The 57,671-nt window shown below is 38.5% G+C and carries 49 protein-coding genes and 1 riboswitch (1 of these 50 running past the window's edge); of the genes, 21 read left to right on the forward strand and 28 right to left on the reverse strand.

Going from position 1 to position 57,671, the window contains the following annotated elements; genetic code table 11:
* The coding region (locus ACQCT8_RS16530) for a transposase (protein WP_426872932.1) at nt 1-205 on the forward strand (205 nt) is incomplete at its 5' end.
* A gap of 206 nt (nt 206-411) precedes the next feature.
* Here the strand turns inward: ACQCT8_RS16530 and ACQCT8_RS16535 are convergent.
* Together ACQCT8_RS16535 and ACQCT8_RS16540 are read right to left on the reverse strand one after the other, a co-directional pair.
* On the reverse strand, nt 412-1,731 hold the full coding sequence (locus ACQCT8_RS16535) for a YjzC family protein (RefSeq protein WP_426872934.1): 1,320 nt from the start codon (nt 1,729-1,731) through the stop codon (nt 412-414).
* 30 nt (nt 1,732-1,761) lie between these two features.
* Complete coding sequence (locus tag ACQCT8_RS16540) at nt 1,762-2,022, reverse strand: hypothetical protein (RefSeq protein WP_426872936.1); 261 nt, start codon at nt 2,020-2,022, stop codon at nt 1,762-1,764.
* Between the two features lie 149 nt (nt 2,023-2,171).
* Here ACQCT8_RS16540 and ACQCT8_RS16545 point away from each other — a divergent pair, with 149 nt between their 5' ends.
* Together ACQCT8_RS16545 and ACQCT8_RS16550 are read left to right on the forward strand one after the other, a co-directional pair.
* Nucleotides 2,172-2,357 carry a YfhD family protein gene (locus ACQCT8_RS16545; protein ID WP_278241939.1) on the forward strand — a complete coding sequence of 62 codons (186 nt, stop codon included), beginning with the start codon at nt 2,172-2,174 and terminating at the stop codon, nt 2,355-2,357.
* Between the two features lie 199 nt (nt 2,358-2,556).
* The gene (locus ACQCT8_RS16550) at nt 2,557-3,564 is read left to right on the forward strand and encodes an NADP-dependent oxidoreductase (protein WP_426872939.1); all 1,008 of its coding nucleotides are present in this window, start codon (nt 2,557-2,559) and stop codon (nt 3,562-3,564) included.
* A gap of 446 nt (nt 3,565-4,010) precedes the next feature.
* On the opposite strand, the gene ACQCT8_RS16555 is transcribed toward ACQCT8_RS16550, so the two are convergent.
* A complete protein-coding gene (locus ACQCT8_RS16555; protein ID WP_426873096.1) occupies nt 4,011-5,594 on the reverse strand; it encodes a catalase in 1,584 nt (527 codons plus the stop codon).
* Nucleotides 5,595-5,795: 201 nt separating this feature from the next.
* The gene (locus tag ACQCT8_RS16560) at nt 5,796-6,305 is read right to left on the reverse strand and encodes a YhcN/YlaJ family sporulation lipoprotein (protein WP_426872941.1); all 510 of its coding nucleotides are present in this window, start codon (nt 6,303-6,305) and stop codon (nt 5,796-5,798) included.
* A gap of 192 nt (nt 6,306-6,497) precedes the next feature.
* A riboswitch (cobalamin riboswitch) is annotated at nt 6,498-6,688 on the forward strand.
* 125 nt (nt 6,689-6,813) lie between these two features.
* On the opposite strand from ACQCT8_RS16560, the gene metE reads away from it, so the two are divergent.
* The 4 genes from metE (at nt 6,814) to ACQCT8_RS16580 (ending at nt 13,395) form a co-directional block, all read left to right on the forward strand.
* Entirely contained in the window at nt 6,814-9,090 is a 2,277-nt protein-coding gene (gene metE / locus ACQCT8_RS16565; RefSeq protein ID WP_426872943.1) for a 5-methyltetrahydropteroyltriglutamate--homocysteine S-methyltransferase, read from the forward strand.
* Between the two features lie 280 nt (nt 9,091-9,370).
* Nucleotides 9,371-10,705, forward strand: a complete 1,335-nt coding sequence (locus tag ACQCT8_RS16570; RefSeq protein WP_426872945.1) for a sigma 54-interacting transcriptional regulator — start codon at nt 9,371-9,373, stop codon at nt 10,703-10,705.
* Nucleotides 10,702-12,027, forward strand: a complete 1,326-nt coding sequence (locus ACQCT8_RS16575) for an aspartate aminotransferase family protein (protein ID WP_426872947.1) — start codon at nt 10,702-10,704, stop codon at nt 12,025-12,027. Before ACQCT8_RS16570 ends, ACQCT8_RS16575 begins: the two co-directional genes overlap by 4 nt.
* 3 nt (nt 12,028-12,030) lie before the next feature.
* Entirely contained in the window at nt 12,031-13,395 is a 1,365-nt protein-coding gene (locus ACQCT8_RS16580; protein WP_426872949.1) for a YjiH family protein, read from the forward strand.
* Between the two features lie 65 nt (nt 13,396-13,460).
* On the opposite strand, the gene ACQCT8_RS16585 is transcribed toward ACQCT8_RS16580, so the two are convergent.
* The 3 genes from ACQCT8_RS16585 to xth form a co-directional block, all read right to left on the reverse strand.
* The gene (locus ACQCT8_RS16585) at nt 13,461-13,958 is read right to left on the reverse strand and encodes a DoxX family protein (RefSeq protein ID WP_426872951.1); all 498 of its coding nucleotides are present in this window, start codon (nt 13,956-13,958) and stop codon (nt 13,461-13,463) included.
* Between the two features lie 208 nt (nt 13,959-14,166).
* Nucleotides 14,167-15,012 (reverse strand): NAD(P)H-hydrate dehydratase, encoded by an 846-nt coding sequence (locus ACQCT8_RS16590; RefSeq protein ID WP_426872953.1) that lies wholly within the window; start codon nt 15,010-15,012, stop codon nt 14,167-14,169.
* A 75-nt stretch (nt 15,013-15,087) separates the two neighbouring features.
* The gene (gene xth / locus ACQCT8_RS16595; RefSeq protein ID WP_426872955.1) at nt 15,088-15,843 is read right to left on the reverse strand and encodes an exodeoxyribonuclease III; all 756 of its coding nucleotides are present in this window, start codon (nt 15,841-15,843) and stop codon (nt 15,088-15,090) included.
* Nucleotides 15,844-16,443: 600 nt separating this feature from the next.
* Here xth and mgrA point away from each other — a divergent pair.
* Complete coding sequence (mgrA, locus tag ACQCT8_RS16600; RefSeq protein WP_426872957.1) at nt 16,444-17,436, forward strand: L-glyceraldehyde 3-phosphate reductase; 993 nt, start codon at nt 16,444-16,446, stop codon at nt 17,434-17,436.
* Between the two features lie 231 nt (nt 17,437-17,667).
* On the opposite strand, the gene ACQCT8_RS16605 is transcribed toward mgrA, so the two are convergent.
* The 4 genes from ACQCT8_RS16605 to ACQCT8_RS16620 all read right to left on the reverse strand — a co-directional run bounded on the left by ACQCT8_RS16605 (nt 17,668) and on the right by ACQCT8_RS16620 (nt 21,524).
* Nucleotides 17,668-17,817, reverse strand: a complete 150-nt coding sequence (locus ACQCT8_RS16605) for a DUF3934 family protein (protein WP_426872959.1) — start codon at nt 17,815-17,817, stop codon at nt 17,668-17,670.
* 169 nt (nt 17,818-17,986) lie between these two features.
* A complete protein-coding gene (locus tag ACQCT8_RS16610; RefSeq protein ID WP_426872961.1) occupies nt 17,987-19,015 on the reverse strand; it encodes a serine hydrolase domain-containing protein in 1,029 nt (342 codons plus the stop codon).
* Between the two features lie 31 nt (nt 19,016-19,046).
* Nucleotides 19,047-20,510 (reverse strand): PAS domain-containing protein, encoded by a 1,464-nt coding sequence (locus ACQCT8_RS16615; protein ID WP_426872963.1) that lies wholly within the window; start codon nt 20,508-20,510, stop codon nt 19,047-19,049.
* 228 nt (nt 20,511-20,738) lie between these two features.
* A complete protein-coding gene (locus ACQCT8_RS16620; protein ID WP_426872965.1) occupies nt 20,739-21,524 on the reverse strand; it encodes an SDR family oxidoreductase in 786 nt (261 codons plus the stop codon).
* Between the two features lie 171 nt (nt 21,525-21,695).
* Between ACQCT8_RS16620 and ACQCT8_RS16625 the strand changes: the two genes are divergently transcribed.
* Together ACQCT8_RS16625 and ACQCT8_RS16630 are read left to right on the forward strand one after the other, a co-directional pair.
* Complete coding sequence (locus ACQCT8_RS16625; RefSeq protein WP_426872968.1) at nt 21,696-22,118, forward strand: hypothetical protein; 423 nt, start codon at nt 21,696-21,698, stop codon at nt 22,116-22,118.
* Between the two features lie 135 nt (nt 22,119-22,253).
* Nucleotides 22,254-23,564 carry a cytochrome P450 gene (locus tag ACQCT8_RS16630; RefSeq protein WP_426872970.1) on the forward strand — a complete coding sequence of 437 codons (1,311 nt, stop codon included), beginning with the start codon at nt 22,254-22,256 and terminating at the stop codon, nt 23,562-23,564.
* A gap of 149 nt (nt 23,565-23,713) precedes the next feature.
* Here the strand turns inward: ACQCT8_RS16630 and ACQCT8_RS16635 are convergent, their stop codons facing one another.
* The 9 genes from ACQCT8_RS16635 to ACQCT8_RS16675 all read right to left on the reverse strand — a co-directional run bounded on the left by ACQCT8_RS16635 (nt 23,714) and on the right by ACQCT8_RS16675 (nt 34,117).
* Complete coding sequence (locus ACQCT8_RS16635; protein WP_426872972.1) at nt 23,714-24,217, reverse strand: DUF1456 family protein; 504 nt, start codon at nt 24,215-24,217, stop codon at nt 23,714-23,716.
* Nucleotides 24,218-24,335: 118 nt separating this feature from the next.
* Nucleotides 24,336-24,746 carry an NUDIX hydrolase gene (locus ACQCT8_RS16640; RefSeq protein ID WP_426872974.1) on the reverse strand — a complete coding sequence of 137 codons (411 nt, stop codon included), beginning with the start codon at nt 24,744-24,746 and terminating at the stop codon, nt 24,336-24,338.
* 389 nt (nt 24,747-25,135) lie between these two features.
* Nucleotides 25,136-25,915: a hypothetical protein gene (locus ACQCT8_RS16645; RefSeq protein WP_426872976.1), complete on the reverse strand. Its 780-nt coding sequence runs from the start codon at nt 25,913-25,915 to the stop codon at nt 25,136-25,138.
* A gap of 1,027 nt (nt 25,916-26,942) precedes the next feature.
* Nucleotides 26,943-27,899, reverse strand: coding sequence for a calcium/sodium antiporter (locus tag ACQCT8_RS16650; RefSeq protein ID WP_426872978.1), 957 nt, complete (start codon nt 27,897-27,899; stop codon nt 26,943-26,945).
* A gap of 449 nt (nt 27,900-28,348) precedes the next feature.
* Nucleotides 28,349-29,068: a YesL family protein gene (locus tag ACQCT8_RS16655; RefSeq protein WP_426872980.1), complete on the reverse strand. Its 720-nt coding sequence runs from the start codon at nt 29,066-29,068 to the stop codon at nt 28,349-28,351.
* A gap of 152 nt (nt 29,069-29,220) precedes the next feature.
* The gene (locus ACQCT8_RS16660) at nt 29,221-30,834 is read right to left on the reverse strand and encodes an extracellular solute-binding protein (protein ID WP_426872982.1); all 1,614 of its coding nucleotides are present in this window, start codon (nt 30,832-30,834) and stop codon (nt 29,221-29,223) included.
* Between the two features lie 146 nt (nt 30,835-30,980).
* The gene (locus tag ACQCT8_RS16665; protein ID WP_426872984.1) at nt 30,981-31,853 is read right to left on the reverse strand and encodes a carbohydrate ABC transporter permease; all 873 of its coding nucleotides are present in this window, start codon (nt 31,851-31,853) and stop codon (nt 30,981-30,983) included.
* Nucleotides 31,854-31,865: 12 nt separating this feature from the next.
* A complete protein-coding gene (locus ACQCT8_RS16670; protein WP_278242339.1) occupies nt 31,866-32,780 on the reverse strand; it encodes an ABC transporter permease in 915 nt (304 codons plus the stop codon).
* A gap of 644 nt (nt 32,781-33,424) precedes the next feature.
* Nucleotides 33,425-34,117 carry a GntR family transcriptional regulator gene (locus ACQCT8_RS16675; RefSeq protein ID WP_426872986.1) on the reverse strand — a complete coding sequence of 231 codons (693 nt, stop codon included), beginning with the start codon at nt 34,115-34,117 and terminating at the stop codon, nt 33,425-33,427.
* 120 nt (nt 34,118-34,237) lie between these two features.
* Between ACQCT8_RS16675 and ACQCT8_RS16680 the strand changes: the two genes are divergently transcribed.
* Complete coding sequence (locus tag ACQCT8_RS16680) at nt 34,238-35,101, forward strand: hypothetical protein (protein ID WP_426872988.1); 864 nt, start codon at nt 34,238-34,240, stop codon at nt 35,099-35,101.
* A 623-nt stretch (nt 35,102-35,724) separates the two neighbouring features.
* Here the strand turns inward: ACQCT8_RS16680 and ACQCT8_RS16685 are convergent.
* A complete protein-coding gene (locus ACQCT8_RS16685; protein ID WP_426872990.1) occupies nt 35,725-36,495 on the reverse strand; it encodes a hypothetical protein in 771 nt (256 codons plus the stop codon).
* A 591-nt stretch (nt 36,496-37,086) separates the two neighbouring features.
* Here ACQCT8_RS16685 and kwaA point away from each other — a divergent pair.
* On the forward strand, nt 37,087-37,680 hold the full coding sequence (gene kwaA, locus ACQCT8_RS16690) for an anti-phage protein KwaA (protein ID WP_426872992.1): 594 nt from the start codon (nt 37,087-37,089) through the stop codon (nt 37,678-37,680).
* On the forward strand, nt 37,677-38,639 hold the full coding sequence (gene kwaB / locus ACQCT8_RS16695) for an anti-phage protein KwaB (protein ID WP_426872994.1): 963 nt from the start codon (nt 37,677-37,679) through the stop codon (nt 38,637-38,639). Before kwaA ends, kwaB begins: the two co-directional genes overlap by 4 nt.
* Before the next feature lie 537 nt (nt 38,640-39,176).
* Here kwaB and ACQCT8_RS16700 read toward each other — a convergent pair.
* Entirely contained in the window at nt 39,177-42,893 is a 3,717-nt protein-coding gene (locus tag ACQCT8_RS16700) for a hypothetical protein (protein ID WP_426872996.1), read from the reverse strand.
* 504 nt (nt 42,894-43,397) lie between these two features.
* Nucleotides 43,398-44,393, reverse strand: coding sequence for an adenylate/guanylate cyclase domain-containing protein (locus ACQCT8_RS16705; protein WP_426872998.1), 996 nt, complete (start codon nt 44,391-44,393; stop codon nt 43,398-43,400).
* 47 nt (nt 44,394-44,440) lie between these two features.
* Here ACQCT8_RS16705 and ACQCT8_RS16710 point away from each other — a divergent pair, with 47 nt between their 5' ends.
* The 7 genes from ACQCT8_RS16710 to ACQCT8_RS16740 all read left to right on the forward strand — a co-directional run bounded on the left by ACQCT8_RS16710 (nt 44,441) and on the right by ACQCT8_RS16740 (nt 51,249).
* Nucleotides 44,441-44,929 carry a Pycsar system effector family protein gene (locus ACQCT8_RS16710; RefSeq protein WP_426873000.1) on the forward strand — a complete coding sequence of 163 codons (489 nt, stop codon included), beginning with the start codon at nt 44,441-44,443 and terminating at the stop codon, nt 44,927-44,929.
* Between the two features lie 945 nt (nt 44,930-45,874).
* Nucleotides 45,875-46,039, forward strand: coding sequence for a hypothetical protein (locus ACQCT8_RS16715; RefSeq protein WP_426873002.1), 165 nt, complete (start codon nt 45,875-45,877; stop codon nt 46,037-46,039).
* Nucleotides 46,040-46,205: 166 nt separating this feature from the next.
* Nucleotides 46,206-46,346, forward strand: coding sequence for a hypothetical protein (locus tag ACQCT8_RS16720; protein ID WP_426873004.1), 141 nt, complete (start codon nt 46,206-46,208; stop codon nt 46,344-46,346).
* A 70-nt stretch (nt 46,347-46,416) separates the two neighbouring features.
* Nucleotides 46,417-46,584, forward strand: coding sequence for a hypothetical protein (locus tag ACQCT8_RS16725; RefSeq protein WP_426873006.1), 168 nt, complete (start codon nt 46,417-46,419; stop codon nt 46,582-46,584).
* Nucleotides 46,585-47,982, forward strand: a complete 1,398-nt coding sequence (locus ACQCT8_RS16730; protein WP_426873008.1) for a recombinase family protein — start codon at nt 46,585-46,587, stop codon at nt 47,980-47,982. It abuts the gene before it with no gap.
* On the forward strand, nt 47,979-49,442 hold the full coding sequence (locus tag ACQCT8_RS16735) for a recombinase family protein (RefSeq protein ID WP_426873010.1): 1,464 nt from the start codon (nt 47,979-47,981) through the stop codon (nt 49,440-49,442). The genes ACQCT8_RS16730 and ACQCT8_RS16735 overlap by 4 nt, the downstream gene beginning before the upstream one ends.
* A 235-nt stretch (nt 49,443-49,677) precedes the next feature.
* A complete protein-coding gene (locus ACQCT8_RS16740) occupies nt 49,678-51,249 on the forward strand; it encodes a recombinase family protein (protein WP_426873012.1) in 1,572 nt (523 codons plus the stop codon).
* Nucleotides 51,250-51,278: 29 nt separating this feature from the next.
* Here ACQCT8_RS16740 and rlmD read toward each other — a convergent pair whose 3' ends face one another.
* The gene (gene rlmD, locus ACQCT8_RS16745; RefSeq protein WP_426873014.1) at nt 51,279-52,673 is read right to left on the reverse strand and encodes a 23S rRNA (uracil(1939)-C(5))-methyltransferase RlmD; all 1,395 of its coding nucleotides are present in this window, start codon (nt 52,671-52,673) and stop codon (nt 51,279-51,281) included.
* Between the two features lie 224 nt (nt 52,674-52,897).
* Here rlmD and ACQCT8_RS16750 point away from each other — a divergent pair, with 224 nt between their 5' ends.
* Nucleotides 52,898-53,341, forward strand: coding sequence for an NUDIX hydrolase (locus ACQCT8_RS16750; RefSeq protein ID WP_426873016.1), 444 nt, complete (start codon nt 52,898-52,900; stop codon nt 53,339-53,341).
* A 53-nt stretch (nt 53,342-53,394) separates the two neighbouring features.
* Here ACQCT8_RS16750 and ACQCT8_RS16755 read toward each other — a convergent pair whose 3' ends face one another.
* The 4 genes from ACQCT8_RS16755 to gatA form a co-directional block, all read right to left on the reverse strand.
* Nucleotides 53,395-54,348, reverse strand: coding sequence for a diacylglycerol kinase (locus tag ACQCT8_RS16755; protein WP_426873018.1), 954 nt, complete (start codon nt 54,346-54,348; stop codon nt 53,395-53,397).
* A 212-nt stretch (nt 54,349-54,560) separates the two neighbouring features.
* On the reverse strand, nt 54,561-55,118 hold the full coding sequence (locus ACQCT8_RS16760) for a thioredoxin family protein (protein WP_426873020.1): 558 nt from the start codon (nt 55,116-55,118) through the stop codon (nt 54,561-54,563).
* Nucleotides 55,119-55,492: 374 nt separating this feature from the next.
* The gene (gene gatB, locus ACQCT8_RS16765) at nt 55,493-56,926 is read right to left on the reverse strand and encodes an Asp-tRNA(Asn)/Glu-tRNA(Gln) amidotransferase subunit GatB (RefSeq protein WP_426873022.1); all 1,434 of its coding nucleotides are present in this window, start codon (nt 56,924-56,926) and stop codon (nt 55,493-55,495) included.
* Nucleotides 56,927-56,940: 14 nt separating this feature from the next.
* Nucleotides 56,941-57,671 carry the 3' portion of an Asp-tRNA(Asn)/Glu-tRNA(Gln) amidotransferase subunit GatA gene (gatA, locus tag ACQCT8_RS16770; protein ID WP_426873024.1) on the reverse strand. Its footprint extends 727 nt past the window's final position, so only the last 731 of its 1,458 coding nucleotides appear in the window; its start codon lies beyond the right edge, outside the window — the gene reads right to left on this strand; its stop codon occupies nt 56,941-56,943.

The following is a 57,671-nucleotide window of genomic DNA, read 5'->3' on the forward strand; positions in this document are numbered from 1 at the left end:
AATCAGAACATTGCTTTCAGAAGAAAAAACAGGGAAAATCTACGGAAGACGGAAGATTGACGTAGAACCAGTTTTTGGATTTCTGAAGGCTAATTTAGGTTTCACCCGATTATCTGTCCGTGGAAAAGATCGGGTGAAAAACGAATTGGGGTTTGCGCTTATGGCGGTAAATCTAAGAAAATTCGCCGCCATAAGCGCAAAATGACCTAGCAGCAAAACAAAATAACAGAAGAAAAAGGCACCGCACATCATTTTTGATGTGCGGTGCCTTTTGAGTTGTGAATTTTAGCTAGTTATGTCCCAGCCCCTTTTACCGCGTAAGTCTAAGCTTTCCTCATCCAATTGATAAGTACTGCTACATTTTTAAAGCTTTTTTGAGTTTAAGTTTACACTCTTTCACGGATCATACGTTTACGGCTTCCGCTTAGGCATCCAAACACGATCTTCATTTTTCGTATCAGGAAATTTTTCTCCCGCTTTAAGTTTTATTTGATTTGGATCGTTGACGGTGCTTCCTGTTTCTCCAATTTCAACATAGTACCCATTATTCGGTGCTTTTTGTCCAGGTTTAAATTGATGGTTTTGTCCCATGTATTTCACTCCTTTGCTCTCATTAGTATGACCGCCGTTCGAAAATTTATTTAGCAGAAATGCCCCGATTCGAATCAATGCAAGTGTGTTGCCATATTGCCGTGTTATGTCAAATTTCTCAGGCAGTTCTACCTCACAGAAGTACAAAAATTCCTCGCCTGGTCTGTACCATTCTTCAATCGTATAATCATGCGGGCAATTTTCCCATGCCGTATTCAGCTCCGGACTCCAAACGTCTCCGTTCATATGAGGGGAAAATAATTCGGGCCAGTAGTCCGCTCTTGATCCTGTATGAGGCTTTGAAGCAGCAAATGAAAGAACAGCCTTCAGCTGGTACGGGGAAACAAAGAGCATCCCATACAGTTTTTTGCCTAGTTCAATTCTCTGTTCTAAAGGAGCAAAATGACTGACATTTAAACCCATAACCTTTACTTGTCTCCCTTCCTTAAAAGGGAAGATTACATGGTTTAAATGAAAAGCTTCCTGCAGTTTAAAAATAGCTGACGCATATACATGCTCGCGATAATAAGGACTTGATATCAAGCGCTTCTCTATGTAATGCTGCTCATTTACAATTAACGCAACCGTCAACAGCTTTGGATGTGCACTGTGCAGAAACGACTGCCAGACAGGTTCCATAAAAGCAGAGACACCAAATTGAGGAAGAAGATGCATGTAATTCTTTTTTTCTAATTTGCTTTTTTCATAAAGCAGGAGCTGAGGGTAGGCATCATGAAAAATAAAAGCATTCGCTTTTTCCAAAAACATAAAAAAGTCTTTTCTCGGGTGGGATGGAAACACATTCTTAAGAAGACTGCCCTTTAAATCCGTCATATTCCAGCCTCCATTACGGGAGACTAAATGAGCCAGGAGAGCCCAATGAACCTCTGGGTGCCTGCGAAAAAATTCCAGATAGGCTTTCGTTCTGGTCAGATTGTTGAGGTTTAATAAGGCAACATTGTTCTTCATTTCATCAACCAGCTTCTGTTCTTCCAAGCATATAGGCCGGGTTTTAGATTTAATTTGAAAAGGCCATTGTTTAATTAACTCTTTTTCCTTTGTTGTGAATATTAATTTAGCCCTGGTCACCGGATACAGATCATCCTTTCTTCCGCTCCATTCAAAACAGCCCATGATCATTACATGAGCTGCATTACTTTATTAACATAATTAATGAAGCTGATTTAATGCATCCTTGCTTTTTTTCAATTTTTCTTGCAGTTCATGAATCGGCTCACTGTTTTCTGTTAATTGAATGGCATTCATGCAGCTTCTTTCGGCTCTTTCAATCTTATCCAGCGCTTCTGCAATACGGTCCTGTTCAGGATTTGTTTGGGCCTGCCCCACTGCTTCTGCTGCATGATCCACTGAATGATGGAGCTGGATCATCATCTGATCTTCCTTCCAGCTTTCGTCCGAATGCTTTTCCATTGTGTATCCCTCCACTACATTTTCCTGTTCTATTACTATGGCTTTAACAACAAAATTTTATGCAGCTGATCCAATCATAAACCGCTAATAAAATTTTGATTTCTACTCATACTACGAATGTACCTTAATGATCTGAAGGGGGTTTTTCTATGAGCCGTTCTAATCATCAAACACCATCGAAAAATAAAAAATCTCTTCCTCAAACGCCAAAAGGAATGAAAATTGATCCTAAAAATGTGAGCGAGGAATTTGCTCGCGAACTGGCTGCACACGGTGATACGATTTCCAAGCGGGAGATCAATAAGGTCAAAATGAATAAGAATAAACAGCAGTAAAGAAGTCAGCCTCTGTTTTACAGGGGCTGGTTTTTTTAATGGCCTGATATGTAAATAAGCATGGAATCCCCGTACAGAAAGCCATGTTAATTTAAATGGAAAAAGAACAGCCTATTGGACAAGCCGAATTATTTTAATAAAATGTTGAATTGCGTTAAAGTGTGAATTGAAAACACAAAGTAACTGGAGGGATAAGACAATGCAAAAGAAAATTCATTTAATTAACCGTCCAAAAGGAACGCCTTCTCACAATGACTTTAAAGTCGTGGAAGCACCCATTGATTCTCCTGATCAAGGCGAAGTATTAATCCGAACAAAATACATTTCCGTAGATCCCTATTTACGCGGACGAATGAGCGAAGCAAAATCGTACGTTGAACCCTTTAAACTGGATGAGGTTATTTCAAGTGCTGTTATTGGACAGGTCGAAGAATCCAAATCTGACCGCTTTTCAAAAGGCGACGTAGTACTTGGAGCTCTTGGCTGGCAGGAGTATTCTGTCGTTAAAGAAGACGAGATCCGCAAGGTGAATCATCACCAGGCGCCAGCCTCAGCATACTTAAGCGTTCTAGGTATGACTGGCTTAACTGCCTATTTCGGATTGCTTGAGATCGGCAAGCCGCAAGAAGGAGAGACTGTTGTTGTATCCGGAGCTGCCGGTGCAGTCGGTTCCGTCGTCGGGCAGATTGCTAAAATTAAAGGGGCCCGTGTAGTAGGAATCGCAGGTTCTGAAGAAAAAATCAGTTATTTGAAAGAAGAACTTGGCTTTGACGCTGCTATAAATTACAAAACACAAGATGTCCATCAAGCTCTTCAGGAAGCGTGCCCAAATGGCATTGATGTTTATTTTGAAAATGTTGGCGGAGAAATTGGAGATGCGGTCTTTCCGCTTCTAAATCAATTTGCCCGCATTCCTGTTTGCGGAGCGATCTCTTCCTACAATGACGTAGAACAAGACTTAGGCCCTCGTGTTCAAGGATACTTAATTAAGACAAGCGCTCTAATGCAGGGCTTTATTGTCGGCAATTACTCTTCCCGATTTGGAGAAGGAGCAAAAGAACTTGCCGGCTGGCTGAATGAAGGCAAGCTTAAGTACGAAGAGACGGTTACGGAAGGCTTTGATCATACGATTGATGCTTTTCTGGACTTATTTAAAGGTGCAAATCTCGGAAAAGCAATTGTGAAAGTGGAAGATATTCAAGAATAAGAAAAGACATTCCCTCCTGTCAGCTGATGCGGCAGGGGGGTTTTTTGCGCTCCCATCGTTTCGTATTCGTACAAGCACATCCACCTTTCTTTTGAATAACATGTGGAAAGAGATAGGTGTTTACCCGGATTGCATACAGCTGTTCAAGTGTTCAGGACATGCTGGAAGCTGTGACCAAAAAGAGTCGTCGCTCGATACATTGAAAATGAAGGAAGCACATAATTTTAATAGGTAAATTCAACACGCTGAATTCCCAAGCCTCTCACTGCAATGACTCAGTCGTCTCATTTGTTTTGATGCTCTGAATTAAGTTTCATTCAACACATAATAAGCCGCAGTTCATTCCATTTACATGGAATGAACCGCGGCTTTGAGTACTGATTTTCAACAGTCTCCATCCAGTTGGAACATACTTTGACGAATCCCTCATCGTCCACTAAAACGGCTTAATAAGGATCCGCTTTATGCCCTTTGCGCTGAGCACTGTACATCGCTTTTTCACTGTCTGTGCTTCCGGTTTTCTCACTGTTTTTCATCTCTTTCATTTGAGCAAGTACTTCTTCAAGCTTTTGAGCTACGCGTCTTCCGTATTCTTCATCAGCTTGGGTGAAATGGTCAATCATTGTTTCCTGTATCGTTTTATGACTCACTGCCAGGGCATCAGCCAAATTGCTTACGAGTTCTTCTTTTTCCCACTCTTCAAAATTGCGGTAGGTTTCACCCGCCTGCCCAAAATTATTTGGGCGGTCGATGCCTTCTCTGACCAGACGGTCGTTGTAAGAAGGCTGGTGCTCTTTTCCTTCCTGCTTGGATTCCTTCAGGCCATCCAGTACAGAAGGCTCATAGTTCACATGCGGATTTTTACCAGGAGCAGAGTCTACATAATACGCGCTTTGACCATCACGCTGATTCGTCGCTACGCGTTTTTTAGGTGCATTGATCGGCAGCTGCAAGTAGTTTGCTCCGACCCGGTAACGCTGGGTATCTGAATAGGAAAACGTACGGCCCTGCAGCATTTTATCATCTGAAAAATCAAGCCCGTCTACCAATACGCCAGTTCCAAAAGAAGCTTGTTCCACTTCCGCAAAGAAGTTTTCAGGGTTTTTATTCAGCACCATTTTTCCTACAGGCAGGAATGGGAATTGATCAGTCGGCCACAGTTTAGTATCATCAAGCGGATCAAAATCGAGCTCCGGATGCTCATCGTCACTCATGATCTGCACGCAAAGCTCCCATTCCGGATACTCTCCTCTTTCGATTGCCTCATACAAATCCTGCGTCGCATGACTTGTATTTTTTCCTTGAATTTCATCCGCCTCTTTTTGAGTCAGATTTCGAATTCCCTGGCTTAAAGGCTCCCAGTGGTATTTAACAAGAACCGCTTCCCCTTCTGCATTCACCCATTTATACGTATTTACGCCGGATCCCTGCATTTGCCGGTAGTTAGCGGGTATCCCCCAAGGTGAAAAGAGAAAGGTAATCATATGAGTGGCTTCAGGTGACTGCGAAACAAAATCAAACATTCTCTCCGGATTTTGAATATTCGTGACAGGATCCGGTTTGAACGCGTGGATCATATCAGGAAATTTAATCGGATCTCGTACAAAAAAGATTTTTAAATTATTTCCTACTAAGTCCCAGTTGCCATCCTCTGTATAAAATTTAACGGCGAATCCTCTTGGATCCCTGGCTGTTTCAGGAGATTCCTTGGCTCCTGCAACCGTAGAAAAGCGGACGAATACAGGCGTCTGTTTACCGGCGCCCTGAAAAACCTTCGCTCGAGTGTATGTAGATACATCTTCTTCCCCGGCCTTGCCATACGTTTCAAAATAGCCGTGCGCACCTGCGCCTCGGGCATGAACAACACGTTCAGGAATTCTTTCACGATCGAAATGAGAGATCTTTTCAAGAAAATCGTAATTCTCCAGCGTCGTTGGTCCTCTGTTTCCAACTGTTCTGACATTTTGATTATCTGTAACAGGGTGCCCCTGGCGATTTGTAAGGGATTCTTCATTTTCTCCTGTTCCCATCCGCTTATCATGTGAATTACCTTCTCCTTCAACAGAAGTACCTGTGAGTTCATCCTTTTTCTTGTCCAAGAATTATTCCTCCTTATACCTAATTTTGACATACATTTTACATATACCCGATAATTGAGTGAATAAACTGTAAATTATAACAATTTTAATATAATTCCGCTGATTAACTCATAACCACTAGTACAGATAGAACTAATTAGTAAAAGTGACATCCGGAAACATCCTCTCCACTGTTCCTTTAAATTCCTCAGCCAGTCCTTCTGCAGACTCACCGTCCCGAACCCGCTCGCCAAACTGTGAAAGCCTGTCTCGAAAGTCCGGGTCAGAGGAAATGTATACATGATCAATTCCTTCAAGACCCGAAGACTTTATTTCACTGGTTACGTTGGATTTCACTTCCTCAGGCACTTCTTCAGTATTTCGATTCTCCAAATCAATCGCAACAAAGGCTTTGTGGTTAGAAACAACTACCCAGGCGTCCTCCACCCCTTCTATTTGAGCTATGCCGGCAGCGGCTTCTTCTGACACTTCCAGACTTCCCTCAGATGACTCCGCTTCTTTAAGGTCTTCATTATTTACTAAATCAGCTACTTCGGGATTATCGTTTTGGTCCACTGCTTCATCAATTTGACTTGTATTGCACCCAATCAGCAATAAAATGGCTATGCCTATCTGGCCAGTAATCATTAGAAAATTTTTCAATGGTTAACCCTCCAGTCTTTTACTTTAATGTAACCAGTACACACATAAATATGTATGGCCCAATGCAATCCTTTTTACATGATGAGATCCCAAGATAAAAAACTGAACTTTCTAGCAAATTACGAATTCTTTTAGAAGAAAATTAAAGAATAGATTGACAATTCAAACCTTTTCGCGCTAAAGTAAACATCAATTTCATACGTGGAAATAGGTATTTTGAAAAGAACTTTTTCAAAATTTAAAAGGGAATCCGGTGTAAATCCGGAACGGTCCCGCCACTGTAACAGAGGAGTTGCTGCAAATATGTCACTGGCTAATGCCGGGAAGACTGCGGTAAATGAAGATTCTGGAGTCAGGAGACCTGCCTGTTTCGACAGCACTGTTTTTTTACCTACGGGAGATAGGGAGGTGTTAACGATACCAGCAGACTGCTTTTATGGATATTGTTACCACTCTTAACGGTAATAATGTCCTTTTTTTTATGCATAAAAAAATGGAGGTTTTAACGATGACCAAAATCAAATCCAGCAATCTTGGATATCCACGGATTGGTGAAAAGCGGGAATGGAAAAAAACACTGGAAGCCTTATGGCAAGGAACTTTATCAGAGGATCAATTTTACAGCGAGATGAATCAGTACCGGCTCGCTTATCTTCAAAAACAACGCCATAGCAAAATTGATGTGATACCTTCCGGAGACTTTTCTTTTTATGACCATGTCCTGGATACGGCTGTGATGTTTGGACTTGTTCCTAAACGCTTTGACTATGAAGGGGGCAGAGTTTCCCTATCTACGTATTTTGCCATGGCGAGGGGATCAAAGACCGCGCACGCTTGTGAAATGACGAAATGGTACAACACAAATTACCATTACATCGTTCCTGAAATTGAAGGCAGCTCACCTTCTTTAGTTGAAAATAAGCCGCTTGAAGCCTATTTAGATGCCAAAAAGGAGCTTGGACTAGAAACAAAACCTGTGATCCTTGGGCCCTACTCCTTTTTAAAACTTTCAAAGGGATATGAAGAAAAAGAGTTTAACAGGATCCTTCAGACCTTTGTGCCGGTTTATACGGAGCTTTTAAAAGAGCTGGAAACAGCAGGAGCCTCCTGTGTGCAGATTGATGAACCCGCTCTTGTAACGGACCTCTCCAAGGAAGAAATGAATGTTTTCTCTAAAATATACAAAACGATTGCAGATCAACTCTCTTCACTGGATATCTTTTTACAGACATATTTTGAAGCAGTGACACATTACGAAGACCTGATTGCCATTCCTGTTAAAGGATTTGGCTTGGATTTTGTAGATGGTTTTGAAAATAACATGGCTGCTATAAGAGAGTATGGATTTCCAAAAAATAAAGTGCTCGCAGCCGGCATGATCGACGGAAGAAATATCTGGAAGTCTGATTTAACCAAAACAATAGCTCAACTCGATGAGCTTACACGCCTGGCAGAGCCGGAACGTCTGATCATTCAGCCATCCGCAAGTCTTCTTCATGTACCAGTGACGGTAAAAAATGAAACAAAATTAGCTCTGGAGTTAATAGATAGTTTGGCATTCTGTGACGAAAAATTAGAAGAAGTTGTTTTATTAACCCATGCAATAAACGATCCCTCCTCCAGTTTGGAGAAGCTTAAGGAGCAGGATGAATCCATACTGAAATTAAACGAATCCCATTGGAGAAAACCAAGAGAGAGGGACTCCCTCCCTTCCAAAAGGAAAACATCATTTAAGGAGAGACATCTTTTGCAGCAGAAAAAGTGGCAGCTGCCCATACTCCCAGCCACGACTATAGGCAGCTTCCCGCAAACAAAAGAGATTCGAAAAGTGCGGGCAAAATGGAGAAAAGAAGAGGTATCTCAGAAAGAATATGAGAATCATATCCGTGCAGAAATTAGAAAATGGATTGCGCTTCAGGAAGAAATCGGTTTAGATGTTTTTGTTCATGGCGAATTTGAGCGAAATGATATGGTTGAATTTTTCGGAGAAAAACTGGATGGATTTGCCTTCTCTCAAAATGGATGGGTTCAGTCCTACGGCTCGCGCTGTGTAAAACCTCCTATCATTTATGGAAATATAACCCATACAGCGCCGATGACGGTAGACGAAACGGTGTTTGCACAATCGCTTACTGAGAAGCCGGTTAAGGGGATGCTCACTGGTCCAGTAACGATCTTAAATTGGTCGTTTATACGAAACGATGTTTCAAACGAAGAAGTTGCTTTCCAGCTTGCCGAAGCTCTTTCAGCTGAAGTTAAAGCCCTGGAGCAGGCAGGCATCCAGATGATTCAAGTGGATGAACCTGCGCTTCGGGAGGGGCTTCCTTTAAAACATAAACACCATGCACGCTATCTTTCCTGGGCAGTGGAAGCATTCCGCACCTCCACCTCTGACGTAGAAGACACAACGCAAATTCACACACATATGTGCTACTCTGAATTCGATGAAATTATTGATGCTATTCGTGACATGGATGCAGATGTGATCTCTATTGAAACGTCCAGAAGCCAGGGCGAGCTGATATCATCCTTTGAAACTCGGGTCTACGATAAAGGAATCGGTCTTGGAGTCTATGATATTCACAGCCCTCGTGTGCCGGATGTCAACGAAATGGAAGCTATTATTGAACGGGCTCTTCTCGTCCTGCCCCCAGCTCTTTTCTGGGTAAATCCAGACTGTGGTTTAAAAACAAGAAATGAATCAGAAGTGAAGGCAGCGCTCACCAACATGATCATGGCTGCCAGAAATGTGCGCAGTTCTTTATCAGCCATCGCAGAAAAATAATAAAATGTTTATCCCGTTTCATTTAGACACATTTGGAAGTGTATAGTATAAAAATTCTAGTTTTTCATCTCTATGAGGAATGTACCTGTTGCATCAAAGTGTGAAGTGAAAATGATAATAGAGGCTGAGACACACGCTGTCTCAGCCTCTTTATCACGTAATATGATTTACTCAGAACCTATTTTTAAACAATTCAATTAATAATATTTATACTTTCTATTGAATTTTCATTATTCAATAGTGTATAGTCTTATACAGAAATGAATAAAGGGGTTGGAATATGAATCCATTATTGCTACTTTCCAATCAAAACGAAGAAATAATGAAAATGCATGATGAAGACATCATTATCACCACTGCTGAAGGAAAAATTATTAAAGTTACACCTAAAAGTGGTGAACATTATGGGCTTTCCCCTTCTGACTTGCTGGGCAGATCAGTACTTGAGCTTGAACGTCAGGGGATCTTTTCTCCAGCGATTACGCCGCAGGTAGTTGAAAAGAAAAAGAAAGTAATCATGGTTCAAAAAACGCCTTCCGGTCAAAAGGTTTTAATTACCGGCATTCCTCTCTTGAACAATGAATTTGAAGTAGAGCATGTGATCAGCTACTCCTATGAGCTTTCTGAACTTATGATCATGAAGGAGTATCTTGATGAACTTGAATCTCAAATCAGCCTTGCAAAAGAAGAACTTGCTTACTTTCGGAACAGGCAGATGAAAATAAAAGATTTTATTTCTGAAAGCCCTTCTACGAGACAAGCTCTGAAGACCGTTTATAAAATGAAGCAATTTGATACACCGGTAGTTATTTACGGGGAACATGGAACAGGAAAAAGCATACTCGCCAAAACGATACATAATGAAAGTGAGAGAAAAGACCAGCCTTTTATTGAAGTTGACTGCCCTTCAATTCCTGATGCGATCTTTGAGAAAGTTTTATCAGGAGCAGATCAGTCACAAGGTTATTTGAAGCTTTCAAGCGGAGGAACACTATTCTTAAAAAAAGTTGATCAGTTATCGAGATCATCTCAATCGGTTTTGTCCAGGCTGCTGAAGCATCACAGCGGTTCCCGAGTGATTGCAACAAGCGTGCATTCCCTAAAAGAAGGAACGCAGAGCGGCCATTTTAGAGAGGATCTTTTTTATCGTCTTCACCTTGTTTCCATAGAGCTAAAGCCGTTAAGAGAACGCCCGGAAGATTTGTCACAAGCCATTGAGGTTTATCTTAATGGGTTAAAACAGACCTACAGCCGAAACAAAAATATAGACGACACACTCTTTCTTCATCTTTTGCAATTGCCATGGAACGGGAATTTCAGAGAGCTGAAAAACGTATTGGAAAGAAGCTTCATAGAAAGTGAAAGGGATATCATTGGAATTCACGATCTTCCTCCAGACTATCAGCCCACAAAGGAAGAACAAATGGAGCTCGGTCTGGAAGGAAAAACACTGCCTCATATTTTAGAATTTGTTGAAAGAAAAGTGATCACAAATGCTAAAAACCGTTACAGAACCACAACCGAAATGGCAGCAGCTCTTGGCATCAGTCAGCCTTCTGTTGTGCGCAAGTTAAAAAAGTATTCCACTACACCTTTAGGAGATGACACCTTATGACGCAAAAACAAACACCCGATTGGCAGGAGCTTGCAAGCTCTATTGGAAATCTATTAGCACCGAGCATGGCAAAGGATCATCCAAATCTGCCAGTAGTGAAAGCAGAAGGCTGCTATTACTACGGAGCTGACGGAAAAAAATACCTCGACTTCACGTCAGGCATTGCCGTAGAAAACGTTGGACACCGCCACCCAAAAGTGGTTCAGGCGATTAAAGATAGTGCCGATCATTTACTGCACGGACCCTCCGGCGTTATTATCTATGAATCTATTTTAAAGCTGGCGTATGAATTGCAGCAGATTCTCCCGCCTAAACTCGATAATTTCTTTTTTGCCAACAGCGGCACTGAAGCCATTGAAGGAGGGATTAAGCTTGCTAAGTATGCGACTAAACGTCCTTATGTAGTTTCATTTACCGGCTGCTTCCACGGCAGATCCATTGGGGCATTGAGTGTTTCTACCTCTAAAAGCAAGTACAGAAAATATATGCAGCCTTCCTGGCTTACGTACCAGCTGCCTTATGCTCACCCCGAAGATTTGCCTGAAGGAGAGGATCCTGCTGACTACTTTCCGAAAAAACTCGAGCGTGACGTGGAGAAATTGTTTAATCATCAGGTGACGCCTGAAGAAGTCGCCTGTATCATTTTAGAGCCTGTGCTTGGTGAAGGCGGATATATTATCCCCCCAAAGGAGTGGCTTGCGAAGGTAAGAGAAATTTGTGACCGCCACGGGATCCTGCTGATTTTTGATGAAGTTCAGACAGGATTCGGACGGACAGGCGACTGGTTCGCTGCTCAGACATTCGGTGTGACGCCGGACATTATGGCGATCGCAAAAGGCATCGCAGCAGGCATGCCGCTCAGTGCGACTGTGGCATCGAAAGAATTGATGGCGAAATGGCCGCTTGGCACACACGGCACGACCTTTGGAGGCAATCCGATGGCCTGCTCTGCTGCTCTTGCTTCCCTAGACGTTATGAAGGAAGAACAACTGCTAAAAAGAGCCCGTGACATGGGGGCATACGCGATGGAACAGCTTGACGGGCTTAAAGAAAAACACAGCTCAATTAAAACGATTCGAGGCGTCGGGTTAATGATCGGCATTGAATTACAAAATGCAGACACCGGAAAACCAGACGGAGATGCAGTGATGAAGGTATTGGATGAATGTCTGGAGCGAGGCGTACTTTTTTACCTTTGCGGCAATGCCGGCGAAGTGATTCGAATGATCCCGCCGCTCACGGTTACAAAGGAGCAAATTGATACAGGCATTCAAGTGCTGGATCAGGCACTTGATACACTGAAAAACGCCAAGGAGGAATAACTGATGTCCACTTTACAAAAGGAAGAAAATCAAGTTTCACCTTCAGCTGCGTGGAAGTTTCTCATTCCTTCTTTAATCGGTGCACTGTTATTTTTAGTGCCGGTACGTTTTAACGGAGAAATTACGATCGGCGTCGGAATCCTTGCTTCGTCTATTCAAACCGCTTTTGGCGACTGGATTCCTGCCTTTATTTTAGTACTTCTTGGATTATCTGCTGTCATAAGTTTGGCTGCCGCTGTTACCAAGCCTGAATTTGTTCAAAGGTCACCTTTTTTAAACAGTTTGTTTGTCACGAATGTTTTCGGACTTATTGTACGCGTGGTTGGCTTTGTTATTGGTTTGATGGCTTATTACGAAATAGGTCCTCTTGCCATTTCTTCAAGAGATACAGGAGGAGTCGTTTTATATGACTTAGCTCCTGTATTATTGACCTGGTTTTTATTTGCCGGCATTTTACTTCCTCTTTTAGTGGAATTCGGATTAATGGAGTTTATAGGAACGCTGTTAAACAAAGTGATGCGGCCTGTTTTCACACTGCCCGGACGGTCGTCCATTGATTGCATGGCTTCATGGATGGGAGCGGCGCCGGTTGGGGTATTAGTTACGATGAAGCAGTACGATGAAGGCTATTATACAAAAAGAGAAGCAGCCGTTATCGCGACAACCTTCTCAGTTGCATCTGTTGCCTTCAGCTTAGTTGTTGCAAATGTCATTGGCATCGGCGATTTATTTTTCCCTTTCTATGTGGCCGTTTCAGCTGCTTCAATTGTGGCTGCCATCATCATGCCAAGAATTCCCCCCCTTTCCCGAAAACCGGATACGTATTATGAACCGGTGGGGAAGAAAATTGACGATACGGTTCCTGAAGGTGTCTCTCTTTTTTCATGGGGCTTTCAGGAAGCTAAAAAGAAAGCAAGCCGGGTCGAAGGTCCCAAACAGCTTGCTGCTAAAGGAATTCATACCGTTCTTGACATCTGGCTTGGATTAATTCCCCTCGTTATGACATTAGGTACACTAGCATTAATGATCGCAACCTATACGCCTTTATTTGATCTTATATCCTATCCATTAATTCCTGTATTGACCCTTTTCGGGCTGCCTGAAGCATCCACTGCTGCACCGACAATTCTGGTCGGTTTTGCTGATATGTTTCTGCCGGCAGTATTGGGAAGCGGGATTGAAAGCGAACTAACACGATTTGTAATTGCCGGAATCTCGTTAACTCAGCTCATTTATATGTCTGAGATAGGTATTTTAATATTACGCTCAAATATTCCTGTGAAATTTTATGAGCTTGTGCTTATTTTCATTTTGCGCACGATCATTACGTTGCCCATTATTATCCTATTTGCCCATCTATTTGTTTAAAAGGGCTTCAGCCTCCTCCTTCTACTCAAAAGGGGGAGGCTATTTTTTTTACTTGCTGCTTTCCTTTACGCGTGGGCTTCTTTCACCCGGCGATTATGGACTTTTTTCTTCGCTGCCGGGATTGCCCAGTGGTCAAGACCAAATCGCTGTGCACCGTATCCTGCTAGAAGCAACATCACTGCTGCTGTCAATAAAACCGGGTTGGTGCTGATGGTGCCTGCAAGTAGAAAATTCACATTCATGAAAGCACCTGCCGCAAGAGCCGGAACGGTTAATAAACCAGCAATTAAACCTAATCCGACAAACAATTCTCCCCATGGAATTAAGAAGTTAAAGATCGATACATTTGGAAGCGCAACTTCTTCAAGAAATGCGCCGTACCAGCCAGCTACAATGGGTGCTTCTCCACCAGCTTTTGCGATCGCTCCCTGTAGGTACCCATTAGCATCAAACCCGCCTGTTACTTTCCCCCACCCTGCTTCCAGCCATTGAATCCCCAACCATACCCGAAGAACGGTCCACAAAAATGCTGCTGTTTTTCCATTCCACCATTTTTCTTTCATCGTACTCTCTCCTTTGTTATGTGAAGTTTTTCACATATATTGTTGCAGGTTTGTATGTGTGAAACACTTCACAATTATTTGTTACTTTTATTTTATTCTCAACTATCAGAAAATACAACACATTTGTGAAACATTTCACAAATTAGAAACAACTTTCCTTACTTAAAAGAACGCTGCGAAGAATCTTCTCAGCGCATGTTCATACTCGCTATTCGTAGCTCTTCCATACTTCCGGAAGCAGACCGCTGATTTCGTGAGCCAGCAATGTATGAGCAGAACGTGTCAGTGTCCATTTTTTGGCACAGGCGCCATGAAGATGAACTGCGTTTAACACTGCGTGCCGCCAGTTTTCGTGACAGCAAAGCATGCCAAGCAACATGCCGGTCAGTGTATCACCGGTTCCTCCCTTTGCAAGAGCACCGTCTCCTGTAGGGTTAATCCAGGTTTCTCCATCAGGAAAAGCGATAACTGTTTCATTGCCTTTCAAAACAATTGTAACGTTCCACTTTGCAGCCCACTCTGAAGCAGTATTCGCTCGATTTTCTTGGATTTCTTTTATCTCTAATCCCGTTATCCTTGAGAATTCACCGGGATGAGGGGTCAAAATTGTAGGAGCGTCACGCTTTTCATAGGACCGCTGGGATAAAGCACCGGCATCGAGAACCACAGGACAGGAAGTCTTTAGCAGCATTTGAACCGCTTTTTCTGCGGCATGATCGGGTTCAATACCAGGACCTGCTGCAATTGCTTTGTATTCCTGAAGCTCTGCTGAACCATTTCCCACTTTATGCAGTCCATCAGATAAATACGTCGCTTCCGGGATTGTGGAAACTGCATGTGCCACCACTTCCTTTTCCGTTCCAATAACGAGCTTTCCAATTCCGCTCCGCAGCGCACCTATCCCGGAAAGCAATGCCGCACCTGGCATATCCCTGCTTCCTGCGAGCAAAAGACCGGTGCCGTAAGTTCCTTTATGTCCGGAATTTTTTCTGACAGGCAAGGTAATTTTTGCTTTTTCCTTTGTCCACACTCTCGGCTCATTTTGTTCAGTCATTTCTACCACCTCCATATTATCCTTTCTTTTCCTTCTTTTTAAATTGGATAAACAAGATAGAAATGGTTTACAGGCTTATGTATTCTGCAACTCCAATTGCACCGGACAGTGATCACTTCCAAGAACGTAAGGGTGAATAGCTGCATCCATCAGTTTAGGTTCAAGCTTTTGAGAAACGATAAAATAGTCAATTCTCCATCCAATATTCCGTTCTCTCACTTTGCTCATATAGGACCACCAGCTGTACGCCCCTTCAAGCTCGGGATAAAAGTATCGAAAAGAATCAATAAAGCCTTCATTAAGAAGCTTCGTCATTTTCCCTCTTTCTTCTATTGTAAATCCGGAGTTCCCCCGATTTGGCTTTGCATTTTTCAAATCGATTTCCTGATGTGCCACATTAAGATCGCCACACAAAATAACGGGCTTCACCTGTTCCAGCTCTAAAATGTATTGCCTCATACGCTCTTCCCATTCCAAGCGGTAAGGAAGTCTTGTTAGATCTCTTTTGGAATTTGGTGTATAAACATTAAGTAAATGAAACTCCTCAAATTCCAATGTAAGAATCCGCCCCTCCTCTTCCCGTTCTTCTCCAAGTCCGTATTGTACCGATAAAGGTTTTTCTTTCGTAAATACCGCTGTTCCGGAGTATCCTTTTTTTTCTGCATAGTTCCAGTATTGCCAGTATCCCTCAAGCGGCAGATCAATTTGGCCCTGTTGAACCTTTGTTTCCTGCAGACAAAAAATATCTGCATCCACCTGGTGAAAATAATCCATAAAACCTTTTTTTACACAGGCTCTGATTCCATTTACATTCCACGAAATTAGTTTCAATACGCTAACCCCAGTTCTCTTCTAATCTAGTGATTCGACCTAACATTCTTTCAGCACTAAAGTCTATTTTACTCTTTTTTGTTCACACAAAAAGGGCCTGGGACAAATAAGTCTCAGACTCTTTGACCGGTTCACTTCGCTTCAGGTGGACGCTTTCCGCAGGGACGGCGCTGAGCTCTCCCCAGGCTTCGCCTTGCGAGGTCTCAGCTTGCCGTCATATCCTGCTGGAGTCGCCACCTTTCGCTCCGCTCACCTCATACTAATAATAGATACTGCTCAGTTTAAAACTTTTTTAGTTATATCCAATTCTTTTTTGTCTTTTTAAGTATCCGTGTCGCGCTAAGGATCGATATGCTTGCCTTCCTCATTCTTTTTCTGTTGCTCTAGGGAATCATTGTCCTTTTTTGTGTTCATCATATCCATGTTCAGTCCCTCCTGCCTGTTTGCCTAAGACTATACGTACTATTTTAAGTTTTTTATAAAGTCAAACTGCTTCCCATCTGCAAATCTATTTATTAAACTAGGAAAATAAGGAATGAATACGGTTTCAATTGTTTTCTGATTACTCATTCCTAATCTCTATGAAAAGGAGTTTTATCTATGGCATACACAGCCTCTAAAGAGCGGTACAGTGAAATGAAATACAATCGATGCGGTCATTCCGGATTGCTTCTCCCAGCCATTTCGCTTGGATTATGGCACAATTTCGGGGGAGTCGATTCTTTTGAAAATGGCCGGGCCATGCTGAGGAGAGCGTTTGATTTAGGGATCACTCATTTTGATTTGGCCAACAACTATGGTCCCCCTCCCGGATCGGCTGAGGAAATGTTCGGCTCCTTATTAAAAACGGATTTCTCAACATATCGCGATGAACTGATTATTTCATCTAAAGCAGGCTATCATATGTGGGACGGGCCGTACGGAGAATGGGGATCAAAAAAATATTTAATTTCAAGTCTTGATCAGAGCTTAAAAAGAATGGGTCTTGATTATGTTGATATTTTCTATTCCCATCGCCCTGATCCACATACCACAATGGAAGAAACAATGGGCGCGCTTGATCAGATTGTCCGGCAGGGGAAAGCATTATACGTTGGAATTTCAAGCTATGACGCGGATCAGACCAAGCAGGCCATTTCCATACTAAATGATCTTGGAACACCTCTTCTCATCCATCAGCCAAAATACTCTATGCTGAATCGTTCCATTGAGAGCGGTGTACAGGATGTGCTTCAGGAAAATGTGGTCGGCTCGATTGCCTTCTGTCCACTACAGCAGGGACTTTTAACAAACAAGTATTTAAATGGGGTTCCTTCAGAGTCGCGTGCTGCCAAGTCAACAGGCGCACTTGGGGAAAATGAAGTAACCGATGAGGTGATCAGCAAAGTGCAGGAACTCAATACACTGGCTGAAAACCGCGGACAAAGTCTGGCTCAAATGGCGCTTGCCTGGGTTCTTAGAGAAGGAAGGGTAACATCTGCTTTAATTGGAGCAAGCAAAGTGAGCCAAATTGAAGAAAACATTAAAACACTTGAAAATCTTGAATTTTCATCTGAGGAATTAACAGCTATTGACCTCATTTTGACTGATTAGATATTAAAATCCGACTTTTAACAGAGGTGGACTTTTCTTACGATGACATTATTCACGTTCATGAACAGGTATCTACATCGAAAGTTGGAAAGACATAAAGCTATGGAGATTGTGGGTTATAGAGTATAAGAGCCTCTTATTAAAATATGAAAAAGCACAGCCGTTTTAATTAAGCGGCTATGCTTTTATATTTATATGATGGAATTCCTATCCCGGCATGTATTGATATAACTATTCTTCAGTCTGGTTTTGCTGGCTTTTAGTGCCTTTACTTTTGTAAGGTTTAAAGCTTTTCGCTCTTTTTGCCCCAGCCTGCCAGCGATTCCAGCCTTTCTTTCCAGTCCCGCTGCCCGTTCCGCTCTTTTTCTTTGGTTTACTCATCTTCTCACCCTAGTTAAATTGTTATTCTATATGATTACATTGAATTATTGCATGAATATAATCCTTTTCGAAATCAATTGCGAAATCGAAGTCCTTTCATTAGGATAACACAGAAACGGCATCGTTTGGAAGAGGATGAGTTACACACTGCGAAGAGCGAAATGAGGTTTTACCAGCGCTTTTTTATAAAATCGTTATCTATCGCATTCATAACATCCATGGGACCGCGCTCTTTATTCGAAGGAATCACCAGCTTAAGATTATATTCAGGGTAACCGGATGAACAAAAACTGACACCCGGGTCGTAGCCCATCACTTGATACTTGAAGATAGCATCCTCATTTTTAATTATCCAGACCCCATATCCATAATTCACTTGTTCTTTCACATGGACGTGCGTATGCAGAAGTGTTTGAGTCTGCTCTTCACTCAGCAGCTCGAACTTGAGCAATGCTTCCCAAAGCTTTATCATATCAGGTCCAGTTGTATAAGCTCCCCCATCCGGTCCCCCTTTCACAGGAATGGAGTAACTATTTGTTCTCCACGTACCGTTTTCATGGTCTATGTACCCTAAAGCTGTGTTTGCGGGCAGCTGATCCATTGAAAAATAGCCGGAAACATTCATCCTGAATACCTTTAATTCAATATATTCAGTGAAACGAAGACCTGAATACTGTTCGATGATTAATCCTAATACAAGATAACCGGCATTATTATAATGAAATCGATCACCTGGAGGAAACATCATCTTTTTGTTTTGAAAAAGGGGTAAAAAATCTTTTATTGTTTTCATTCGATAGACAGGAAGATCTTGCCACAGGTGCTCATAATCCTTCATCACTGCTTCATCAAAGTAATCTGGTATTCCGGATGTATGAGTGAGCAGGTGATGAATCGTGATCTTTTCATCAAAAGCAGGAAAAGGAATATTCAGGCATTCTTTAATTGGAGTTTCAAAAGAAAAATATCCTTCTTCAACCAGCTGGCAGATGCCTATAGCTGTAAACAGTTTACAGCCAGACGCGATACCAAAACGCGTATGAACGGTATTTAAACGTTGATCTGATCGGTTTGCGTAATCATAGGGTGCTTGAGCAATAATTTCATCCCCCTGCTTCATATAAACAACGCCAGAAAACTCAACCTGGCTTCTGCTGTCTTCAATTATTCTAGTTAACACATCCTTTTTTCCAGGCACAACGTTTCCTCCTTTGCTTACCTGCAACAGCCTAGTCAGGATAGGGCAGTGATATACGAATGATCGTCCCTTCATCTTCCTTGCTGTCAATCACGATGGAGCCGTGATGATTTTTTATGATCGTAAAACATACCATCATGCCAAGCCCATTTCCAGTTTCCTTTGTAGAAAAAAAAGGGTCCCCTATCTTTTCAATAATTTCCTTTGGAATTCCCGTCCCTTCATCTTTTACAGTAATTTCAACGATGTCATTTTTTACTTCAACCGTTATGTGAATATTGCCTCCATTTGGCATCGCTTCAATCGCATTCTTTAAAATATTTAAAAATACTTGCTTCATTTGATTTTCTTCACATTCCACTTCTATGTCTTCATTGCGCACATCAAGCAGGATGGACACATTATGTAAGTTCATTTCAGATACCAAAAAGGTGCGTACTCTTTCTATAATGGGGATAAGCGGCTTCATTTTCAGCTCGATTGCCTGGGGTTTTGCAAGTACCATGAATTCTCCTACAATAAAATTGATTCTCTCTACTTCCTCAAGAAGCAGCTTTAAGTATAGTTGCTTTTTGTAATCGGTTTCTGCTTCGATCAAAAATGCTGTAAAGCCTTTTAATGTGGTCAGGGGATTTCGTATTTCATGAGCAACTCCTGCTGCAAGCTCACCGATTGCTGAGAGTTTTTCGCTTCTGAGTAATAAGTCCTCCGCTTTTTTCTGCTCAGTAATATCATTGCGTATGGCCACATATTTGTAAGGCTTTCCCTTCTCATTTAAGAAAGGAACAATGGTCGTATACACCCAGTAATAGCTGCCATCCTTTGCTTTGTTCTTAATCTCGCCTCTCCAGATCTTCCCCTCGCCGATCGTTCTCCAAAGATTTTTGAAGAAACCTTGAGCATGGTAGGAAGAGTTTAAGATACGGTGATCCTGCCCGATTAATTCTTCGCGCTCATATTTTGAAATTGCGCAAAACGTATCATTCACATAGGTAATGATCCCTTTATTGTCTGTCATGGCAACAATGGACGACTCATCTAACGCATGTTTAATATCGGATAGTTCTTTATTCGATGTATCCAGTTTCATTAATGTACTTTTCAGCGTATCTTCAGTTTGTTTTCGCTTCGTAATATCTGCACGGATAGTCACGTATTGATATGGCTTTCCTTCTTCATCTAAGAAAGGAACAATCGTAGTGTCCGTCCAGTAATAGGTGCCATCTTTCGCTTTGTTTTTTATTTCGCCCTTCCAAATTTCGCCGGTTTGAATGGTTCTCCATAAGGAGGCGAAATATTCCTTCGGGTGATAGTTGGCATTTAAAATTCTATGATTTTTTGCGAGAATTTCATCCTGGGTAAATTTTGAAGTCTCACAGAACTTCTCATTTGCATAGATAATAGACCCATGAATATCCGATATATCAATAATCGTTGTTGCATCCAGGGCAATAATAATGTCAGCCAAACTTCTCAGAGAATTAATTGGTTTCAAGAGATTCCCTCCCCTCTTATACTATAGTATCATTTTTTATATATTTGCAAAAATTAAAATATTTAAGGAGGTTTTAAAGTTTTATTTATGATTCCTGATACATTTATCTTTACAGTTCTTCTTTACAGTATCATTTAACTAGAAAAACGTAATGGGTCATAGTGTTCATTCAACCAAAAAATACCTGCGTGATCGAAAACGATCATGCAGCTATTCGTACTAATTCTATTAAACTTCCATTTCCCAGCGTTCTTTTTCTGTTTTCTTCATTTGTTCTTTCGTTTGCTCAGGGTAAGCTGTACGGAACTTATGGTGATCCGCCGGAATAATTTCTATCATTTTTTGAATCATTTCCTCCGGATCAAATTGATCTTTTAGTCCTTCTTCCTGCTCTTCCATGTTTTCTACACTTGTATAATTTCTTTCTTTATCAAACCATTTCCATTTCTCCTCTGCACTGCGGTCATTAAAGCCGGTAGCATATGGACCAGGGTTAATGGTTGCCACCTGAACGCCGAACTCTTCCAGTTCTGCTTTCATGGTTTGGGCAATGCCTTCAACAGCATGCTTCGTCGCTGTGTACGGTCCAACATACGGCGTTGCCATAATTCCTGCCATTGAACTCATAAAGATAATCTTTCCATTTCCTTTATTAACAAATTTACGGGCTGCGAGCTGAGCCGTTTCCAATGTGGCAAAAACGTTCACTTCGAAAAGGGCACGCAATCGATCCATTGGCACTTCTCCTAGCGGCCCACCTTCATTAATGGCTGCATTTGCTACAAAAATATCAAAATCATAATGTTCAATTTGTGCAAGATCACGCTGATTGGTAATATCAAGCTTGAAAACTTCTATAGTTAAACCCTGCTGCTCCGCTTCACGCATCAGATCCGTTTTTTGAGCAGTCAATTCTGTTGTCGCAATGACCCGATGGCCATTTTTTGCAAGCCCGAGTGCTGCACCTCTTGCCAATCCTGTTCCTGCTCCTGTAATAAAGATGGTTTTACTCATTTTAAATTCCTCCCAAATAACTAGTACTCTCTTTCTTCCCGCCCCCATCGCAGCTAAACATTCATCAGCAGTCAGTCATTCATCCTGATAATGGTTATGTCTTTCCACATCCCTTTCTTCGATGCTATTCTTATAGCACCAACCTCTCTTATGAAAGGCAGTGAGAAGAACATGCTATATATATGGAACATACAGGAGATCATTAATACAACCTTGCAAAAACATAATCTGGACATCATGTGCGAATTTGATAATCAGTTATCTGCTCCGATGAGCTATAACGTTTCCACACGCACGATCAAATTTAACTACTTAAAAGTGAACGGCTATAAAGCAAAAGTAAACTACAAGCTAAGAGAATCAGATGAAAATCTGATAAAACTGCTCCTATATCATGAGATCGGATATTATCTGGACTTCAAAAAAAACAAACACGACGTCAGAACTCTCCTATATGGTGAAGATGATGAAAAGGAACAGCTCATGAACATTATTGAGAAAAATGCCTGGCATTATGGACGAACACTGGTCCCACATGACCTGCTAAATTCATACGACCGGCTCGAGGAGCTGGAACAATCCCTCCAATCTTAGGGCAGTCATCTGCAGAAAGTTTTATCCTGCCAAATTTGTGATTTTCTCCTTTTTCATACACGTTTAAGGTTAATTGGCAGGGGTAGTAAATGAAGACAAGCTGCAATGAAGCAGACCTATGAAGGAGCTGAAGGAATGAAGGTTAAAACACCGATCCCGCGAGCGAAAGGCATTGATAACTCTCTTTCGTTAATTAAGGAAGGATTTCATTTTCTGCCGAACCAACGCAAGGAAGTAGAATCTGACATATCCAAAACCCGTATATTAGGTCAAAAAGCCATCTGTATTGCCGGTGAAGAGGCCGCAGAGATTTTTTATGATAATGATTTATTCAAGCGCAAAGGCGCCATGCCAAAACCACTAAAGCTGTCGCTATTTGGTGAGGGAAGTCTGCATGGTCTTGACGGCGAACCTCATAAAAACAGGAAGCGGATGTTTTTATCGATGTTTACACCTGAACGAGTGGAAGATTTAAAGGACCTCGCCCTTCAGCATCTCGATGCAAAATCAACTCAGTGGCAATCACAGGATGAGGTCATTGTTTTTGATCAAATGCAGGAAATTCTAACAAGAGCGGGCTGTGAATGGGCAGGCGTGCCGCTTGGTGAAGCAGAAGTACAGCAGCGTACAGAAGAAATCGTGGCAATGGTCGATTCTTTCGGAGGCTCACTTTCCCGCTACCGTGACGGAAAAAAAGCAAGGGAAAGTCATGAAGAATGGCTTCAGAAAATTATCAAATCCGTTCGAAAGGGCAAATATGCTCCTCCTGAAAATACAGCCGTTTACATTATCGCACATCACCGCGATGACAAAGGAAAACAGTTTGACCTGCATACGGCAGCTGTTGAACTAAGCAATGCTTTTCGTCCATTAATTGCAACAGCTTATTTTCTAGTATTTGGAGTCGTAGCCATGCATGAACATCGAGAAACAAGAGCGAAGATTGCTGCCGACAAGGATCGTTACAGTCATATGTTTTCCCAGGAAGTCCGGCGCTATTATCCTTTTGTACCCGCGATGGCGGCGAAGGTAAAGAAGGATTTTACCTGGCATGATTTTACATTTAAAAAGGACACATTAGTTATCTTGGATATATTCGGCACAAACCGTCATCCCCACAGCTGGGAACAGGCAGATAGCTTTCTTCCCGAACGGTTCAAAAACTGGCAGGGCAGTCCCTTTGCCTTTATTCCCCAAGGAGGCGGAGACCACCATATCGGCCACCGTTGTGCAGGAGAATGGCTTACGGTCTATGTCATGCGTGCCTTTTTTACCTATTTTGCCCGGAATCTCAGCTATGACGTTCCTGAACAGGATTTATCCTACAGCATGGAACGGATGCCGACCTTCCCGAAAAGCGGGTTTGTCATCACGAACGTCAAAAAAACAGCCGATTCAGATGAGCTGCTTCATTCAATGCATAAAAGACACACAGCTATTCAGTAATAGATAAGAGGCATTGGTAAGACACTTTAGAGAATAAATTAGATAGGGCCTGAGACAAACGTGTCTCAGGCCCTTTGACGGTTCGCTTCGCTAAGCTCTTTTTTGCAGAACTAAGCGTTTCTGATTTGGATACTGCCCTTCTTTAATGCCTAATCTCTATAACGAAGCGACAGACCCTTTAAGAAATTCCTGGCGTAGCGGTCGCCGCATTCTTTATAGTTCCGCTGACCTTCTTTTCTTAATATCGCACTTAATTCCCCTTTTGTGATTCGAACTCCAGCTTCGTCGAGCACTTCTATCATGTCTTCACTTGTAAGAGATAATGCGATCTTCAGCTTTTTCAGCAGCACATTGTTGACACTTGCATGATTTTTAATGGAACGGTCCGGTTGAACCGGCTGTCCGGATTGATCTTTTTGCGGGCCTCTATTAAATGTGATAAAGCCATTTAAAAATGACTCCAGCATGTCATTTGTACACTCAATCCTGTTTTCATTTTCAATGGGCTCGTCTTCTGCCGGTGCTTTTGTTAATACTTTCCCCACTTCTTCTTTTGTGAGATTTACACCGCCGAGCTCAAAAATTTTCACCATATCCGTATTTTTTATATCGAGCGCATATCGAAGACGAATCAGTATATCATTGTTATCCAAATTAAAACCTTCTTTTCTCTAGTATTTATGTGTGCATTACGCCATTTTACTCTTTATATTCTTTCACAACCCGAGGATTTTTTAAACTGTTATTTCAAACCGTTACATGTGCTGCCCTCTATTTTGCTGCATCCGACAAATAATGAGACAGGATTTGTAATACAGCTTCTTCCGGGCGTATATCCAAGGTTGTTAGATCCTCAGTTGGAATCCAGATTGGCAGATAGGTCCCCCGATCACGTTGTGTGCCGGTAAATTCCTTTCCCTCTCCTTTACCAAAAGTTCCTCCAGTAATCTCTGCTGAATAATAGCTTTGAGTTCCATTCCATTCAATTTCTGCTATACACTTTTTAACCTCAACCGTTACACCTAATTCTTCAAGCGCTTCTCTTTTGGCAGCGATTTGAGGTGTTTCGCCCTCTTCAATTCCACCGCCAGGAAAAACGTAGTACACCTCTCCATCCCGAACTCGTTTAATGAGCGCTGTTTTGGAATTCTGAACTAGTATTACTGCTGCCCGGTTTCTCATAAAGGAAAACCACCATTCTGTTTTATATTTGAATTACCAATGAGTAATAAATTGGTATTTTAGTATTAAACATAATATAATAAACATAAATTTACAAATCGGAGTGAGAGCCTGATGAAAGACCTCGAAAAAGAATACCCTATATTAAAAAAAGATCGCCATTATAGACGAACAAAACGAAAAAATTTATCGAACTTACTGGATTTTATAAATGCAGTTTTTTCCATTATATTAAGAATTTTTATACGATGAATATTAATACGTTAATGGAGGGAAATGGCTTATAAGGGTTAAAAAGATGGCAACTATTTCTCTTGGGGTGTAAAGGTAAGAGGAAGGATAAGCGGTGAATGGACACTCGGGGGCTAATCATATAACTTTATTGACTTTTACGAGGCTTTCAGACGGTAGTGACTGCGCTCCAATTTCCTTACTTTATTCAGAATTAAATAAAGACCGTAAAACACAAAAACGACGGAAAGACCGACAAAAAGAAGAAGCAAAATGTAGATGGGGTTTAGTTGCATACCTAGAATCGTTGTTTTTTTACCTATATTATAGAGAAGCTCTAATGGTGTTCCACTTTGCGGAATGATTGTATAAAAATAATTTGATACGAAACCGGGCATCCATTTCATAAACAAGTTATTTACCACTATTGAAAGAAAGAACATACTCGTTACCATCCACATAGTTCTCCGCAATATTTTAAAATCTATGTGGATCATGCCATTCATATAGGCCCATAACACAACTGCTACAATAAGTGCATGCCCCCATATATACGCCATTCCCTGCCAGTTGAGAATGGTAGCATAGTTTGTCAGACTGTCAGCAAACACGATGCTTAAAAAAGCGGCGGGAAGATTAAAACAAAAAGCAGTCGAAAATAAAACCTTGCTTTTCAATAAAAATGCAAAAAATAAAAAGAAATTAGCCAAGTGACAAATCTGCAGAGGAATCATTTCAGGATTGATTTGATTTAACTTAAAATAGATTTCGATGTTGCGTCCTATTAGAAGGGCAATGCCAATTAGAGACAAGTACATACCAATCACCCGCAGCGTTTTCTCATCAAACCTTTTAAAAAGAAAGTAAAACCCGATAACAAGTACAAATGGACTGATGATAAATAAGCAGTGAAATGGACTCCACATTTGAAATGTCATAAACGCACGCACACCTGCCTTCAGGATTGTAAAAAATACGCTCTTATTTTCATCGTGAAGAATGACCCCAGTTCATCTTTTCTCCCTCTAAAAAAGGAGAAGTGATACAGCTGCATTTGTCATGTTTTTTTCCATTTTAATTATAGCAACTGGCAAAAACGATATTCTATGTTATTTTTGTAAAACTTTTTCTGAAGCAACTCCAAACGTTACTTTATAGTATGTTTTTTCCTAAACACTTATGATTTGCTTTGAGATTATTTGACCAGCCTCGAAGGAGATCGTCAGTACCAATCAGCTTGCACTCAAAAAGGCAGCGCCCTTTAAAAAAGAACACTGCCTTCTCAGGCTGTCTAGCCTGATGCTTTCTCACCAAGTTAGTTGACTATTAAAGCGGATTATTTAAATAGAATTGAATCAACATTGTTTGCAATCTGGGTGGGTTGGCCAATGATTGGAATGTTCCTTGGCGGCTGTTTTATGTCCAGCGTAGCAATTGTGAAAATGTATAGATTGACTACCATTAAAAACGTTAATGAAATGAAGAGTTTCCTTCACCTATCTGCGTCCATGTGTTCCTGTGCTCTCCTTTTTTTAGTGTAGTAGTGTTTACTTATAAAATATAGTTTAGACTGTTTTCTCCTCCTGTTCAGAATGAAAGAGGACGGTTCCGTGTCTCAGCCTCTTTGACCGGTTCGCTGCACTTCAGGTGGACGCTTTCCGCAGGGACGGCGCTGAGCCTTTCCTGCTGGAGTCGCCACCTTCCGCTCCGCTCACCTCTTACTAGTAATAATTATTGTCTCTTTCTATACTTTTTTTAGTTTTGTCCCAAACTCTGAATTCGCAGATATGCCCTTTACCAATTTGGCAAAGATCTTGCAAGCAATATATGTGTTGCAGTTACGCCGGTGATTGGACTATCAAGCTCATTAAAAACGTTAGTTGTAATTCATAACTAATACTAATTATAATATGTTTAACTTTTTTATTATCTACTTTTACCTGTTATCGATCTAAATCCGAAGCGTTAATTTCTGATAATAATATAGATCATATACAGAATATAGAAAACAGCAAGAATACTTCCCTCTACTTTCCCAATTTTAAAATTGGTTCTTGAGAAAACAAGCAGTACAATCGTGAGGATAAGCATGACAAAGACGTCCACAAATATTTTACTATCAACTGCGAGCGGGGAAATGACGGAAGCTGCTCCAAGTACAAAGAAGATATTAAAAATATTGCTTCCTACAATATTTCCAAGTGCAATTTCACTTTCCTTTTTAATCGCAGCTGTCACCGAAGTAATTAGCTCGGGTAGTGAAGTGCCAATTGCGATGATGGTCAACCCAACCAGCGTTTCACTCATACCAAGTGAAATAGCAATTTCAGTCGCTCCATTTACGACTAAATCTCCACCAAATATGATGGCAGCAAGACCTGCGATCGTAAACAAGATATTCTTTCCCCATGAAGGCGCTTCTGCATTTACAGGGCCCCCTGCAGTTTTTTTGCGATCCCTTCTTGCCACTTCAAATATGTAGTACAAAAACACTGCAAAAAACACTAATAAAATTAACCCGTCGCTTCTAGTAATAAAATTTCCGCTCACTGATTGCAAAAATGCATCACTTATTAAAATCAGCAAAGCCACACCCGCTAATAAGGTGAACGGTATTTCCTTTCTGATTGTTTCATTTTCCACTTTTAATGGAAATAAAAACGCCGTCAGACCGACAACAAACGTAATATTAAAGATATTACTTCCGATCACATTCCCAATGGCTACACCTGCATTCCCTTCAAATGCAGCAACCATACTAACCGTTGCTTCAGGTGAACTCGTTCCGAATGCGACAATTGTTAATCCCACCAGCAGAGGGGAAACCCGCAAAGCAGTCGCAATGCTTGAAGCACCTTTAACAAAGTAATCCGCCCCTTTAATTAAAAGCACAAAGCCAATCAGCAGCAATAAATAAGTCAAATCAATCTCCTCCTAAAAAAGTCTGTGACTAAAAAAACGAAGCGTTAGAGTTAAAGTATTTCTCTGAATTCAAAATTTACTGGTTATTGTGTATAACCTATTTTGAAAAAGAAAAAACCTTCACCGCAAACGGCAAAGGTTTTCTATAAACTAAACCTTTACCATAACAGTAAAGGTCTTGCTAACAATGTTTATTGCCAGCATAGCCGAGAGTAAGAACCTCTGTAATGACGACTGTGCTGTAAAAGCTACTCCCCTTTAGGAATGCTATTTAATTACTTTGATCATAATGGCTGATGCTTGTACTTGTCAATCTTTTCTTTTTTTAGCTTACTCTGCAAATCCATTCAGGAATCGACTGCAATTATCTACAAAGTCGTTTGTACGAATAAAGTGGTTTTGAATTCATGTTGACCCACATCTCCCTTTTATAAGCTTTACCTCCGAACCTATTTAGCGATTCTAATTTTCACATCCCCAGCTCTTTCCTCTTTAACAAAGTTTTCCTTTATGTCTTCCATAACGGTTTTGCTGTTCATCACCATAAAATAACAGACAAGAGAGGCTAAGAATAAAAGAATAAAATCGGATACGATATTCATCAAAAAAACCGTTAGGATCACCAGCCCGATATTCCCGGTTGTCGCTTTTATCTTCTTAAAGCTGTAATAGATTGATAATCTGTATACATCCCTTACCCGAAACGTAAATTGGGCAGTAATGGAGAAAACATAGATTGAGAAGGTCCCGATCAAAAGTAAGGCAACCAGAAAAATCCCTGCAAGAATTTGATTAAAGGTGGAGGGCTGTGCGTAGAAATACTGTAAATCAACTATCAGAATAAAAACGACAAGAAGAATAGGCAGCCACACCTTTAATGTATCCCTAAAATTATCTTTGTAGCTCTTAAAATAGTCCTTTGTTGGTTCAATTTCCTTTTCATGTACCAGTTTACCCAGGGTGAAAAACAGAGCAGTGATCGCTGGTCCTGTCGGGATTAAAGCAAGAAAGTATAAAATAATATTTGAAAAGCTCGGAATAAGTGTGATAAAAAAGAACAAAAAAACAAGATTACTCAAAATAAAATAGACATTTAAAAGCGCTAACCAATACACATGATTTGTTACGACTGAAAAGAGACCCTGTCCAAATTCCTTTCCATTTTCCACGATCATCCCATCCCTTGCATTCAATTAATCATTTTAAAAATGATAGGTTGATTTTATCATTAAAGAAGAATATATGCGTTTACAAAAAAAGGAGATGCACCTGCCATAGTGTAGATCACGTACGGCAGGCATCCCTCCATTTTTCTTAAAAATTAATTTTGATTCGCATACACTTCATTTGCTTGATCAACGAATTTCTGCAGACCCTTTGATTCTAATTCAGCTACATAATCATCCCACTCGGATAAGTCACGTGATCCCAGAATGAATTGAAGCGTGTTTTGTTTAACATGGTCAATCAGCGGAGTGCTCATCAGGGTTGATTGCTCAAGCTCCATTGCATTGTATTTAATTGGAGGGTCGGGCATAATCGTTTCTTTTGTTTCGTGCATAATGTTTTGGAACTCAATTTCTTCTTCATTCATCATCGAGTGAAGCAATTCTGTTGAGCCGCCATACGAGAAGTTTCCTCCTGAGAATCCAAAATCCGTGTTTAATGCCTTCGATCCGTCTGGATTCAATCCTACATAATTTACATCTTCAGCTAATGTTCTTTTGCCGCTTTCGTCCTTGGTGTACGTTACATCTTCTACACCCCATTTAGTAAATTCTTTTGCCTCAGGACTGTAGAACAACCAGTCAAGGAATTGAATCATCGCTTTAAAATTCGGATCTTCTTTTGCTTTAGATGAAATCATGACACCATTTTCAAGCTTGGATCCGCCCATAACGTGACCGATCGGACCACCCGGTAAAGGGATCTTTTTAATTTCAAAATTCTCTTCTCCCAATGTTTCGTTCATATCTGTACGATAGTCAACGACGGTTTGAGAGTTTGTATTAATGACAAACGAATCTCCGTTAATGAGCTTCTGCTGTGCTTGTTCATCTTCTTGCGTGAAGCTTTCTTTATCAAGCAGTCCTTTTTCCACGAGCCCGTTAAAATACGTGACCAGCTCTTTGTGTTCATCTGATGCTGGTGCAAAATAAAAATTATCTGCATCGCCATCATATTTTAACCCATTGCCAAGTCCCCAGCCTGCTCGAGTACCAAACGTTGTTGCAGCAATATTAAGGGTACTGTCAAACATAAAGCGGTCAGAGAATGGAGTTGAATCCGGATATGCCTTTTTCATTTCCTCCAGCACAACCTCCAGTTCCTCCCAAGTTTCTGGAACTTCAAGGTTCAATTCTTCTAAAATATCGTAGCGCATAGCTAATGTATAATCCGGCCATACGTTTTCATGCATACCTGGCAAAACGTAATACTTGCCATCTTCCTGTCTCAGACCTTCTAAATATGGCGTGATATCATATTCTTCCACTGCCGCTTGGAAGTGCGGCATCATATCAACGTAATCACTGATTGGCAGAATAGCACCTGATGATACAAAGGCAGACTCTTCTCCAGGATAGGTTTTAGGAATAATGTATGGAGCGTCCCCGCTGCTGATCAGCAAGCTTCTTTTCTCTGCATAATCACTCATTGGAACAATGGTCATGTCTAATGATACATTCGTTCTTTTTTCGATTTCTTCCATTAAAAGCCAATCTTCTTTAAATGGATAGTTTGGATGATCACTGAATAGCATTGAAAATTCAACTGGCTCTTCAGCTTTAAACTGATCGCCGACACTGTAATCTGCCATTGACGATGTATCTTCTCCATCCGCCCCTGCTTCTTCTGAATCACTGCACGCAGCTAACCCCATACTAACCAACAGAACAGAATTGAACATTAGAAACCTTTTCAAGCTTTCTCCCACTTTTCATTCCCCCTGATTTTTAAAAGTTTAACTAAAGCCTAAAAGTAGTAAAACCACCCCTTCCAACTAACATGCAGCACTCACATTTCTCATAACTCATTCATTCTTTTCTGAAAAGCTGCTTCAACACGTCCAAATTCGGAACACTATCCTTTAACAGATCCAAGCATAACGCCCGAGACAAAGTACTTTTGGATGTAAGGATAGACACATAAAATAGGCAGAACGGTCAACACCATGGTGACTGATTTTATATTGGATGAAATCTGGGTCAGATTATCTGCACTCGTTGCGCCTGACGACAACGTCCCCTCCGCCCCTTTAATCAGGTTTCTAAGATAAATGGAGACCGGGAATAATTCTTTATCACTGAAATACAGAAAAGCCGGGAACCAAGAGTTCCAATGTGTTACAGCATAAAATAGCATCATCGTGGCGAGGATTGGTTTTGATAGAGGCAGCACAATTTTAATTAATGTGTTATATGTACTTGATCCATCCACAATTGCGGCTTCTTCAAGCTCTTCTGGTATATTTTCAAAAAATGTTTTCATAATCAGCATATTAAATACACTGATCGCTGTAGGAATAACAATCGCCCAAATGGTATTGCCAAATCCAAGCTTTTGAATAAGTACGTAGTTCGGAATTAACCCTCCGCTAAAGAACATGGTAAAGACTGCAAACATCGTCCAAAAACGTCTTCCTTTGAGGCGTTTTTTTGACAGAGGATAAGCGATCATCGTGGAAAGCACTAAGGAAATAATCGTACCTACAACGGTATAGAGAACCGTATTTTTATAGTTGACCCAGAACATACTGTCTGACATCACGACCTCATACGTTTCGATATTGAATCCTTGAGGAAGCAGCGTCACATTTCCAGCATTGATATTTGCCTCTGAGCTAAAGGACTGAGCAACGATGTTCACAAAAGGGTAGAGCGTGACATATACGATAAGAAGCAAAATAATCACATTAAATACTTTAAATACTTTATACTGTGCGGATTCCTTCATTGTGCAGCCCCCTTACCACAAACTGTTGTCTGTAATTTTTCTTGAGATAAAATTAGCGCCAAAGACTAAGGTCAGTCCGATTATCGCTTCAAACAATCCTATCGCTGTACCGTAGCTGAAGCTTGCTGATTCGATCCCGATCCTGTAAACATACGTCGCAATAACATCTGCTGTTTCATAGTTCAACGGATTATACAGCAATAAAATTTTCTCGAATCCTACTTGCAGGAAATTTCCGATATTTAATATTAATAGAACAACGATGGTAGGAAGAATGCCGGGAATTGTTACATGGATGGTTTGCTGCCATCGGTTTGCACCATCAATCCATGCTGCTTCATATAATTCATTATTAATTCCAGTCAGTGCTGCAAGGTAAAGAATTGCTCCCCAGCCCAAGCCCTGCCATAAGTCAGAGGAAATAAAGATCGTTCTAAACCATTCAGGCATCTGTATAAAGCTGTACCTTTCTCCTGTGAAAAATTCGACAATGTTGTTAATCGTCCCGTTCACAGCCACTAATTCTAAAACCATCCCCGCTACGACAACGATTGAAAAGAAATGCGGCAGGTACGACGTCGTTTGAACGAACCGTTTAAATCCCTTTCTCTTAACCTCGTTTAATAACAAAGCAAAAATAATAGGTGCTGGAAATGTAATGATTAACAAAAGAAAAGCGAGAATAAGAGTATTTTGCAGCACATGATAAAAGGTTGGGTCTGCTAAAAACATTTTAAAATAATACAGACCTACCCATTCTTCTCCGACAATGCTGCCTCCGGGAATAAACCGTCTGAAGGCAATGATATTGCCAAACATAGGTCCATATTTAAATATCACTAGGTAAATTACTGGTAAAAGCAGCAGTGAGTATAGCTGCCAGTCTTTTTTAATGGTTTTCATCGTTCCCTTCCATCTTGCATCCATCGTGGAGAGCTGAGTTTTACTTTTTGTATGTGTTGTATTTTTTGCTAACTCTTGCATTCGGAGTCCCCTTTCATCGTCCAAATTGATAATCTATCTAACTTGTATGTATATCAAAGGAAAAAGATTGCTGATCACACTGATTGCCCTTTAGTTTCAACGGTCATGATGGATCATCTTGTCCAATTATTTCCTCCTTTCAGTAACTATCAGTAAGCGCTTACATATAAGTGATAATAATAGGACCCTTTTAGAGATCCAAGCCGCTGTCTCACTTAGACATTTTTACATCAAATAGTGTGTTAAATCGACTTTCTTCCTCTTGGATTAAACTGAATTTTCAAACTGGTATGTTAGTATGTTACCCTTGAAAAAGAGAAAAGTCAACAGCTTTTAGAATATTATGTTAAATAAAAATCGCCCCTTTTTTAAGCTGTAAAGTGATAGATTTCCAACAGAAAAAGAGCTTGGGACAAAAGTGTCTCAAGCTCTTTGACCGGTTCGCTTCGCTTTAGGTGGCGCTTTCACACGGGCAGCGCTGAACCTTTGCAGGGTCTAGCAACTGTCATCTCGTGCTAGAGCCTCTCCTTCCGCTCAGCTCACCTCATACTGTTGAAAAGTACTGTCTTCAGTATAGTAAGTATTAGTCACTTAAAATATTCAGGATGCCGGACTTTTAGCTCTTCTTTTTCATAAGTGACAAGATCTAAATGGGCGCTCATTTCCTCAACCGCTAGTTGTACATCTTTATTGCTAATATAGGTAAATATTGTTTTATGCTGGCTGACAACTCCATTCCAATCAGGATTTGATGCCAGCCGCAGGACACGCAGCCTGTCAAAATGACTGTTCATTTGCCGAATCATTTTCCATGTTCTCATCTTCTTACAGCCTTCAAACATGATTCGATGAAACTCCTCGTCCAACTCAAACAACCGGTGAAGTGACCGTTTCTCCAAACAAAGCTCCTGTAAAGCAATATTGCTTTCCATTTGAAATAATTTATCCACGTCATATGTTAAACAAAATTCTTCTACAATGGCTTTTTCAATTTTTTGACGGACAAAGCGGCCTTCTTCCACCAGATTTAAATCTATATGCGAAACAATCGTCCCGCTTTGAGGAACAATACTAAGCAGTTCTTCTTCTGCAAGTTTTAAGAACGCTTCCCTCACAGGAGTACGGCTGATCTCTAGCTGCTTTGCTATTTCGTTCTCTGAAATTTTTGCCCCTGGTTTTAATTCCCAATTAATGATTTGCTCTTTTATAATTTTATATACATAATCCCGTGTTGAACCATTTATTCTTTTCGTCTCAATACTCGTATTCTCCTTTCCCAATCAATCATCAATATTTACTTTCAATTATACTAGTATATTAGTTATACTTGAAGTAGATTTTAAAAAGCAACCTTATTCCATTCTATTTGCAGATGGCGGAACGGAGATGAGATGGAAGGTATGGAAATTAATGAAGCCTACAAAATATTTGACAGCTCAGAGGATTCGACGGATGAAGAAATAGAAAGACAATACTTTATGTGGCTCAAAAAAGAAAAAGCCAGTCGAAATAATCCTGATGCCAACGATCAAATTGATTTAGAAAGTATAAATCTTGCTTATGAAACCATAAAAAAACATAGAGAACACGGTACTTTAACACCAGATGATTCAAAAACATTTCGCGCTAAAGTCGAGCACTTCTTCACATACTATAAGCTCCATACATTTGGCATATTAATTATGATCATTGTGAGCGTGGCTGCTTTTCAAACCATATTGGATCAGCGTCAGGAACAGGCAGAGCTCAATTCACTTCCCAAAGAGAATGTCTCTATTATGTTTTATGGGTCTTATTTTAAACCAGACCTTGCAGCCAGTGAAAAGGATGAAAACAGGATCGTTGAAAATATCTTAACTGCATTTCCAGAGTGGGAGCGCATTACCACAACGTTAAATTATTCACCTCATAAACTGACTGATGGAAGTGACATTGGAATCCAGCAAAAAAGCGCAGCTATTTTAGCTTTAGAAAAACCGGATTTGTATATTATGGATCATGAGTATTTTAAACTTCACGCCCCGAGCGGTATGTTTCTCCCCCTAAATGAACTTGAGTCAGGGTTTGAAACACCACATCTTCTTCACTATGCACATGCGGGTGAAGATAATAAGGAGCAGCTTTACGGGATAGAACTTACGAATGAATCACTATTTGATGGTGTTCCAGTAAGCAGCCAAACGCGAAAAATCGCAGCCATTCGAAAAGATTCGGTTAACAAGGAGAACGCTATGGCGTTTATGAAAGAGTTTTCGGGTCAGTAACTGTGTTTTTAAAAGACGCTGCGTTAAAAAAACGCAGCAAAACCCCAGCCTGAATAATCTTACGCAAGACTGGAGCTTCGGCCTATGCAAGCAGTTTACTTCGTTCATTTCATTTGATTTTTCATTTAAGTCCAAGACTATTCTTTTAGCGTTATTTGAGCTACGCACTCCACGTGACTGGAGTGTATGTGGCAACACACTGGATGTTGGTGGGTTTATCAACACTTCCAGTGAAGAAAACCTTTCTTTAAGGGCGCTTTAAATGATTGTAAACAATAAGGTTCCTACAATGGAGAAACTTATTAAAAAGGAATTTCTTTGAAACGCAAGGAAGCGAAATATCATTTACCTCAGTGAGATTATTGATGTTAAAAAGCCCTATTCATCAAAAGTTGACAAGACTTTCGAATTTATGCAATTACAAATTCTCCGACGCAGCTTCACTAATGTGTAGAGTGTAATTGACAACCCAATGATATGTTGGTGGGATATCAATATTCTATAGGTCTGTCTCTTAATAAAACATCCTTATTATAAAACAATTCCCTTAGTTATGGTTGTTTTCAATTATCGAGATATCTCTTAATTAAGTGTAATGTCTTATCTAATTCTGATATGGTCTGTTAATTTAGGGAAATGATAAATGTATTTTTACATTGCGGGCATTGGATATGGGAACTTCGTTGTAGTTCAAGTCTATCCGCAACAATGACGTAACCACAAACAGGACATTTTCCATTTACATTATTCGGGTGATCAAAAATCAAAGTTCCACCTTCACCAAAACCCACAGAGTTCCCTGTAACTTGGATGTTTCCTTGTTGAGTTATTCCATTCATACCGACAGCACCTGTAGAACCTTTGAAATGAGTCCCTTGTAAAAAATTTGATGACTGATTAGTAGCACGTAAATGAGTCCGCTGTGAGTTAATTTGAACGTTTTGTAAGCGATTATGACTGTTATCATTTGCTGAAACTGATGTAAAGTTTGCATTAATAATCTGATCAATTATAGTTTGTGTACTCCAATTTTCTGTCTCAACAATAAATTCAGAAGGTAATTCTTGATGTGCTTGTTCAATTATTAAATTGATTTTTTCATCTAATGCTGATACAGCTGAAACGGTAGCAGCCATTAATTGAATTTTTTCTAAATCATTTTGTATTGTAGAAATACGAGTATTAGATTGGTAGATACTGTCTCTTAGTTCAGTAATTAATAAATTTAAATTGTGGTTTGCAGCTAACTTATTAACAATTTGTGCAGCTTGCTGGTATCCAGGAACAGGAATTAATGTTGCTAAAAAAGTAAAATAATCTAAATCCTCAATAACTTGTTGATTATTTGTTAATGTTTTTAAATAGGATTTAACTTGGTTAATTTTTTTTATCATAATGTTGATCTCCCTCAAAATTTTATATTTTCCTTTGTTAATATACCAACTAAATATATGCCAAAGTATTGTTTTATAAACCGATTAACACAACTTTCACAATAGAAAGTACTTGAGTCGAACCAAGAATTCAATCTCGATAGAAAAGCTCATTTAAAGCATTGAATTACTCAACTCTTGTTATTCTTTTTTTCTACTCATCCATCTATCTTATCCCCTTGAATTTTTATATTATACAATCCTTGTTACCCTTGATGAAAAAAGCTCTTCCAGCAAAGCATTATCATTTTTAAAATCTTTAATGATCTTGGTTCGAATGCTTTAAATTCATTTCCACAAACTAACATTTTGTTAGCTGTAACAATAATGAAATCTCCTAAGTCCCGCTTTCCATAAAAGTAAAGAAAAATATGTATCAAATCATTAATAATTTACTAGTCAATAGGTTTATTCATCATTGTAATTACTACTCTAATTTCGATGGATTATATAAATACGGTAAAAGTATTTATTTCCTTTAAATCCATAATACTCTTATTAAGTTATAAAATCACAAAAAATTTGTTATAATTAAATTAAAAGAAGAATACGGTGATAGATTTGTTAAAAAACAATTGGGACAAGATAGAACTCTATATAATTTCCCTTTGGCTACTTTTTTTATTAATTTTTATTGTTACCATAAATATACCTATTTGCTTAAATGGGAATTGTAATTTTTTAGGATTAAAAAACTTATTTATTTTAAACGTAATTCCTTTATTTGCTCTTTTTTTCTTAGTGCTTGGAGTTATTTGTTTTTTTAGATTTAAGTTTAAAATTTCTGGTAGTGAGCAAACTCCTATTGTTATAACCAATATAGAAAATAAGAATTACGAACATTTAACATTTCTATCAACTTATATAATTCCTTTGATAGCTTTTGATTTAAGTAAGCTGAAATATTTGGTAGTACTAGTTATTTTACTTATTGCGATCGGAGCGATTTATTTAAAAACTCATTTGTTCTATTCGAACCCAACATTAGCAATTCTCGGTTATCGAATATACAAAGTTGATGCAATATTTAGAACAGAAAATCGAACTAATATAATTTTAATTTCTAGAGAAGACCTTTTGGCTAATCAAAAAGTTAGTTACAGAAAAATTGATGAAAATATATATTATGTGAGGACAATCCAATGAATAAACAAGAGTTAGTAGACAACATTAAAGTTTTTATTGATCATAATACAGAATTGATTTCAGAAATATTTTTTATATTAAAGAGTGATGCTGGAGATATTATAAAACGAGCAGACATTGAGGGTTCTGCACAAACAAGCTTGAAAGATGAGTTTATTAAAAATCTAAATACTAGAATCTTAAGTAATGAAGAGCTTAGCTTTCTGCCTATTACTAATTATGATGAAAGAAAAAACGTACTATTCAAATATGATTTAGGGGAAATACCAAAAGGGCTTAACATCTTAAATGATATAAACAATAAGGAAGACTTCCCTTTATTTTCATTTAATAATGACCGATTGGAGGATGTTACTGGAATAGTAATATTAAATCATCTAAATGGAAACACCTTAATATCTTATAAACGAAATTTTCCTATCAATTTGTATAAAAGAGATAGTCGTGGAGTCCCTTTAATAAAATGGGGAAATGAAACTAGATTTAAAGAAATGTCGGAAGATATAATAAGAATTTATCCTGATTTTGATTTTTTTCAATTAAACGATGAATTATATATTAGAAATTTAAATATATTAGAGAAATATTTCAATTTTCACGATATAATAAAAATCACTGCTGAAAAAGCGGTAGATAAGATTGAAAAAGCAAATTTGATTGATGAAAATGAATCCATTAGAGAAATGATACAAGATCTTACTTATGCTCGTAAACTTGCAAAAATAGAATCTAGCTCTCCTGTGCTTAATAATGTTTCAACTGAGACAATAATTAAATTTGTGGACAGTTTCCCTACTTTAAAGGGTAAATTTGAGTATAATGATGATAAAACCAGAATAAAGTTAAAAACAAAGAATTCAAAAAAGTTATTTTTAAAACTATTGAATGATGACTACCTTCAATCACAATTAACAGAACTTCACTATGAAAGTTTGGCTAAAGAAACAATGTTCGTATAAATATAGTGATAGAGACTAAACTTTTCCTATTGAAACTAAATTTAGCAGAACCAATGAACTCAAAATTATCCGTTAAAAAGAACTTTGAATGATTAGTTTGGAATATAACACTAAGTTTTTAAATATTTCTTCGACTTCCAATTTATCTTCAATATGTTTTCGATTAAAACTTTTTTCATATTGGTTAAAATTAAAATTTGCTATTAGGCTTTTACAAAACAATTTAAACTCTCACCCCGAAAAGCAGCATCCGCTATAAAACTACCTTGTTATTCATCTCTGTTGTCCCTATTAGAAGACTTCAGAAGAAAAAACGACCTGCGTATTGAGGTTTATCACAATGAAGTATTTCAATTCAAGGAAGTTTTTAAAAATTACTCGAAATATAAGAACGACGGAACTGATTTTCACTTCACATTAGATAAGTTTTATTTGTTTTACCATCAAAACTAAATTTTGCAAAATAAAGACCCCTGCCCATTATGCAGGAGTCTTTTTCCGTAAAAAGGCTAGCACATTCATCAACACCACAGTCTCTCAATTTCCTCTTAAAAACTTGCGTTTCCTTTCTTCCTCTGCATATTGTATTTTTTGTTCCATTTCAGTTGCTACATATCTTTTTATAGGTATTAATTTTATTCCCAAGTCGATTTCATTTATTATATTTAATATTTGTCTCCAATCATTGGCCTCTAAATCGCTAAATAACTTATCTCCACTTAAACTTCTACTTCTTTTCAACCACCAAATCTTGGAGAAAACATTTGAGTCTTGATTGTTATTTACAAAAGTTTTAACTACATCATAAAACCATTCATTTCTCGTATTATGAATTATATCCATAATCACATTCATTTTTTTAATATTTTGATGATGCTTTTTTACATAATTTAATATAAATTCTTTAGCACGAACTAAATTTCTATTTTCTATATCATTAAAAAACACATTACAAAAATGCTTAGCTATACCAAAGTACAGTTCTTTATCTAAAGTATAATCAAAAACCTTTTCTAAGGAATTCTCTATATTTTCAATTTCCCAAATAATTCCTAATCCCATTTCTTTTTTGAATTTCCTATCTTCTTCGGAATAAAGTTTGTCAGTAAGTTCAAGTAAATAGTCTGGGTCTCTACTTAAGATATACTTCAATATTTTACCCTCATAATCAAAATAGGAGTCAAAAAAATATTGTTGGATATACATTTCCTTTATGGTTTCAAAATTAATAGAGTCCAGATATGAGAGCAAAGAATCGTCTCTACCTTCAATTCGTACTTTATTAAGTCTTTCTCTATTTTCTATAGTTACTGTTTCTAATAGATCTTTATAAAAATCTTCTTTTATATTTTGTAAATGTGATAAATTTCCTAAATAAATATATACAGTTTCATCTGTATTCTTTATTAATTCAATGAATCGATCAACTAGCTTTGTTTCCAAATATGCCGCGTCTATGTTTTCATAAAAAGCAACCACCCATCTTAAACTGCAATTGAATGATTCTTTTTCTAGTAGATTGAGAAATTCTTTTATTAGATTCGATTTATTTAAGTGATTTTTAAACACTAAGAAAGGAACATAATTTAAATCACTATTATTCTCAATTATTAACTCTAGCAGTGTGTGTCCAATTTGACTATTGTGATTGAAGTTTTCATCAACAATGATATCTAACACCTTATTTTGATTCCAAGTATTCTTTATAAAACCAATTAGGTACATATAATCTTCAAAGAAAGTTGATACTTCTTCTGTAGATTGCAACAAGAACGAATTCCGTATTTCTTGTTCCTTTAATTCCTCGTACTTTTTATAGTCATCAAAATTATACATATCTTTATCACGAATTCTATCCCAATCTATTCTTAAATACATTTCATAAAGTTCATTTCTATATTTAGCTTTAAGTGTATCCATCTTAAAATCTGTTATTGAATTCCTGTTTAAGAACTTTAAATACTTTTGTACAAATAAACAATGTTCAAAAACACCTGGATCTAGCTTCTCAATTAAGATTAGGATATATTCTTTATCAAAAGAAACAATATCTTTATTCTCCGTATACTCTTCACAATAAAATACTAATAAATCTAAACTCATTATATTATTTATATCGAATTGATTAATTACAGTATCCCATATATTTCTTCTAAACAATTGCAACTTTTCTATATTAGATAATTCATATTTATAAAATGTAATTTTATCCCCTCTTGAAGCTTTAACAACTTCAAAAGTAAATTTTAGAAAAGTTTTAGCTAATTCATAAAATGTTACAGAATATAAATTATCTCCTTTTTTTACTCTATTTATTAATAACTCGAACAATGTTAGCTGTCTGTAATAACCAAAACGTTCATCTTCCATTTCAAATGAAAAGGTTTCACGAAATTTGTGTATTAACTCCGGTAAATGATGAGGTTGTCTTCTAACGAATTCTAAACTTAGTTCAATGCTACTTTTTAATTCCATTGGGATAAATTTAAAATAATTCCCCATTAACTCAATTACTTCATTTTTATTATAAGCAAATTGATTTTGATCATAAGATGTATTGTATTCTTGAACATTTACATTGGGCAATGCCATTATCTTTTCATATAAATATTCTAATGCTTCATTTTGCAAATAGAACCAAAAAACCTTTAAAAATTCTAAACTTTGTTCAGGGCTTACTAGACTATTTAAATAATATATAAGTGATGGCCTTACTTTCCCCATTACTTTTTCTGCTCCAAACGAATTGTTCGCAGCAATTACACAATCTGTAAACCGTTCTGCATTTGATGCATAAAATTTTTCAAGCAAGAGGTTAAAAGATAAATACTCCTTATCAATAAAAGCCAAGAAAAAAAAGTAATTTGATATATTTTGTTCAGTCACCACCACATAGTCATATTTTATTTCTACCAATTCCCACTTTTCTAGTTTTTCTATCGTCTCTACTAGTTCATAATAATTGATGTCGAATTCATTTATTATCGGCTCAAGTAATTGTCTATTTTTATAAGGGAGCATATGGAAAAACGAAATTATTCCTAAGCACTGGATAGTAATTTTATTCTCTATATTTATTTTATCGTTAATAAAAGTTGTAAAGTATTTCTCAAAAAGCTCAGAAACATTATGCAGTACAGACAAATCCTGTTTTTCAATTGCTAACAAAGCCGACATTATAGCTAGTCTAGGATTACCATCTGCTATTTCTATTATTTTATTCTGATATCCTTCATTAAAAACTTTAAATGGTTCAGCTTTTATGATATCTACTATATGTTCATCCTTAAGTTTTTCGATATCCAATACCGTTTTAGATAAGTTACCACATAAATTTTTTATCTCATTCAAAGCATAATCTCTTACAGTAATAACTATTTTGAATTTACCTTTTCTATCAGTCTTATAAAAGCCTAATATTTGATTAAAAGCATCTATCCTATTAGCATCATCAACAAATAAAATATAATCTTTATTAGGATCAAAATAATCATATAAGTCTTGCAATAAATTGAAATTTTTATAAGAAACACAGTATGCTTGGTAATTTTTATGCTCTGTGAGTAAATCTTTTATTGTTTCTATGGCTAATTTTGTTTTCCCCACGCCTGCGGCACCATTTAATATCACAAAATCAGATGTATATATAGCCTCTCCCAACTCACTTTTTTCTTTTTCTCGATGTAAAAAATAATTATCTAACGGTGTCGCTATACCATTCGAAGCTTTATTATATTCTTTAATAAATGATTCAAGGGAGACAATCTGGCCCGTATCGAATGCTAGATCTAAATATTGATGGACTAAATCACGATGTTGTAAGTGTAATTCCAGAGCAAGTAAATCTAGAGTAATCAATGTTAATGTTATATCTTTATCTTCTATAAAAGAATTTAATTGATTTACGTCATCACTTTTTAAATTAAAATTCATACATAATACAATTTCTTTAATACTTTCTATGGCAATACCAGTTTTCTCTTGATCAAGACACTTTTCAATATCCTCTCTTAATTTTTTTGCCCCTGCTGAAATGTTTGTAGAATATTCAACAAAAATATATTTACCACCTGGTAATAAAAAAAATGAATCTGGCGTCCCCTTAATAGTCTTTTGTTTTCCTGTTTGACTTCCTGTCCTTGCAAAAGATGCATAATTTGAATTTCGCAAAATTAAGTAGCTATCACATAATTCTTGAAAAACTGTTTCATTTATTTCTGTCAGCCTATTTTCAATCGTTTGAAGTCTACTCATAAAATTTCCCCTTTTTATTTCGTATAATCAAGTATACTTTCGGCTAATACTTATACTGATATAAAAGAGTAATTACTAAAAGAATAGATAATTAAAAGTTTGGTATACTATAGCACGATTAGATAGCAAACAAGATAAGTCGTTAAGATTTCGTTAGAAACGTAAAAAAGAATCACCTTGGTCGTTATGTTCTAAAATTTAGATATTTACAGAACAGATTTCAAAAAAAGAATGGAGTCAAAAGGACCCAATAAAATTTATTATCCCAAAGGTAACTTTTATTCGTACGAACATTATCTTGTTTCAAAATACAAATAATTTATCAAACCAATCACTAGGACAATATTCTACTCATAACCCGTTCCGTTAAGAGCTACTAGCAAAGAATAATACTAATAACTAATTATTGGTCCAAAGAATCATCTGTTGCTGGAGATCCCTTACTCCTGGATCTATAGCAGATTAATTAGAAGCTTAAGACACATTTGTATCAGGCTCTTTATATTATTCTTTAAATAGGGCGTATTCTAGGTTAGACCCGAAAATGTTATGATCGGGAAATAATAAACTGTTCTGTGGCTTCCATATTTCCTCGAACTTTTCATAATACTCAAAGTTTTTATCTTTTAGTTCTTGAAGTACTTTTTCTGTCACTAAAATTTTGGGAGTTTTCTTATAGGAACCTTTATTTGTAGATAGGTTAATCATAGGGAAATAACCTTTTGTAATTTCGCCGTATACTAAGTACCACTTTCCTATGTCTTCATCTTCGATTATTTGCACGTCAGTACCTTTTTCAAACTCCTCAGAAACAAGATCTTTATATGAAACTGTTTTTGTGGTTTGGTCGTGATCGTTAGAAGAAACTAACAAAAGTTTATTTTCTAGAGAAAAATGCAGAGATTCGCTATATTTATTAGCCAAATCAGTTAGTTTACTTGCTATGTTTGCTGGTTTCCCAAGCCAAACTAAGGATTTATAAGGGGCGTTCTTATCTCCATTTTTTATTATTCCACCTTTAGACACCAACATTCTTCCGAAATCCACGCCAATTCCAAATTCAATGTCATTGTGTTCAAAATAATGATATATCACATTCATTCCCACCGAGTTTAATAATGCAGCAGTATTGAGTGCATTTCTACAAGAGTTTTTCTCGTTAAAAACTACCATAATCCGATCCCCAATAATGTTTCTGACCTCTCCTCCGAAATGTTGTGCCGCCTTCACCATAGATCTCATAAAAGCTCCATATAATTTAGTCAAAGTTTCTGGTTTGTGCTTTAAATTTAAATCGGTAGATTTTCTCATATCTATAAATAACACACAGGTTTTGATTTGTTTTGCTTTCATACTTTTCTCATCTAAGTTTGGATATGTAATGCCTTCTGTTTCTAAAGTTGGTACAAAAGCAGTATCCCTTACCTCTACATTAAATTCACTGCTTACTATAATCTCTGTATCTTTCTTTAGTTCATCTCTCAGTTCTGATAAATCCATTTTATTACCTCCTGAAATGTTATAATGTAGCAAAAAGGGGATTGCCAATGGAGAACGAAAAACTATTTAAACAGCTTGATTATAATGGCCAATGGATTCATAACGCTGATGTTAAACTCTCTATTATTTTAACATTTATTGGAGTGTTTAACGGCTTTATATTAACTGGGAATGAACCGAGTATAAAAACCAGCGAAGAAATGAGTGTAAGTGAATATTTAAATACTTTCATTATAGTCTTTTATCTCTTATGTTTAATTACGGGGTTTTTATTCTCTGTAAAAGGTATTACAGCAAAGGTAAACAACCCTCATCCTGGTCTATGGTTTTTTGGAGATGTAGCTAAATACGATCAGTGGCATTACTTTCATAAAATTAAAAAGAATCAAAGCGAAGAACAGTTTGAAGAGGATCTTATGAAACAAATCCACCTCACATCAAAAATTGCTCTTAAAAAATTTCTCTATTTGAACAAAGCAATTATATTTACAACAATCGCACTCATTCTTTTTTTTGTAGAACATATTTTATTTTAGGACCTTCCATATGGAAGGTCCTATTCTTTTGTAGATGATGCTTTCCCAGTTGAAACCTTATATGCAATACAGCTCAATTGTGGATTACTTAGGGTTTAGGTAGATCTACTTTTTCGTCTTCTCGTGCAGTTATGTTTAGTCTTTCAAGAGTGGAATGTCTTTAGTAACAACTTGGATATTATGTTTTTAATAAAATATATTTATATTTAATTCTAAAACATCTTACATCTCCCTCTCCAAACCCTTAACGATAATTTCATCTCACACTTGCCTCTTTGGATCTTGGTACCGATCGACATTTATACCGCACCATTTGTTTTTTGAAGAAGAAAAAAATACAATACATACCCATCTCCAAATCGGCAACGATAATCTCATTCTGCACTTGCATCTTTGGTCTGGGTACCGATCAACATTTTTACCGCACTATTTGTTTTTTGAAGAAGAAAAAAATACAATACATACCCAAATCCATAACGGCAACGACAATGTAATTTCACGCTTGCATCTTTGGATCTGGGTACCGATTGAAATTTTACCGCACCATTTGTTTTTTGTGAAAGAAAAAAATACAATACATACCCATATCCATAACGGCAACGATAATGTAATTTCACACTTGCATCTTTGGATCTGGGTACTAGTGAAATTTTACCGCACCATTTGTTTTTTGTGGAAGGAAAAAATACAATACATACCCATATCCATAACGGCAACGATAATGTAATTTCATACTTGCATCCTTGGATCTGGGTACCGATTGAAATTTTACCGCACCATTTGTTTCTTGTGATAGAAAAAAAATACAATACATACCCATATCCATAACGGCAACAATAATGTCATTTCATACTTGCATCCTTGGATCTGGGTACCGATCGGAATTTTTAACGCTCTATTTTTTTTCAAGAAAAAAAATATTCCATACCATTAGGAGAGAAATTAATGAAAATCACTCGTTGCTATGCTTCACCAGAAAATGCTGTAAATGTAAATGATCTAATTAAAAATCTTTTGGCAGTAGAAGCCGAAAATATATTAAATTCACTAGAAGTAAAGACTCAAAATAATTCTTCACCAAATAATAATATCGGAGGTGAGTGTTCGTGAGCTTCAATGAATTGGACTTTATTTCTCGTGAAGGTGGATCTGCTAATCCCCTAAGATATCTTTCTAGGAAGAACTTTGAAGCAATTAAAAAACTCGAAGCAACCGAACAACTATCTCCATTTCTTGTGAATAGTTTTATAGAATCTCGAAGTTGGGACGATCGATTATGAAAAAGAATTTTGAAAAGCAATTACCTGGAGAGCAAATCGGAACAATAAAAATACTGATCAAGAATAAAGATGAGAAAAGATATGTTCAATTGAGTTTAGAATTAGACTTCAATGTTGAAGGAATATCAAGAAATTAAGCACACTCTTTTAATCAAAATGTATAAAATGCTCCTCCCTGTCAAAGATGATATGGGAAGGAGTGGTTATATGAGAAAAAAAATTCACTTAAAAGCAGGTTCTGAATATAATGCTGCGACTGACAAATGGATTGAACATCTCGTTCAACGGATCATAGTGGAACAGTTAGATATTCCTCACCAGTTGCAGGCTAAGTTATTATATCGATCACTTATTAAAAGAAAGGAAGATATTTAATTGCTGGATGCAAAAAAATATAAAGTCTTTTTTCGGCGCGTCAGTACAACTAAACAAGATATGTCTTTACAAGAATCGGCAGATGCAATTCATAGGGAGCATCTTCACGAGAACGAAATTGTGATAATTAACGAAAATGGAGTATCAGCTAATAAGCTTAAAATTAATCAACGTCCTCAAATGCTACAGCTTATTAGTATGATCGAAAATTACCAAGTCGAAACAATTTATGCTTTTGATCGATCCAGATTGTTTCGAGATTTTTATGAAGCACTTTTTTTCGGAGTATTGTGTAAAAGGAAAAACGTAAATCTCATTTTCACATCTCCTGAAAAAGGTTACCAGGCGACTAATAATGCACTTTTAGAAGGCTTTCTAAATATCGTTGGAGATGTAGAAGGCAAAAATATTGCTAGACGTACTGAAGAAGCAAGGAAAAGATATCCACCGAGGAAGTTAGGGTACCTCAAAGAAAAAGATACTAAAAAGTACATTAAGGACCCTAGTAAAGAGAAACTTGTTTATCATTATTTTTCTGAATTATCCAATTTATCTTCCGTGGATGAATTGGATGAACTGTTAGATCGTCATAAAAAACTGTTAAAAACTACTACACTGCAACTAGTTAAAATCTCTTTAGACCCCTTTTATGCAGGATATGATTTAACTTCAGGAAAAAACGGACTTGGTCACGTTACACCCTACTTATCACTTGAGAAGTTTGAAAAAATGCAGCAGGCTCAGCCGATCATATCATCCTATATTATGAAAATTGAAAAGTTAAAGGCTTCTAATTCTTATCATCCGTTCTGTGGAAAATGCGGGAACAATATGACTTTTAAATACGAAACCGCTACACACTCTGCCTGGTACACCTGTTCTCGAAATCATAAGAAAATAATGATTACTATAAGTGACTTATCTTCCGCAGTACAAAATACTCTAGACAAGGTAGTGCACCATCTCAACATAGATCGACTATATAAGGATTCAGAAAAGTGTATTAAAAATATCAAAGCACTCATTGAAGCCGAGATAGAACTCTTAAAAAAGAAAGAAACCAGTACGTTAAAACGATTGATAGCTGACAATACTCAATTAGTCAATTTTAGATCGGACCCCCTTTATAAAAAGCTTTCTGAAGAAAGTAACCAAAAAGTGCTTCTCTTAAAAAGGATTCGTCTAGCCGAAGAAGCAATGCTTGATAATAAGCGAATCTCAATAGAAGTGAAAAATCATTTGAACGCTTGCAAAGACAAGAATCCCTTTTTACTTAGATCAATGGTGATAGATAGTATACACGTTCACCATAATGAATTAGATATTTCAATTCGAAAATTTGAATACTTAACTGATATTCAACCCCATTACGTTCAAGAAGGGAAAGATTTTCTGTGAAGTTAGCTTTTGCATACATTCGTCGATCGTCTTATAAACAACAAGAAAACAATAGTGTGAAAATTCAAAAACAACATATTTTGGAGTTTGCAAGCCGTAACAACCTATCAATACCAGAAGAGTTTATATTCATAGAGGATGTAACCAGCGCCTATACAAAGCCAGCAAATAAACGAAAGCAGTTGATGAACCTAAGCGATAAAATGATTGAAATGAATATATCAACTATTGTATTTCACGACGTATCGCGAATGGATCGTACAGGTTACTCTTTTACAATAGACTTTTACCGTCCATTGCGTGAAAAATTACCTAATCTCGCAGTTTATACAACAAAATCAACCGACCCAATTGATCCAGAAGATTTGGAAATGAAGATGAATTTTCTTTTATTTCATCACGAATCTGAAGTGAAATCCGATAGAGCGGTAAGTAGTTTAGTTAAAGACTTGACTCAAGGACATCCAATAAGACCTGGTTCAAAAATACCTTACGGTTACATTCAAAAAGATAAAAAGTTATATCCAAACGAAGATGCAGAGATCGTATCATTTATCTTTTTCTTATATAGTTGGGGACACTCATTCAAGAAGATAGCATTTTTATTAAATCAAGCTGAAATCCCATCTCCACTAGGGATCAGCTGGGGAGCAAGTTCAATAGAAAAGATCCTTAAAAACACTGTTTATACAGGGCATTTACTATGGCATATACCAAAACTGAAAGACGATCAAAAAGAATTTAAGTTTAAACATTCACACGAATCTATTGTAAATTCTTTCTATTTGGACCTACACCAGCAAAACAAAAAATTGCAAAGAAATTATGGAAGACTTGATACACCTTTTTTATTCTTAAATAAAATCAAATGCCAGACTTGTTATGAAGTGTTAAAAACACAGAATGGGTCAACTACTAGAAATGGAGTGAAATATCATTATCCATATTATGTATGTAAAAGCTGTCAATTTAAAGTAGCTGCTCAAGAAGTTCACGAAAAGCTACTCCCAAAGGTATTAAGCCACGTCCATAATCTGGCCTCATCAAGTCAAAATAAGCAGAATGCTTTACAATACATTGAAAAAACGACTAGTGATGTAGATAAATCCATTCAAGAAATCAAATCCTATATCGAGGATTTACACAAAAAAATAGAAATTGCTAAACAGCTTAGCGACCGAGAATTAGAATTGCTTATAGTTCCTTTGCTAGAGCAATCAGAGAAAAATCTATGCGATCATCAAAAATGCAAGAAGAACTTATTTAATATTTATGAATTAGTTAATACGGATAAATTTTTTTTCCGCTTCCAGAATATTTTAAGCTATCATCTAGGAAGACCTGAACAAAGATTAATTCTTCTATATTTTGTCGACCAAATCCTAGTGACATCTGATCATCAGACTCGTATTATGTTCAAGTCAAATATCTTTGATGATTTAGTGACACCAAGTAGTTAAAGTATCGAAATCCTTATCTAAACAGTGGGTAAAGTACCGAACAGAGTTTTTACAATTTTATGGGAGAAGTTATTTTCACTTAAGATCCCCTATCATAAGGGGTTTTCATTATAAGTGGTTCGGTAATTTACCCACATTGGTATACCAATATAGGTGAACTACCGAATTTTATTAACAGTATGGTCACATTACCGAAATTTATACAGAACTAAATTTATTTTGAGGAGCAGATTAATTGTCGTTAACTAAATCATTAAATACAAGTGAATCAGTCAATACTATACCTAACCCACCAACATCTCAGTACAGAATCTATAATGGTGGTGATCGTGTAATGAGATGTGCAGTATATGCTCGTGTTTCAACAGAGCAGGATTCACAAAAAAAATCAATTGGCAACCAACTTGATATGTTCCATAGTTACGCTATTGAAAATGATTGGCAGATCGTAAAAACGTATACCGATAAACAATCGGGGACTAAAGGAAACAGACCGGGATTAAAAGCATTGATTGCAGACGCAAAAGCAGGTCTCTTTGATGTAATTTTAGCAAAAGAGCTTTCAAGGTTAGCACGTAACGGGGGCCTTTCTTATGAGCTGCGTGATATTTGTCAGGCAAACAACATTCATATTATTTGTCTGGATAACTCCATCAATACAATAAAGGGTAATGTACAAAACTTTGGACTATATGCGTGGCTTTACGAAAGTGAATCTGAAAACAGTAGCAGACGAAACAAAGCTGCTAAAAGAGTCAAAGCAGGCCGAGGCCTTTTCGTCGGTTCTAACCCGCCCTATGGATATTACAGCGATGGCGGTAAACTTAAAATTCGTAACGATAATACACCGAACATTGTTCGTCGAATCTTTAGTGAATATCTCGAAGGAAATGGAATGGAAGCGATCGCCAAAAATCTTACAGCAGATAACATACCTACCCCTTCACAGGTCGCAAAGAAAACAAATGCCTCACCATTATGGCATTCTTCTACCATCAAAAATATCTTAAACAATAAACATTACTGCGGAGATCTTGTCCAGAATCAAACAGAAACAATTTCTGTAACTTCAATTAAAAGGAGAGTTGTAGATGAGGAAAATGTTACTACTCAAGAAAATACACACGAACCGATTATTTCTAAGGAGACATTTGATACCGTAGCAAAGCTGCTAAAAGGTAAAACCCGTACATCTACAGCACCCAAAAAACACATTTTCACAAATGTACTATACTGTGAAAATTGCCACAAAGGTATGTGGTATAGAGCAAATCAAAAAGGTTACAGATGCGGCGGAAATTTAAAGCACAGTGATGCATTTTGTCGTAACAGAGTTGTTATTCGAGAAAAGGAGCTGATTCACGTTATTTTGGAAGACTTACAGCAAGTATTCAAATGCATTCAAGATGATACTTATATTAAAAACATTCAGGATAAGCTCAAAAAGAAGAAACTATCGATTCAAAAGGAGATAACAATAGTTGAGAACGAAATAAAAGACTGCCGGTTAAGAAAGAAAAGTTATCTCGATTTTTATGCTGACCAGGTCATTGGCAGGGAAGAATTTATGGATGTTAGAAAATTGGCTGATCAGAAAATTTCTGAGTTAGTGAACACCAAAACTGAACTTCAACAAAAACTTGAAGAGTGTTCAAACGAAAATTATGCTGTAGACCTAGGTTCTAAACTAAAAGAATTCCTCTTTTTGAAAGATTTAACACCTCAACTATTGCATACTTTGGTTGAGAAGGTAACCTGCAATAAAGACAATGAGATTCGAATTCACTACAACTTTTTATCCGTTTGAACAAACAAAAAAGGCAACACCCATAAGGGTTAGTTGCCTTCTTTTAAAATGAGTTGCGAGACGCACTCCACGTGGCTCGTCTGTGGAAACATATCCACCGGCTGCACCTCAACCGTGTGATAGCCTCCATCTTCAAGAACCCGAAGATCACGGGCGAGTGTACCGGGATTGCAGGACACATAAACAACGCGTTTTGGCTTCATTTTAAGGATCGTTTGTAGCAGCGCTTCATCACAGCCTTTACGCGGCGGGTCAACGACGATGACGTCTGCTTTCTTCCCTTCTTTATGCCATGCTGGTATTACTTCTTCTGCAGGTCCTGCTTCGAATTCAGCATTGTGAATGCCGTTTAATTCGGCATTTTTTTTTGCATCTTCAATCGCCTGCTCCACAATTTCCACGCCGTACACTTTCTTGGCTTTTTGAGCTAAGAATAGGGAGATGGTTCCAATGCCGCAATAAGCATCGACAACCGATTCCTCCCCGGTCAATTCCGCGTATTCGAGTGCTTTTTTATATAACACTTCAGTTTGAACAGGGTTGATTTGATAAAAGCTGCGTGCTGAAATGGCAAAGCGGATATCGCCTATTGAATCATAAATGACTTCACTTCCCCACAGCACGGTGCTGCTCTCACCCATAATGACGTTTGTTTTTTCTGCATTGATATTATGATTAATGGAAGCCAGTCCCTCGATCTGTTCCTTTAAAGCGGCAACTAACTCTGTTTCATATGGTATCTTCTTCGTTCTTGTGACCAGAACAACCATGACTTCACCTGACGTTCTGCCACGGCGGATGACCACATGCCGCAGTACGCCCTTATGGGTGGCTTCATCGTAGGGCTGAATTCCAAGTTCGTTCGCTTTTTCTTTTACAAGCTGCATCACTTGGTCGCTCACCTGATCCTGTATGATACATTGATTCACATCGACAATTTCGTGGCTCCGTTTTGCATAAAAGCCGGTGATCACACGTCCCTCTCTTAAGCCAACCGGAACCTGGCTTTTATTGCGGTAGCGCCAGGGCTCCTCCATGCCGAGCGTTGGATGAACCGGCACGTGAGGGAGCTTGCCGATCCGGGCCATTATATCCTGCACCTGTTTCTGTTTGGCGGCAAGCTGGCCTTCATAGCTTAAATGCTGGAGCTGGCAGCCTCCGCAACGGTCGTACACAGGGCAGGGCGGCTCAACACGGTCTGGACTTTTTTTATGCCAGTCCATCACGCGTCCAAACCCAAACTTCTTAGTCGTTTTGAGGACTTTCACTTTCACGAGCTCCCCTGTTAGGGCATTTGGAATAAAAAGCGGGTAGCCATCCACTTTCCCAACCCCGTGACCTTCATGGGTTAAATCTTCTATGTTAACATCTATTACATCATTTTTTTTAACGGGCAAAGGGTTGACGCTTAATTTTTTTGACATTCTACTCTTCCTTTTCACTAGGATCTCGTTTATTCGTACCTTTCATTTTAGCACATCTTTGCGGCTGCTGCGATTTTCTGACAGGTTTACAGGTGACTGAACAAGGGTATAATTTATTCACAACATAAGTGTATCGGAAAAACTAATTTGATTTTCGATTTAATATTGTGTAAAATAAATAAAATATTCAATTTATTCTAAAAATTCTAAAAAGGAGAATGAGCATGAGACAGTCACCGATGGTAAAAAGAAAAGTACTTGCCTATATTACACGTGAACAGGGAGGCCATAAAGAATTGCTCGTCTTCACTCATCGCGATTACCCGGAGGCAGGTTTGCAGGTGCCTGGAGGAACGGTTGAAGATACAGAGCTGCTGATTGATGCTCTTTACCGCGAAGTGGAGGAAGAAACCGGTTTAAAACGGGACGATCTCCGTTTACAGGGGAAGCTTCATAAATACATGTACTATGCAGAAGACAGGGAAAAATATTATGAACGGAACTTCTTTCATCTTGAAGTAACATCGGATACAAGCGACGAATGGGAATATGTCGTTGATGGAGACGGAGAAGATGGCGGTCTTCATTATCAATTTCAATGGACGCCGGTAAAAGAATGTGAACTGGCAGCTGATCAGGACAATGCAGTTGAATGGCTTTATCAATAAAACCAAAAAAAGACCTATGCCGGGTCTTTTTTTGTGCTGCGATAGTTGAAACTTTATTCATACAAACTGTTTTTAAGGGTTACGGTTTTATCCGCTTCTACCCGATCCTGCTCTCTCAGCTGATCCAAAGGAGCAAACACGGTCAGGTGGCGGTAAAGATTTTGAAATTCCGCGGGAAGAAGACCGCCATATTCTCCATCCAGATTTAACTGGACCTTTTCTTTTGCTGTTACTTTTATATGGTTCGCTTTTACATACACAAGATGAGGATCGTTCAAGTGATCTCCACGTAAAGCAAGAGAAATGATGCGAATGGTCTCTGCCAGGTTTGTTTTCTTTAAAAATAGCAGCGTAAACAGACCGTCGTTGATCGAAGAATCCGGTGCAAGCTTTTCAAATCCGCCTACAGAATTCGTCAGACCAACGAGAAAAATCATAACCTCCCCTTCAAAAACCTTTCCGTCGTATTCAATACGGACATCTGAAGGCTTAAAGGAAGGCAGCATTTCAATCCCTTTGAGGTAATACGCAAGCTGACCCAGCATGGTCTTCAGTTTGCTTGGTACTTCGTATGTTAATTCAGTGATACGTCCGCCCCCGGCGATATTAATAAAGTACCGATTGTTCATTCGGCCAAGATCGACGGGGATCGTCTCCCCTTTAATTATAATATCAACTGCTTTTTCAATATCGCGCGGAATATGAAGGGCGCGGGCAAAATCATTGGTGGTACCCATCGGAATCAAGCCGAGTTTGGGGCGGTTCGGCTGCTCTGCTAAACCATTGACCACTTCATTTAACGTGCCGTCCCCGCCTGCTGCAATAACAAGGTCATATCCCCGTTTGACAGCGGTCTCTGCTGCAAGGGTGGCGTCCCCTTCTGCTGTCGTTGCGTGACAGGACGTTTCATAGCCGGCTTGTTCAAGTTTCATCAATACCTCGGGAAGATGCCGTTTAAACAGCTCTCTTCCTGATGTTGGATTATAAATAATACGGGCTCTTTTCATTAGGGTTCATCCTACTCTTTGTAAAATAAGGCGCTTAACGATCGTGGTGTGAAAGTCCGTTCTGCCTGAAATCACAGGATATACATACATTCTATGCTGCAGAAAGCTGAACTTTATTCCTTTATTTCGCCAAAAAAAGACAAGCCGGAATCCCAGCTCATCTCTATCATAACGCGAGGGGAAAAAGATTTCCACCTTCTTCTTGCATAAGCTTATGTCGTTTGAAGTGTCTGTTTTAATTCGGCGTATACTTCCATCCAAAAATCCTTGCGTTCCACATAAGCTGAAGTAAGGTGTTTAATGAGCAGGTCCTGACCATCCTTAAAGGCTGGGTCATCCTTTGCAGGCAATGAACTTCTTGCTTCATCTACAAAGCTCTGCACTTTTTTAGCTCTTGGCCCCCATTTGGCTACTTCCCTGCCCTCTTCATCAATGAAAATAAAAATGGGAATCGAACGCGCTCTTCCATCCGTTAAGTACTGGTCCATCAGTTCCAGATTTGAATCACGGAGAAGGAATCGCACTTCCACATCCGCAGCTTCTCCGAGCGCAATTAAAACCGGATTATTCATCATGGCATCTCCGCACCAATCTTCCGTTAACACAATGGCGCGTATATGACGGGCAGCAAGCTCTGAGAAAAACTCCTGATCGTCAGGAAGGGAAAATTGTCTGCTCACTTCATCCATATTTTCTTTATGAGCAGTCATCTGATCTCTGTATTCCTCAACCGTTAAGCCTTTTTGAAACCATTCATTTAATGCTGACATATCAATCACCTCATGGACTGGATTTTCTTTTAAGAATGGCATACCCGTTGAATCTTTACCATTATTTTGCTCAAAAAAAGCCTGAGACAAAAAATGTCTCAGGCTTTTTGACCGGTTCACTTCTCTTCAGGTGGACGCTTTCCGCAGGGACGCCGCTGAGCCTTTTCAGGGCTACGCCCCTCAAAGTCTCAGCTTGCCGTCATATCCTGCAGGAGTCGCCACCTTCCGCTCCGCTCACCTCTTACTATTCACAAATACTTCTTTATTCTTTAAACTTTTTTGATTTATGCCTCAGCGTCTATTAAATGGTTCGCTGTGCTTAAGGCTGACGCTTTCCCCGCAACTCACCTATACTGATTTTTTTAGCTTTGTTCCTATCTTTTCTGAATTTCCTGATTCAAAAGCTTATTGACCATAGGCGGATTTGCCTGCCCTTTAGAAGCTTTCATAATCTGGCCTACTAAAAAGCCAATGGCACGGTCTTTACCATTTTTAAAGTCTTCTATCGACTGAGGATTTGCATCCAGTACGTCCGTTACGAATTTTAACAGTTCGCCCTCATCCGAAATTTGCACGAGCCCTTTTTCTTTTACAATTTTCTTAGGGTCTCCGCCATTTTCGATCAGTTCTTTAAACACTTTTTTCGCAATCTTGGAAGAAATGGTACCATCTTCAATCAATTTTATCATTCCAGCTAAACCTTGTGGTGTTAACGCGACATCCTTCAATTCCTTCTGGCCTGCGTTTAAGTAGGCGGATACCTCTCCCATGAGCCAGTTTGAAGCAAGCTTTGCATCTGCTCCCTGTTCAAGCGTCAACTCGAAGAAATCAGACATTTCCTTTGTCAGCGTAAGCACCATCGCATCATAGCCCGGCAGCCCAAGCTCCTCCACATACCTTTTTTTACGGGCATCAGGAAGCTCAGGAATCGAAGCACGGACTTCTTCTCTCCACTCTTCATCTATAAACATCGACACAAGATCCGGTTCAGGGAAGTAGCGGTAATCATCCGATCCCTCTTTGACACGCATCAGCAGCGTTTTCCCTGTCGATTCATCAAAGCGGCGTGATTCCTGCTGGATTTCTCCCCCGGACAGCAGCACTTCTTCCTGACGGATTTGTTCGTGCTCCAGCCCTTTCTTTACAAAGTTAAAGGAGTTCAGGTTTTTAAGCTCTGCTTTTGTTCCAAACTCTTCCTGACCGATCGGACGAAGGGAGATGTTGGCATCACAGCGCAGCGAGCCTTCTTCCATCTTGCAGTCAGACACTCCTGTATATTGAATAATAGATTTTATTTTTTCAAGATAGGCATAGGCTTCAGCAGGTGTTCGCAGATCGGGCTCTGAGACAATTTCAATCAGAGGTGTTCCCTGACGGTTATAATCACAAAGGGAGTAGCCTTTATCTGTGTGAGTCAGCTTGCCTGCGTCTTCTTCAAGGTGAAGGCGTGTGATGCCTATTTTCTTCTTGTAGCCGTCTACTTCAATTTCTACCCAGCCATGTTCTCCGATCGGCTGATCAAATTGAGAGATTTGATAGGCCTTTGGATTATCCGGATAAAAGTAGTTTTTACGGTCGAATTTCGTATTCTCAGCGATTTCACAGTTTAACGCCATCGCTGCTTTCATACCCCATTCAACTGCACGCTTGTTAATAACCGGAAGTACTCCCGGATAGCCAAGGTCGATAACATTCGTGTTCGTGTTTGGTTCTGCACCAAAATGAGCAGGCGCAGGCGAGAACATTTTTGAATCTGTTTTTAATTCTACGTGGACTTCAAGTCCAATGATCGTTTCAAAGTTCGTCATGGTCGTTCTCCCTCCTACAATCCCGGTTTTTGTTTATGATGATCTGTTGCTTGCTCATAGGCATGAGCTACTCTGTAAACAGTGCTTTCATCAAAATGCTTCCCGATGATTTGAAGGCCAAGTGGAAGACCTTGCGATGAAAACCCTGCAGGAACTGAAATTCCGGGAACGCCCGCAAGATTCACGGGGATTGTCAGAATATCATTGGCATACATGGTCAGAGGATCATCTATTTTTTCACCAATTTTAAAGGATGGTGTAGGTGTAGTCGGACCAACAACCACATCATACTGCTCAAAGATCTGATCAAAGTCCTGCTTGATTAGCGTTCGGACTTTCTGCGCTTTTTTATAGTACGCATCGTAATAGCCTGAGCTTAACGCATACGTTCCAAGCATAATCCGGCGTTTCACTTCATCGCCAAACCCTTCAGATCGTGTTTTCTTATACAAATCAATGAGGTTTTCTGCATTTTCTGCCCGGTAGCCGTAACGAATCCCGTCAAAACGGGCCAAATTCGCAGATGCTTCAGAAGAAGAAAGCAAATAATACGTCGCTACACCATACTTAGAGTGAGGCAGGGATACTTCATGAACATCAGCACCAAGTCCTTCAAGAACGCTTAGCGCTTTTCGGACAGATGCCCTTACTTCTTCACTGACGCCTTCACCGAGGTACTCTTTCGGGACTGCCACTTTCAAGCCTTTAATATCGCCTGTTAACGCTGCACGGTAATTCGGTACGT

Origin of the sequence: Jeotgalibacillus proteolyticus (assembly GCF_050107735.1) — a bacterium.
GTDB lineage: Bacteria > Bacillota > Bacilli > Bacillales > Jeotgalibacillaceae > Jeotgalibacillus > Jeotgalibacillus proteolyticus_A.

Coding starts and splice junctions, on each gene's coding strand:
- ACQCT8_RS16685 (WP_426872990.1), bottom strand. CDS start 36,495: ATGATAAAAAAAATTAACCAAGTTAAATCCTATTTAAAAACATTAACA.
- ACQCT8_RS16550 (WP_426872939.1), top strand. CDS start 2,557: ATGCAAAAGAAAATTCATTTAATTAACCGTCCAAAAGGAACGCCTTCT.
- ACQCT8_RS16665 (WP_426872984.1), bottom strand. CDS start 31,853: ATGAAGGAATCCGCACAGTATAAAGTATTTAAAGTATTTAATGTGATT.
- gatB (WP_426873022.1), bottom strand. CDS start 56,926: ATGACGAACTTTGAAACGATCATTGGACTTGAAGTCCACGTAGAATTA.
- ACQCT8_RS16540 (WP_426872936.1), bottom strand. CDS start 2,022: ATGGAAAAGCATTCGGACGAAAGCTGGAAGGAAGATCAGATGATGATC.
- ACQCT8_RS16545 (WP_278241939.1), top strand. CDS start 2,172: ATGAGCCGTTCTAATCATCAAACACCATCGAAAAATAAAAAATCTCTT.
- ACQCT8_RS16670 (WP_278242339.1), bottom strand. CDS start 32,780: ATGGATGCAAGATGGAAGGGAACGATGAAAACCATTAAAAAAGACTGG.
- ACQCT8_RS16640 (WP_426872974.1), bottom strand. CDS start 24,746: ATGAGAAACCGGGCAGCAGTAATACTAGTTCAGAATTCCAAAACAGCG.
- rlmD (WP_426873014.1), bottom strand. CDS start 52,673: ATGTCAAAAAAATTAAGCGTCAACCCTTTGCCCGTTAAAAAAAATGAT.
- mgrA (WP_426872957.1), top strand. CDS start 16,444: ATGGCATACACAGCCTCTAAAGAGCGGTACAGTGAAATGAAATACAAT.
- ACQCT8_RS16580 (WP_426872949.1), top strand. CDS start 12,031: ATGTCCACTTTACAAAAGGAAGAAAATCAAGTTTCACCTTCAGCTGCG.
- ACQCT8_RS16575 (WP_426872947.1), top strand. CDS start 10,702: ATGACGCAAAAACAAACACCCGATTGGCAGGAGCTTGCAAGCTCTATT.
- ACQCT8_RS16755 (WP_426873018.1), bottom strand. CDS start 54,348: ATGAAAAGAGCCCGTATTATTTATAATCCAACATCAGGAAGAGAGCTG.
- ACQCT8_RS16710 (WP_426873000.1), top strand. CDS start 44,441: ATGGAGAACGAAAAACTATTTAAACAGCTTGATTATAATGGCCAATGG.
- metE (WP_426872943.1), top strand. CDS start 6,814: ATGACCAAAATCAAATCCAGCAATCTTGGATATCCACGGATTGGTGAA.
- ACQCT8_RS16725 (WP_426873006.1), top strand. CDS start 46,417: ATGAGAAAAAAAATTCACTTAAAAGCAGGTTCTGAATATAATGCTGCG.
- ACQCT8_RS16700 (WP_426872996.1), bottom strand. CDS start 42,893: ATGAGTAGACTTCAAACGATTGAAAATAGGCTGACAGAAATAAATGAA.
- ACQCT8_RS16760 (WP_426873020.1), bottom strand. CDS start 55,118: ATGTCAGCATTAAATGAATGGTTTCAAAAAGGCTTAACGGTTGAGGAA.
- ACQCT8_RS16620 (WP_426872965.1), bottom strand. CDS start 21,524: ATGAGTAAAACCATCTTTATTACAGGAGCAGGAACAGGATTGGCAAGA.
- ACQCT8_RS16720 (WP_426873004.1), top strand. CDS start 46,206: ATGAAAAAGAATTTTGAAAAGCAATTACCTGGAGAGCAAATCGGAACA.
- ACQCT8_RS16625 (WP_426872968.1), top strand. CDS start 21,696: ATGCTATATATATGGAACATACAGGAGATCATTAATACAACCTTGCAA.
- ACQCT8_RS16605 (WP_426872959.1), bottom strand. CDS start 17,817: ATGAGTAAACCAAAGAAAAAGAGCGGAACGGGCAGCGGGACTGGAAAG.
- ACQCT8_RS16645 (WP_426872976.1), bottom strand. CDS start 25,915: ATGACATTTCAAATGTGGAGTCCATTTCACTGCTTATTTATCATCAGT.
- ACQCT8_RS16750 (WP_426873016.1), top strand. CDS start 52,898: ATGAGACAGTCACCGATGGTAAAAAGAAAAGTACTTGCCTATATTACA.
- ACQCT8_RS16715 (WP_426873002.1), top strand. CDS start 45,875: ATGAAAATCACTCGTTGCTATGCTTCACCAGAAAATGCTGTAAATGTA.
- ACQCT8_RS16680 (WP_426872988.1), top strand. CDS start 34,238: ATGGAAATTAATGAAGCCTACAAAATATTTGACAGCTCAGAGGATTCG.
- ACQCT8_RS16590 (WP_426872953.1), bottom strand. CDS start 15,012: ATGACTGAACAAAATGAGCCGAGAGTGTGGACAAAGGAAAAAGCAAAA.
- ACQCT8_RS16535 (WP_426872934.1), bottom strand. CDS start 1,731: ATGATCATGGGCTGTTTTGAATGGAGCGGAAGAAAGGATGATCTGTAT.
- ACQCT8_RS16630 (WP_426872970.1), top strand. CDS start 22,254: ATGAAGGTTAAAACACCGATCCCGCGAGCGAAAGGCATTGATAACTCT.
- ACQCT8_RS16585 (WP_426872951.1), bottom strand. CDS start 13,958: ATGAAAGAAAAATGGTGGAATGGAAAAACAGCAGCATTTTTGTGGACC.
- ACQCT8_RS16705 (WP_426872998.1), bottom strand. CDS start 44,393: ATGGATTTATCAGAACTGAGAGATGAACTAAAGAAAGATACAGAGATT.
- kwaB (WP_426872994.1), top strand. CDS start 37,677: ATGAATAAACAAGAGTTAGTAGACAACATTAAAGTTTTTATTGATCAT.
- ACQCT8_RS16555 (WP_426873096.1), bottom strand. CDS start 5,594: ATGGGAACAGGAGAAAATGAAGAATCCCTTACAAATCGCCAGGGGCAC.
- ACQCT8_RS16570 (WP_426872945.1), top strand. CDS start 9,371: ATGAATCCATTATTGCTACTTTCCAATCAAAACGAAGAAATAATGAAA.